Raw genomic sequence first — 57671 nt, forward strand, 5'->3', positions numbered from 1 at the left:
GCGAACTAAATACATATATTTTGTTTAGGTTGTTTATAAAGAAGCGACTAATAAAGTTCGTTTTTTCTTTCAGAGGTTTGGTCAATAATGATTTACACATTACAGGTACGTAAGTAAGGGAAAGGATAAGCGAACCTAACAGTGCATACCCGAGAGTAAAAGCAAGTGGCGAAAACATTTTACCTTCCACTTTCTGGAAAGAGAATATTGGGATCAATGCAACCAAAAGAATTACCTGTGCGAAAAATATATGGGAAGCCACGCTGCCTGCACTCTTTTTTATAATACCGCTTTTCGAAGTCTTGCTAAAACGAATGCCTAATTGCTCGGAGCGTTTTTCCATTGCAACAAACACGGTCTCCACTATTACTAATGTTCCCTCCAGTAATAAGCCGAAATCTAGTGCACCCATTGAGATCAGATTGGCTGGCAATCCCTGAATCCGTAGCATGATAATGGCAAAAAGAAACGATAGCGGAATCACAGTGGCTACAATTAATGTTGTGCGCCAATTGAAAAGGAAAATGAAAACAACTATGGAAACGAGTACTATACCTTCCAAAAGGTTTTTCATCACTGTATGCACTGTGGAATCCACTAATGTTGTACGGTCGAGAAATGGTTCTATTTTGATATCCCCGGGCAGGATTCTGTCGTTAAGTTCGTCTATTTTTACTTTAAGATTGTTGATAACCTCTCCCGGATTTTGTCCTCTCAGCATAATGACGATACCCTGTACTACATCATCTTCGTCATCCAGTCCCACTTGTCCCAATCTGGGTTTGGACGATACACTTACGTTTGCCACTTGTTTCACACGGATGGGGGTACCCCCTTTTACTTCTATCAGGATATTCTCGATATCTTCCACGCTTTCGAGTAGGCCGATACCTCTTACTACATAAGCCTGACTTCCTTTCTGGATAATATCTCCCCCTACATTAATATTACTTTTAGATACGGCATCATATACTTCTAGCGGAGATAAATCATAATTGCTAAGTTCGGCAGGATTTACTTTGATTTCAAACATTTTCTCTTCGCCGCCGAAACTGGCAATGCTGGCAACCCCCGGAACCGAGAGTAATTCGCGTTCGACCACCCATTCGTTTATTGCTGCTACTTCCCTTATAGGCAAATCGCTCTTTAATACATAACGGTATATTTCTCCCGTAGCTCCCGAAGGTGGTTCGATGGAAGATTCTGCTCCCTCAGGCAGTTCCAGCCCTTGCATCCGGTTCGATGAATATTGTTGGGCGAAAAAGTCATCTACACCGTCTTCAAAAATAACCGTAACGACCGATAAGCCGAATAATGAAGTGGAACGTACGTCCGTTTTTCGGGGAATAGTATTCATTTCCTTCATTATAGGCAGCGTTACGAATTTTTCTACCTCTTCGGCGCTTCTTCCCGACCATTGTGTAATGATGCGTACACGTGTATTGGTCACATCAGGATATGCTTCTATCGGAGTATGTATGTAGCAGACAATCCCGGCGATAAATAACAGTACCGTCATGAAAAGTACCAGAATATGATTACGTAAGGAGAATGCTATTATATTTTCTACAAACTTGTGCATAATGTTAGTTCTCTTTTAATCCGGCGTAAATAAGTAATTGATTGCTGATGACTACATCTTCTCCCGATGATAGACCGGAGGCAATATAAGTTGTCTTGTTATTGTGTCCGTGGAGAGTGACCCTTCTCATCTGGAACTTCTCATCCGATTCTTTTACTATGACGAAATACTTATCATCATCAAAGATCAAAGCATCTGATGGAATGGCGATGAATTGGTCGAAAGCTTTGTTTTTCAGTTTTATTACAACCGACATTTCGGGTTTGAGCCTTAAGTCGGTATTGTCCATTACAATGCGAGCTTTCAGAACTCTTTCTTCGGGATCGAATATCTGAGATAATGATGATATCTTACCATGAAAGATTTCTCCGGGATAGGATAAAGTCGTTATGTCTACCTCCATTCCTTCTTTTACAAACTGTAAGTTGCTGGCATATACATTGGCTGTTATCCATACGATAGAAAGATCGGCAACCGTGAACAAGGGTTCTCCGTCAGTAGAAACCGTACTTCCCGAAGAAACGTTTTTACTGACGATAAAGCCTGTCATCGGGGATTTAACCGCAAATTTCCCATTCCCTTTATTTGTGCCATGCACACCTATGTCGGACTGTGTTTTGCTGTATGCAGCCTGCGCCTGTGTAACTTTAGCTTGTGCTTCCAGTAATTCTTTCTCCGAAAGCATATTGTCTTCGTACATGGATTGGGCTGTCTGAAGTTCACGCCGGGCTATTTTCACCTCCGATTCTGCGGATATGGCATCCGACTGAAGGGAGCTAAGATCCGAACTTCTGACATCAAGTAAAGTTTGTCCTTTCTGAACTTTATCTCCCAATGAAAAATAAGCACGGTCGGCAATCCCGTTTACTAGCGATACATAGTTAATAACCTTATCGGGGTCATAATCTACTTTTCCGGTAAGTGTCAGTTCTTCTTTCTGGTTATCCATTCCGGCTTTTATGGTCTTTATATTGTTGAGGAAAGATTGATTTAGTTTATCGGTCTTACCTTCATCCTTATTTGCCTCTCCTTTTTCTGAGCAAGATGCCAGAAGAATAGCACAAATGGCAACTATCGTTTTGATTGTATTTTTCATCTTAATTTATATCTGTTCCTGTAATGTATTGTAATTCTTCGAATTGTATGTCTACCTTCTTTTGGGCATTTAACATCGTCTGCTTATTGGTTCTGTAAGCATCCATAAAATCGATATACTCCAGCATACTTATATTCCTGTTCAACAGATTTTTTGTATATGCTTCGAGCATGCTGTCCAGTTCCGGTAGTAAGCTGTCCTTATTTATTCTTTTGTAAAAATCGTATGCATAAGAATAGTTGTTATAAGCAGCGGCAATCTCGTGGCGAATTGTATTTTGATGTTGTTCTACCAGGTATTGGCTTTGTTCTATATTTAATCGGGCGGCTTTTATATTGCCCTGATTGCGGTTGAAAAACGGGAGATCTATACTAATCCCGACTCCGATGAAATCTTTCCATACACCTCCATACCTGTCGTAAGCGGCACTTATTGTTAAATCGGGTACCCTTAATGATTTTTCGTAATCTAATGATTTTTGATGGAGTTTTGTCTGAAGCCTCATTCCCTTCATGTCTGGTCTTTGTTCCTCTGCTTTTTCTAATAAATCGGAAAGGAGTATCGTTTCGGGTGTTTTGACTGCTTCAAGACTATCTATAATCTGGATATTAACAAGCGGAGGTATATTCAGTAGAATTTTTAATGTTTTTGATTGATCATTTAATTCTGATTGTGTCTCGTTTATTTCGTTCTCTAATTCGAGTAGTGACGATTGTAGCCGTAGTAATTCATTTTTCGCAATATTACCTTGCTGAACCTGTCTTTTGTATGCTTCGACCAATTGCCCTAAAGATTTTTGCTGGTTATTTAATATCCGGAGATAAGATTGGGAGTATTCGATTTCGAAAACAGTTTTTCTCAATTCTGTTTTTAGTCCTCTTAGTACTTCCTCAAATTCTTGTATAGCAATTTCTTTAGAAACTTTTTCCCGTTGTATGAGTTTTCCTCTTTTATTGGCAGTTTGGATCAGTTGTCCTAATTCTACACTGAATTCCGTATTCTTTGCGAACGAAGAGGTTGTCATATCCCTGATTTCATCACGCTGCGATTTTGTGCTCCATAGATTCACATTACTTATAGACAGACTGGGATTATCCCACAGCCTTGCTTGCGAAATTGCAGCATCCGCAATACTAATGTTGTACTTTGTGGCAATCAGGTCAAGATTATTGGCAAGGAATAATGATTCTATCTGTTTTAGATTCAAATCGAGGGTTTGATTTTCTTGAGCATATCCGGAGAGTAAGGTCAAAGAAAACAATACATAAAATAAACACTTCTTCATTAATGCAGTTAATTTTTTGTCACTGCAAATTTATTTTTCAAAGATTAGAAGCTTCTTTAATACGTGTTAGATTGTTGTTAGAACTAGATTAGAATTAGATTAGAAAGGATATGTATTTAGTCTTGATATGGTTTCTCATGTGCTATATTCTGATTACGAATCTATACACACAAAAAAGACGGAATAAGTTTATTATCCCGTCTTTTACTTCTTTTATATTCTTATCTCCTTGTATTTGATCTTGAAGAACTGGAATCCGAATTCGAAGTGGAGCTAGAACTGGAACTAGAGCTGGAATTATTATTGCTGCTATTAGTCGAGTTCGATGTCCGGGTTGTAGTCGTAGTAGTTGTTGTACTGCTATTATTAGTCGTACTGGAGGTTCTGTCCGAACCATATCTGCTATTCGACGTACGTCCTCCCGAATTATTATTAGTGTTGCTATTGTTATTATTATTACTACTCGGGCGACTGTTATTATTGTTGCTGTTATTGTTATCGGTCGGCCTGTTATTATTGCTTGGGCGGCTGTTACTATTGTTATTATTGTTGTTGCTGGGTCTGTTATTGCTGTTATTGCTTGGGCGGCTGTTACTATTGTTATTATTGTTGTTGCTGGGTCTGTTATTGCTGTTATTGCTTGGACGACTATTATTATTGTTATTATTACTTGGACGGTTATTATTGCCCGGACGGTTGTTATTATTGCCCGGACGGTTGTTATTGTTGCTCGGACGATTATTGCTCGGCCTGTTATTGTTTGGTGTGATAATAATAGGGCGTCCGGCAGGTGGTAATATCATCGGAGGAGCAGGTGCAACATACGGCTGGTCGTCGTACAAATACTCATATCCTGTTAGATAATCATTCCAGAATTCAACTGCATATACTTCACCATAATTGTTCCGGTACGAAAGCACTTCCTGAGTTCCATTTTGTGTGAAATTAACAGCCAGTACATTGATCGGTCTTCCGAGATAGTATTCTACCTCCATCTTACTCATACCCGACCTTAGCTGTCCCATATTATCAGAAGACTGATAGGTACCGCAGGCGGTTAGTATGATTGTTATTGTTAATATAAAGATTATTTTTTTCATAATTTTATATGGTTAGTGGCTTTATTTTAATAATTAGAACATGAAAGCATATAAAAGGTTTAATGGACAACTTTTTATTTTATCCATTATTAATAAATATAAGTATGCTTTGGTAATAAAGTGAAATCAAAAGAATGAGTAGTTAGGGTGAAACCGGTTAGTTTATTTCTTTCTGGGAATATTATGATGATGGGTTTCCCTTTTGTTATCAGACAATTTATATTCTACGAGTTTATGATTTTCGAATATAAGTTTGTAGAGACCATTCTGTGGATCAGTATATTCGACGGTTTCAATCAACTGCCGTCCTTCAATTTGGGCATGTAATACCCTGTCGGGTTTTCCAAAAACTTTTTCGACTTCGCTACGCGTCATTCCTAGAGATAACTTGCTGCTATCCAAAGATTTTTTGCTTGCACATGCAGATATAAATATTGTGATAATAGCGATGTATATATATTTACTCATGTTCTTTTCTGCTTCGGTAATTAACTGTAAATATAGAGTTTTTTTGTTAGCGGGCAGATGGTATTGCCGGAAGAAGTGATTATATAAAGTTATTAATGATATAATCGGAAAGGTCTCAGTCTATTTTTTATCTATATAGAAAAAAGAGTTGGTTATGATACAATTATTTGCTGTAATTCTGATAATTAATATAGTTGGTATATTTCTCGGCTGGCTGCTTACCGAGAATGATTGTTGGTCGCTGGCAAAGCTATCCCGCTTATTCGACCGGAAACCATTTAACTGCCGCCCTTGTCTGACCTTTCATTTACTCTGGATAATGTATGGTTGCTTTTCGTTGATCATGCAATCATGGTCATTATGGTTGGTGGGGCTTGTACTGGCATTTATTGTTTTTGGTGGATTATATACAGAAAGCAAGTCGAAAATAGATGAATAAAAATTACTAATAAAAATAAAGAAAGAAAATGGAACAAAAAGAGAAGGTGAAAACCCTTATAGATGATGTGGATTTGACTCACAAGTATAGCATGAGCCGCATTTACGGATTGTATAACGATGTTTTCGGAACGACCGAAACTCCGCAATCGTGTGCCAGCTGCCTTATCCGTAAAGTAAATCAATTGCGGGCATGGTTATCTGAACAAAAGGAAGATAGTGACTGTAAGCAGGTGGTAAAGAAGCGAAGTAAAGCATCAAAAAGCTAAGTCAGGCAAAAAACAAAGCGACGGGAAAAATGATATCCTGTCGCTTTTTATATTATTATTCAGTAATCTGTTTATTCTTCAATGCTGAAGACCAGATATCGGTAAATTTCGATCAAGCGGTCTTTAGTCAGGTCAGCTGCTGTACCCGATGCTATAGGTCCCCATATAGTGCCGCCTCCAGTGTACCGGTCTGATGAGATTAAGCGTATAAGTTGTTTTTCGCTGTCGCGGTATTGTGCCCAGTTATTTTGAGAATCGATGAGGATTGCACGGTCTTCTTCTTTGAGCTTATTCAATAGCATCTGATAGTACTTATTGAGCAATTTGTCGTAACCTTGTTCTGTAAAAACTGAGGCTTTTACCATCCCGGCAGTCGAATAATCTTTATTGAGCATATCTGTAACCTGTTGCTCTATTATCATTGTATCCTGCCGGAACTCAATACTGATAGGATCTTGTAATTCTATATCTTGTGCCGACATATTTACTGTGAGAAAAAAGAAGAGAAGGATATATATTGTTTTACGCATATCTGATATAACTTACATATTTTCAGAGCCGGTATCTTCCGGAAGAGAGCCCGTATAATTAAGTATCTGCCAAAGGTAGGTAAATTATAGCTCGATTTTATCTATTTTTGCTCTGTTTTGTAATTTACGCAAAAAGTATTTGAAATAGTTTTATGAGTAACAATAAAGGATTGAATAAGATATTCTCTTTTTTCGGTAAGAAGAATGAAGAACAAGAAGAATTAGAAGTACAGCCGGTTTATATATCGGAGTTAACCAAAGCTGTACAGGAGGCCATGTGGATGTCGACCGAAGAGGAGCAAAAACAAGCGTTCAGGTTATTAGCGGATAAGTTAGAAGATGACCTATCTGATATAGATAACCTGTCTCAGATTGAGCAGGCTGACTATTTTCAGAACGGAGGCTTTGTATTCGCTATGCTTGGAGATAACGAAAAAGCAATTGAATATTATAGCAGAACCATAGATATAAGCGGAGACAGTGCTTACGCTTATTTAGGACGCGCAAGCGCTTATCGGAATTTAGAAGAATTTCAGAAAGCTGTGATAGACTATAAACGGGCTATCGTGATGGAACCGGACAATGCTGACCTGTATTGTCACTTGGGTGCTACTTACCTGCGTATGGGTGTCTTGGACGAGGCTATTGCAAACTACGATAAAGCTATTGAGATAAATCCTTACAGTGCAGTTAATATTGCAGGAAGGGCGGCTGCCTATCTTGCTAACGGGGAACCGGAGAAAGCATTATCTGACTATGACGAAGCTATAGACTTGGAACCGTTCGATCCGGAATTGTTTTATGGTCGTGCTAATGTACATTTCCTTAATAAAGATTATGCTAAGGTTATAGCAGATTGTGATGAAGCTATAGAAATAAATCCGTCTGAAGGTAAATACTATTATATACGGGCAAATGCTTTACTGGAATCGGGTAATATCGAAGAAGCCATCGATTCGTATACTATTGCTATAGAGCATGAGCCACAAGCTTCGCTGTTCTACTATGGAAGAGGGCAGGCTTATGTTGCAAAAGGAGAGAAGGATAAAGCTTTAGCCGATCTTGAAAAATGTAAAACCTTGGATGAGACTAATCGCCAGCAGGTTGAGGAAATTATAAATAAGATGAATATGAACTAAATACACTGCCGGATTTATAAATCTTGCTTCCTCTTTTCACGGGAGATCAAGGCCTTTCTGGGTTTTAATATTCCTAAGAGGTGCCTGAAAGTTAGCATTGGTGCATAAAATATCATACGGGGCCCTGAAAACTTCATTACTCCCTGTATTCGTGCTCGCATGTCGGGATGGTAGCAGTGAATTGGACAACTCTGGCATAGAGGCTTATTTTCTCCGAAGTGGCATCTGTCAAGCCTTTGATAAGCATATAGACGGAGATTTGAACAGTCCGGACATAACGAATTGTGCGTATGATGTTTTTTCTTACAATATATTTCTATCATCTTACTCACAGTCCTTTTATCTCCTTCATTCATAATTATTGAATATTTTTATAGCCTTTGGCGATTTACTAAAATACAAAAATAAGAAATCTCTTAGACTGGTGAAGAAGGAAAAGAGGCTTTGAATCACTCAAAACCTCTTTGAATTGAATTGCACCATGCTTCTGTAACTAATCATCTTAAACCGAGTATCTTATTAGGTGCAATAGATATTATAGGAAATAATGCTCGGATCTCAAAAATAAGAATATTGAATTTGAGTGAGTTGTTATTTTGTCTCTTTCTCATTAGGAGCCTGTTGTGGAGAACGTTTACCTCCTTTACCTCTGCTTGAGAAATGTTTTTTATCCATTGATTGTTTCTTGCTCGCGTCCAGCATTAACTGCTGTTCGGGTGTCAATACCGATTTTATATCATCGAATTTCGATTTGTTCAAGGCATCTTGTTTTGTTCTATAGTCTTTATTGATGGCCTGTATTTTTTCTTGTTGTTCAGCGCTCAGGTTTAATTTCTGCATCGGATTGCGTTGCTTTTGAGACATTCTTCTTTGATTTCTCTGCTTAGATGCTCTGTCGTTTCTATCGTTCCGTTGCATTCTTTTTTCTTTCAGCTCTTTCATCTTACTTTGCTGTTCGGGAGTAAGCAGAGCCTGTAATTCTGTCTGGCGGTTCTTTGCCAGTTCGCGGCGTTGTTCCGATCTTTTTTCTTTGGTCAGAGAGCTGTCGTTACGTAAAGCTTCTGCTTTTGCTCTGAAATCTTTATTTACAGATTCTACTTTTGCTTTTTGCTCTTCAGTGAGGTTAAGCTCTTTCATCGGCACTCTATTGAAGTCAGGATTCATTCTACCTTTTCTTGGACCTGCAAATGCTCCGAATGATACTGTGGCAAATAATGTTAATGCTATAAATATTTTTTTCATAATTTCTCGTTTTTATTATTCATATATTGTTTATAGTTCTTTAGACTAGGGTGGAAGTTATAGGTTTAATCTTTTTACACTCTTTAATATTTCCGAAGTCTGCTTGTTTTTCGCTGGATCGCTTTTGTTTAGATGTAAATTCATTATAAATCACAGAATAAATTCGTAATTATTTTAACATTATTGGTGCCTAAAAAGTGGAGTTTTTATATTTTGTCTAAAAAAATAGACGAAAATATTTTGTTGTCTAAAAAAATAGACATATGTTTGCTGAGAGAAATAATTACAGTCAAAATATAAGGCAATGCAGTTAACAAAAGCAGAAGAACAGGTGATGCATATCTTGTGGACTTTAGGCGAAGGTACAGTACAAGATATACTAAAAGAGTTTGAAGGAGAAAGCAAACCTGCCCGTACAACTATTGCTACGGTTTTAAATATTCTGGAATCGAAAGAATTTGTGAAACATCATACATCCGGCAGAATCAACATATATTCGCCTGTAGTAACCAAAGAATCTTATTCTAAGGGGCAATTGTTTGGTTTTATAAAGAATTATTTCAACGGGTCATTCTCTGCATTGGCATCGTTTTTTGCAAAGGAGGCAAATCTATCGGTTGAAGAAATGGATGCTTTGCTGGAAGAAGCACGCCAGACATTGACAGACGAAGAAAAGGAAAAACTTAATAAAAAGTGATCTTCTATGAAAGACTTTCTTATACATATAATTTATTCGGGTATATGCCTCAGCCTTTTTTGGATGGTATACCGGTTTTTGTTAAGTAATATAACTTTTTATGCATTCAACCGGCTGTACCTCGTTATAGGTTTGGTCTTATCGTTTGTCCTGCCTTGTTTTGTCATTACTTATGACGTGGTATTAAGCGCTAATATTGTATCACAGCCTGATACAGGATCAGGCTCTCCGGCCGGAAATCCGTTTTCTTATTGGTTGATAGCCGGAATTATTTATATCGCCGGAATTGTGGTATTATTCTTACGAAATCTGAGATCGTATTATTATCTCATTAATTTACTGGGTAAAGGTGAGCGGCTTATGTCCGGTAAATATAAAGTAATAGAAGAAGAGTCTGTAAACTCACCATTTACAGTGTTCAACTGTATTGTGTTGAATACAAGCAGGCTGTCGGGAATAGAGAAAGAGCTTATTCTGAAACACGAAATAGTACATATCGACAAAAAGCATTGGATAGATCTTGTTTGCAGCGAATGCGCATTATTGTTGCAATGGTTCAATCCGGTTGTTTGGTTATATGTATCATCTATAAAAGAGAATCACGAATTTCAGGCGGATAATGCTGTCATAGCACAAGGAGTCTCTCCTGCGTTGTATCGTGCAGTATTGGTTAACCAGAGATTACAGGGCCCGGTGTTTTCTTTTGCCAATTCATTCAGTTTATTAAACAAATCTAATCGTTTAGCTATGATTAAAAAAGAAAAAAGTGCATTATGGAAACGGTCGGCTGTGTTGACTGTACTTCCTTTATTGGGATTATTCTTCTGGGTATCTGCCACACCGCGTTATGTATATGACGCTAATACAGACGAAGTAGTATCTGTTGCTGATTCGACCGAAAAAGTTCCACAGTTTAGAATCTCGCCTGTTGAAGATAAAAACAAATCAGGAAATAAGGATTCGGAAGGGAAAGAGCAATCGGGACAGAATCAGCCATTAGTGATTGTTGATGGAAAGGTGGTTAGTTATAGTGAAATGAATAATATTCTGCCTGATACTATTGATAGAATTGAAGTTCTGAAAGACGAATCGTCGGTCGCAGTCTATGGAGATAGAGGCAAGAATGGAGTAATTATTATCACTCTGAAGAAAAAGTAATTGAAAACATCATTTGTTCAGAAAAGACCGGAAAAATTTCTCCGGTCTTTTTTTATCTATATAGAAAGTATAATTAACAAAATGAATAACTATAAGAAAATGACTATACCGAAAGGAACCCAGTTATGGAAAATAAAAAGTAAGTATGAGGCAAATGTTATTCTTGCTTCACCCCAATTATTAATAGAGGCGGCATACGAATATTTTGCGTGGTGTGATAAACATCCTTTATCGAAACCTGAAGCAGTGAAGTCAGGGCAGGAGTGTGGGCGTATTATTGATGTGCCACTTCGCAGACCTTACTCATTGAAAGGCTTTTGCTTATACATCGGATGTAGCAGTTGTTATCTGAAAGAGTTTAAGAAGAAAGGAGATAGTAATATATTGGAAATAATTGCCCGTATAGAGGATATAATCCATACTCAATTACTGGAGGGGGCTGTTTCCGGGATATTTAATACAAGCATTGTATCCCGGCTATTAGGCGAAATAGAGGATGAAGGATCGCTAACGGATCGCAATAATACAGTTTTCCACATAGAGGTGATAGATCCTCAGGCTAAAGAACAATTATTGCTGCTTAAGGAACGCTTGTCTGCATAAGAGTACTTTTATAATAAGCACTCCATTTATCTTATTTGGTTTATAGTATGCTTTATCATCCCTTTTACCACAATCTTATGAAAAGGGCAGATAGAATAGAAATATATGTGTCCCAACAGATTATGCATCTGTACGGTTGTAATAAGAGAAACGGTTTTTTCCTTACCCGAATTTTTGATGTATGCTGATAAGTAGGCATCCAGATGCTTGTCTGACAGCCGGATAATAGTTTCATTCTCCGACTTTAGTACAACTTTAAACAGATCTGTATCTATGTTGTTTCGGATGCAATCTTCTATTTCCTGAGAATCTGTTTTGTCGCCTTTTAAGCCAACAAGTTTAACTAAGTTGTTGCGGATCTTAAATAATGCACCTATCCATTCGGGACTTTTTGTCCAGAATGCAACTAAAAGGTCATCAGGCGTGATGTCTTTATCCGATTCGAATGTACATTGGAATGAGTCGCTATAATCTGCAGGAAAATAGTTGCGAATCAGTGAATCATCAGGTATAGGTGTTTGTATTATCTTCATCATTACTGATCTTTTATAAATATTAAAGCCCGATCAACCAATAAGTATCGGGCTTTATTTATAAGGTTGAAATATTTTCTTATTTGAATGAGCCAAACATAGATGCTATAATGGCGTCGAATGCTTTTTTCTCTTCTTTTGTATAGGTAAGTTTTGCTGTAACCAATGAATTATTCTTCATCAAAGTTTTCTGGTAAAATATTACTTTATCGTTTTCAACTCCGGCAATAATATAGTTTGTCGGATTAAGTGAGCGCTGAATGACCTGACGACCTTTTGTTTCGGCTGCATCCTGTTCAAAAGCTTCATTGAATGTTAATTCTTTTCCTGTTTTTTTGTCTATCCGTTTGTCTGAATAGATACGCAAACGTGCAGGACCTTTGGCGGGAGCAAATACTTGTTCGCCTGCCGGATCTGTGCTTTCCTGCATTGTTAATAAATCTTTGGGGTATGTTATAGAATATGATAAAGCATCATTTCTGTAACTTCCGGCAGCAACTTTCAGGCTGTCGGCAGCTGTATCCTCAACAGGCTGGGGTGTTTCTTTTTTAGGGCCTCCGCAAGCGGCGAATGAAACCGCTAAAACTAGTATTAACGTACTTCGTAAAAAATTCATGATTGTCAGGTTTAATTTAGATATTGTATTGAATAAAAATCTATCTTTTTGCTAAAGGTAAGAAAAAATATCAAAATCTATCTATACATAAGTATTTACGTTATTAGGCATGTTACATACCGGGTAGTGACATAGCCAACTGCATTAGGTATTTCTCAACATCATTGATACCCACATCTTTTAAGATTACCCGCTTGTTTTCATCCAGTAAGTATATGGTTGGAAATCCCTGAATGTCATACAACCGCTGATTCCATACACTCTGGTCGGGGTCATATCCATTGATCCAGCTATCGGGGATGTGCGATTGGTATTTTTTCCAATCTTCTTCATTCGCCTCCGGTGCATAGGCAAGAACTTTGAGGTCTCCGGAGTCTAACCAATTGTTAATGATTTCCGATTGTTTCAAACGGGCTTCTGCTATTTCACATGCATGACAGCCGGGACTATAAAACATGAGGAGGATAATTTCTGCTTTGATACTGTGGAGTGAGTCCGATTTACTTGAAGTGTCAATAAATCCGATATTAGTGGCTATAGAGTCGACACGGTTTTTCTTTGCCATTGTTAAACTTAGTTCATATCGGTTTTTGTCTGTTTCGGACAGGTTCTTAACAGACAGCAGGTCTTCTAAAACAGCAATAAGATATTCGTCATTACGATACGGAGACCTCGTATTTCCGAGTATATCATTGAAGGCATTGGCCATATGATCATATACTTCTTCGTTCGTCTTTGCTTTTTGCAAAGTTTCTTTTAAGTATATGCTTGCCATTGAGTTGGGGATAGTATTGAGTTGTCCTATATAATTTGTAATTATAGGGAACGTTAATTCCGGATTTTTGAGGTTTTCTGTATTCAGAAAATTAAATTTATCCCAGTAATGCTTTGCCATCCAATCGTTTATTTCCGCTTCTTGAGTCAAATTATCGGGAACCGAAGGGCGTTCGAATTTGGGGTAGGGCAGCCTTATTTGTACCTGTGCTTGAACAGAAGCTGTGCATAATGTGATGAAAATGGCAAATATTGCCATCCGGATTTTTCTGTAATTCATATTATATATTGTCTGACCGTAAACTCTAAATTGTCGGAATAACCGCTTTCTGGAAGGGAACAAATATAAGGGATTCTTTTGTGAAATCTAGATTAAACTTCCTCATTTTCCTCTCTCCAAAAGAAAAACAGGATTATCCGTTGGGGTAATCCTGTTTTCAGAAAGGTCGATCTATAAAGGTAAAATATATTTATTCTTCAAGATTATCATTTTGTCCACTGCTTACTTTCATCAATTTGGTAATGATATCAAGTTGTTTTTGTGCTTTCTCTATCAGCCTTTCATTATTAGGATCAAGAGACATCACTTTCACAAAATCGTCGATACCTTTTTGATATTGTTCAGTTATCTTATACGAAAGACCTCTGTTGAAGTAAGCCTTTGAGTAGTTCGGATTTATTTCAATCGCTTTGCTATAATCCTCTATTGCCGTATTGTGTTTGTTATGGTTATAGAAGATATTAGCTCTGTTGAAATATGTTTCGGCCAGCATCGGGTTTAGGTTTATAGCTTGTGTATAATCCTTTATCGCCAGTTCAAATTCGTGGCGGTTTGTTCTGGCATTACCTCTGTGTAAGAATACCTCTGCATTTTGCGAATCTATATCTATTGCCTTGTCAAATTGGCGGATAGCATCTTCGTAATTTTTCAGGTAAGCATATGCCTGTCCGCATTTGAAATAAGCTTCGGCATTATCAGGCATGTACTGAGGTATCTGCTCGAAGTAGTTTATCGAATCTTCATAATTACCTAATTCAAAACAGGCTGTTGCCATGTTAAGAAGGGCTTGAGGTTCATTATTTGAGTTTTCAGATAGTTTTTGATAATCAGCGAGTGCTTTTTCAAATTGTTTTGTTCTGAAATAGGCTTCTGCTCTGTATTTTAACGCTTCGGTGTTCTCGTTATCCTCTTCTAGTACTTTATCCAGATCAGCTATTGTTTCATTGTATTGGTCTTGCATATAATATGCTACGCCACGTTGAAAATAAGCTTCTGTATTATCCGGATTATTGATAAGTTCATTGCTCAGATAATCGATTGCGACATCGTAATCGCCGATATAGAAGTATGCTGATGCTTTATTGAATAAAGGGGCACTCTCCGGTTGAAGTTCATTTGCTTTATCATAATCGGATATAGCTTCTTCATATAATTCTTTAGCCAGATAGGCGTTTCCTCTTTCTACATATGTATTTGCATTATATGGGTCGAGGCTTATGCTATGGTTAAAGTCGGCAAGTGCCTTGTCTATTTCTTTACGTTGTATAAGTATGCTACCCCGCATATTATATACTTCTGTATTATCGGGGTCAAGTCGCAATACTGTGTTGAAGTTGTCTAAAGCACGGTCGTATTCTTTTTGGTGGAAATATACTAATCCTCGTTGAAGGATTGCCTGTGTATGGTCCGGATCGATGATTAATGTCGCGTTAAAGTCTGTGATAGCTTTATCAGCCTCACCAAGTTTTGCAAATGCCAGTCCACGGTTGAAATGGGCTTCCAGATCATTCGGATTAAAGCGTAATGTATTGTCGAAATCCTCTACTGCTTTACGTAATTCGCCTAGTGCCAGATAAGCTAAACCTCTGTTGAGGTATGCTTTGATATTGTTAGGTTTGATACGTAAAGTTGCTTCATAATTTTCGATAGCCTCATTATATAAGTTCTTGCCACTATAGATCAATCCTCTGCTGAAGTATGCTTTAGCATCATACGGATTCATTTTTAGTACTTTATCATAGTCAACCAAAGCTTTATCAAAGTTTCCTGTGTTGAAGTACGAATTAGCCCGGTTGTAATATGCGTGGCAATATTCGGGATCTAATTCAATCGCTTTGCTATAATCTTCGATAGCACGCTCAAATTGTCCTTTATTGTTATATGCTATACCTCTGCTATAATAAGTTAAAGCATCATTGAGGTTGTAACGGATCGCTTCGTTATAGTTTTCGATTGCCCGTTCGTTGTTGCCTTTATCTGCGTATGCTGCACCCCGGTTGAAATATGCTTCGGCATATGCCGGGTTGATTTTTATAGCTTGTGTATAGTTTTCAATTGCATTATCATTCATGCCTTTGCTGATATATGCTATACCTCTGTTGTAATATGCATCGGCAAACGACGGGTTAAGGGCAATTGCTTTGCCATAGTCTTCGATTGCCTTATCGTATTTTTGACAACTGGTGTATACACTTCCTCTATTATTATATACCTGAGGCTGATTGCCATTGATATTGATCAGTTTGGTATACATGTCAATAGCTTTGGATGTATCGTTGCTTGTATTATATGCCTGTGCCAGATAAAAATATGCCTGATAGAGTAGGGTGCTTTTTGTGTCCGGCTCAACAACGTCATCGCCTTCTATTTTAACAACAAGTTCTTCAAGAGCCGAAATTTTGGCGGTACTGTCCGGTTTGTTAAGTGCATTCTGGATATCGAAGTTGTATGTAGATGTACGTGCATCTTCTTTAATGTCCTCTCCGATCTTTTCTACTTTAGATAGGGTTGTCTCTACTTTGCCTAGGGCATTTTCTATTTCCAGACGCTTATTATCTATTTCCTGGGTTTTGGCATCTATCTCTTGAGACTTGGCATCTATTTCGTCTTTGCGGGCATCTATTTCTTGCTTGTGAGTTTCTATCTCTTTTTTCTTGATATCTATTTCATCATTTTTGACGGCTATCTCAAATAAAGTTTCTTCGACAGCTTTCATCCGGTCTTTTAGTTCGATAAATACAAGGAATAAGAAGATGATGGTTAACAGAACCAATATAGCTGCCCATACGAATAGCAGGTTAATTGTATTATTTGCTGTTTTAACCAGAGTATCGGTATACTCGACCAATTTAGCAGATGCTTGTTTAATGATAAGGTCTTCAGCTCTTTGGGCTTTTTCGTTTTTGGCTGTGTTTATGCTGTCTATGTATTGGCGTCCTACCTGATCGTTAGCAACTACATATTGGCTATTATCATTTAGCAGACCTAATAATTCACGAGTTTCCTTATTGTTCTGCTCTGCCCTTTCAACTATGTTCTTAGTATTCAGGTAACTAATTCCTCCTGCTATTATTGTTATAATAATGAGGATGCAGGTAAACCATCCGAAGCTGATAAACCGAGAATTCTTTTTTGAGTGTTCATTAGCCATAATTATAGCTTTCTAATATTTAATATATTAATATTGGGTGTTTTATTTCAATATAATATAAAGGCTTGGTGCTGTTTTGAGTATTAATAATAGATGTATCATTTGTTATACTCCGTTTTTTGATGTGTTGTTTTTATCAAAAATATTTAGCTTTCGCCTTTTATCCCTGTTAATGAGGACAAAAATAGCAAAAATATTAACAGATGTCGTTTTTTGTTTTAAAAAAGTGAATTGTATCTTGGTATAAACTATATTTGTATAGTCAAGAATAACCTGTCTGATACATATTCTTCTATACTGATATTGTATAGTGGTTTGAACTAATTCTATCTCTGAGAGATAAAAAATATCAAAATATGAGAAAAGAAAAAGTCGTTTTATTCTTATTGTTGATTTTAACGATTCTGGCTACAACTTCCTGTGGAAGCCGTAAAGTACTCTATAACCCTTCGGAAGTCAGGGACTTGTCGAGAAAGTTAAATGTGCCGATCAGTAATGATGACCCTAATATGCCATTGTATGTAGAGTCGTCTTTTTGGTTGGGTACACCTTACCGGTATGGTGGTAATTCGAAGTCGGGTACTGATTGTTCCGGATTTGTAGGACAAGTATTCCAAAAAGTGTATGGTAAAAAATTAGACCGTTCGTCTGATGGTCAGGCAAAAAACAATGTACATAAGGTTGGTAAAGGCAGTTTGAAAACCGGAGATCTTGTGTTTTTCAGAACAGCCCGTAAATCTAAAAAAATAGATCATGTGGGCATTTTCTTAAAAGATGGTTATTTTATTCATGCTTCAACTTCGAAAGGCGTGATTGTCAGTAGTCTCGATGAAGAATATTATAAGCGGACCTGGCAAAAAGGAGGCCGAGTGAAATAGCCGGACAACTCCTCTGACAGATATTATCCGGCTTGTACTTAGTTAATTAATACTCAGAACATCTTAATGTATATTGACGGCGGTTGCGAAAATCGCGTTGACGGCGTATGTCCCGCCGGATTTTAGAAATAGTAGCAGATATGTCTGATACCGTAATGTTTGTTAATTTTGACAGCTCTGAGTAGTTTACCGCAGGTTTTAGTCTGACATACATTTTAAATAATTCAAACTCCTGAACGGGGTATCGTTGGTAAACGTAGTGGAAAATGTCTTGTTCGAGAACCGATTTAAACCGGATTAACTCTTCGTCACTTTCAGTATTATCTATTTCGTCGTGACTGTCGATCGAAATCATTGTACCTTGTGTGTCAATAAATACTTTCTGCATAAAGTTGGTAAAGAATGCTCTGTGAAAATAGGCTTTGTAATCGCTTATCTCAAGGCCTCCGAACCGGATTTTATCGAATATTCGCATAAAGGTGTCATTAAGGATATCTTCGTCATAGGTATCTTTGCGTATCAGTTCTGTTTGTATCCGGCTATACCATACTCCGAACCAAGTGGCAAAATTGTCTGCTTTTGTTTGGTTTTCGGGCGTTGCGATGGAATCCTGATTTATTTTGATGTACTTTTTTCCTTTGTTATTGGCTCCGCTGTTTCCTAATCTCATAATATTTATGTTTTAACTGTTTGTGTATGTCTGATTTGTATTTGATGGATAATACGTGTTAACTTGTCCATTACTTTAAGAATCAAGCATATTGCCCATATTCGATTTGTTCTACCGGAGCTAGGTTTCTTCTGATATTCTGTATCCGCTTTATTATAATATCTGCATCAGGATGATCTGCTCTAATCTGTACAATAGTTGATGCATCGAGCCGGACTGATTTTAGTTTTTTAGGGCGTTTATTGATCCGGTCTATTAATTTTTGTGCTTTGCGGATAGCTCTTTGTTCGTCAAATGTGGTGTAATCTCGTCTTTTTTTCATGTTAAATGTTTTTTTTGATGTAAAGTTTTTTGTTTGTGTAAGAATAGAGAGTCTGTCTTTTAGCTTGCATGCCTGAAATATTCGGCATACCGTTCGAAAAGCTCCTTGTCTTCGTAATAGCGTTCCATTGCTTGTTCTTCATTGTAATCGTATAAGTTGTCAATCGGGGTGCTTTCATTCTCAAAAGCTGCATTCCAGAGAATTTCTTCGGTTGTCATAAGTGTTGTGTTTAGTTCTATTTTGATATTCGATATTTCGTTTGTTATTTTTGTTTTTATATTTATTTTCTTATCTTTGTCATGTTTGATAATACAAATATATTCGAAAAACCGAACATGCGCAAGTGTTTTTTTAATTAAATGTTCGATTTATCGAATATTTAGAAATGTTTCTAAATAAGATGTTATGAAAGGTTCTATAAACGAACGGATTAAGATGATAGTTGATCAAAGTGGTAAGTCTGTAAGGGCTTATGCCGAGTTCGCAGGCATTGCCCAAACTACTCTGAATGACTGTATAAAAGGAGCGACTGAACCGAAATTCGGGTTGATAGATCGAGTGATGAACGCTGAACCGAATATTAATCCCGATTGGCTTTTAACAGGTAAGGGGAGCATACGGCGCCAGCTTGACCCGGAAAGAAAAGATGCTTCACAAATGCTTTTGAATGATGATCAGGAGCCATATTTTGTTAACAGTTCGGGTGTTAAATATTTTGAGATGCCTAACGGGCGCTTTCGTATGCGCGTACCTATGGTGCCTGTAAAAGCTTATGCTAAATACGTAGACGAGTATCGTGATGCTGAGTTTGTTAACGATCTTGAAGAAGTCGAGTTTATAGTCGATAAAATAGGTTTAGGGCGTTATTTCGCATTTGAAATCAAAGGAGATAGTATGGATGATGGTTCTAAGCGAAGCCTGAGTGATAAAGATATTGTTCTCGCCCGCGAATTATCTCCCGATTATTGGAGGGATAAGTTGCATAATGAAGAATTTCCTTTCTGGATTATAGCATTAGATTCTACCATTGTCTGTAAGCAGATTGTGGCACAGAACCTTGAGCGGTGTGAGATAACATGTCATTCGCTGAATGTATCTCCCGAGTATGCCGATTTTACGGTAAGCCTGAATGATGTGCGGCAATTATGCAATATTGTAGCTCGTCAATCAAATCAATTTTAACAATCAGACTCTGTCTTCGATTATCAATTACAAAACTATATGTTAAGAATTTAAGGTACTGCCAGGATCTTTTGTGGAAAGATATTTGTTTAGTCGATAAAATAGTTATATTTGTGATAAAAGCACCCATTTCAGAAAGATAGGGTGCTTTTTACATAGAATAGAACACTAGTTATTCGCATAGAAATCTAAAACAACAAATGATTTCTTTTCTTTGAAAGGTTAATGCTCTAATAAAGTATAATAACTATATTTGTAACGAATATATGAATTTTGGAATTGTGTCTTATTTATCCGTATTTATTATTTTTATTTATTAATAATATTTAGTGAAGCCGATCCTTGTTATGCTTATATTTTGTTAAAATATAAGTGGGAAACGAACTTCATCTAAATTTATATCCTTTAAACTATAGATCGTTTATTATCAATGTTTCGGAAGTAGTATTATTAATATAAATCTAGCTATACTGACTTTCTTTACCCGAAAAGTATTTGTACTTAAATATGAAGACTTTTGTATATAATTTGAATATTGAAAATGAAGAAAAACACAGCAATTCTCGGTATAGACATACAAAATGACTTTACCCGACCAACAGGTCGACTATATGTGCCGGGAGCCGAAAACGATGTATGGCGTATGTATGCCTTTATGGAAGAATGCGGTCAGGCAATTGACTATGTTGCACTGAGCCTCGATTCGCATCAGCCAATACATATTGCCAATCAATGTTATTGGAGCGACCCCGAAGGATATCCTCCTGCACTGTTTACGGTTATCACAGCTCAGGATGTTGAGCAAGGTCAGTGGAGGCCTTTGTTCAATAAAGATATAGCACTAGACTATCTTATTCAGTTAGAGAAAAACAAGCAAGTATGTACGATATGGCCTGCACATTGTATTGCAGGTAGTAGCGGATGGGCATTGAATGAGTCTTTATACAAGGCGCTTCATGCATGGTCGGTGCTTTACAATCGTAAATACGAGCTATTCTTTAAGGGAGGCCATCAGGCAACTGAACATTACAGTATATTTAAGGCTGCGGTGGAATTTCCCGATTGTGAGGAAACAAAGTTTAATACGAAGTTGTTGAATAAATTGAATTCGTTCGATCGGATTCTGGTTATGGGTGAGGCAGCAGACTTTTGTGTCATTAACTCATTGGTAGATATGGTTGAGGCCGAACCTGATATTGCCCCCCGTACAATAGTGCTGGCGGATTGTATGTCGTGGATAGATCCTAACAATATGAAGGTAATGGTGCGTTTCAGTGAAATTGCCGAGCAGGGAGTCCGCTTTATGACTACAACCGAATTTAAGGCAACCGAACTGAAATAAGCGAAGACTTAAGTCTGTCCGGTTCTATGTATATTGCCGCCTGTTATTGATGCTGCAATAGTATATTGTTTTGATTGATATAAAAAAAAGAATCGCTATGAGGCTTACCTACATTTATCATAGCTGCTATACGATAGAGGCGGCTAACTTTACGATGATAATAGATTATTACAAAGATTCTATTAATGAATCGCAGGGAGTGATTCACGATCGTATCTTGCACCGTCCATATCCTTTGTATGTACTGGTGTCGCATGGTCATCATGATCATTTTAATCCGGAGATATTGAAGTGGAAAGAACAGCGCAGCGATATCAGGTATATCTTTTCGGAAGATTTACGCTCTTTACTGGAAGGTGATACAGAGGATATTTACTTCATGTCGAAAGATGATATCTATAACGATGATTTGATTACTGTTCACGCTTACGGATCTACCGATTTGGGGATATCGTTTAAAATCATCCGGGGAACAAATGTATTATTCCATGCCGGAGACCTCAATAACTGGCATTGGAATGAAGAATCAACTGATAAAGAAATAGAAGAAGCCGAAGATTTCTATATGAAGGAGCTGAATCATATCTCGGATTCGACACCACATGTAGGGTTGGCTATGTTTCCTGTTGACCCTCGTTTGGGAAAAGATTATCTGAAAGGAGCCGAACAATTTCTGTCTAAAATAGAAACAAGGTTGATAGCTCCTATGCACTTTGATATGGAATACGAAAAGGCGGCAGCATTAGAAAAAGTTGCAGCAAAGTTTGGAGCAGAGGCTTTTATTCCTCGTAAAAGAGGAGAAATATATACCGGAGAAGTATAAGCCGAGGGTAGGGTGCAAAAATAAATTTAAACTGCTATTTTTGTACGTGCATTCGCGTGGTTACATAACTTAACAAAAATATCAATCATTATGCAAATCAAAGCTAAATTCGATCACTTTAATATAAATGTTACAGATTTAGATCGAAGTATTCAATTCTATGAAAAGGCTTTAGGGTTAAAAGAAGCACGCCGTAAATCAGCGTCTGATGGATCTTTTATTCTTGTGTATTTATCAGATGGGGTGAGCCCGTTTCTTCTGGAACTGACTTGGTTGAAAGACCATTCCCAGGCTTATGAACTGGGGGAAAACGAAAGCCACCTTTGTTTTCGTGTAGCAGGCGATTATGACGAGATCCGTAAATATCACAAAGAGATGAATTGTGTTTGTTTCGAGAACCATTCGATGGGGCTTTATTTTATAAGTGATCCGGATGATTACTGGATCGAAGTATTGCCCGAAATTAAATGATCGGTTCGCTCTGAATACAAAAAAAGAGAAGCTTATTTTAGCTTCTCTTTTTTATTTATGTTCACCGATGTTCTCATTTGTATAAGAACCGTTTGATACTGCGTTTAGGTGTTTTCTCAAATTCTTCGTCACGGATCGTGAATCCTGCTATTTGACAATATTTAGGTAGCCGTTTATTTACTTCGGCTATTTCCAGTTTCATCGTTTCGTCTATTGAACGATTGTTGGGGTGGAGTTTCAATACTTCCTGATCGGGATATATAAGAGCGTGTATTTTTCCATCCCGTTCAACAGCAAGAGATTCTCCTACGAAATGCACATTATTAAGCAGTTGTTCTATTTCTTCCGGGTAGATATTCTGTCCCGAAGGTCCAAGTATCATTGTTTTGCTCCGTCCTTTTATATATATGTATCCGTCTGTATCCTGAGTTACAAGGTCGCCGGTGCGTAGCCATCCGTCGGGACTGAGTACTGCTTCGGTTGCTTCGTCGTTTTTATAGTAGCCAAGCATTGTGTTCATACCTTTTACTATAAGTTCGCCGACCACGTTGACCGGATCATCCGAGTCTACTTTCACTTCCATCCGGTCTACAGTTTTACCGCATGATGCCGTCCGGTATGTTTCCCAGTAATCGTATGCGATAAGAGGCCCGCATTCGGTCATCCCGTATCCGACAGTATATGGAAATTTAATCAATTTCAGAAAATTACCTACTTCTGTATCCAGAGCTGCACCGCCTACTACGATTTCGACTGCCTGTCCTCCGAAGACAGTAAGCAGTTTTTCCCTTACTTTGGCGTATATTTTATCTTTGATAAATGGAATTTTCAGAAGAGTTTTAGTCGGTTGTTTCTGTAACTCCGGCAAAACTTTGGAGGTTATAATTTTTTCGATAATGAGAGGTACAGCTATAATGAGGGTTGGTTTAACCTTTGCAAACGCATTCATTATAATCTGAGGCGACGGAAGGCGTGTCAGAAAGTGTATATGGCATCCTTTGGCGACAGAGAGTAGTATCTCGAAAGCCAGTCCGTACATGTGAGCCATAGGCAGCATTGATACAATACCGTCTCCCTGCTTTACAAATTGGATATTTTCTATTGCGAACTGTGTGTTCGACCACAGGCTGCGGTAAGGAATCATTACTCCTTTGGGCTGGCTCGTAGTCCCTGATGTATAGTTGATGAGGGCAAGTTCTTCGGGTGCCTCGGTATGGAATTTCAGGTCATTGACGGTAAAACCATTAGGGTACTTTTTCTCGAATTCAATATCTATCTCATTCATTACCCTGTTGAGGTCTTCGGTGTATGATTTAGCGATGGAAAAATCATCGATAACGATAATGGTTTCTACTTTGGGTATTTTTAGGGGATCGACTTTCTCCCATACGTGTTCACCGGCAAAGAATACTTTGGCGTCGCAATGGTTTACAATGTTCTGGATACTTTCGCCATCGAAGTCGTGCAGGATAGTGGTGACAACGGTGCCATAAGACATCGCTGCAAAAAAAGTAACAGCCCAATTGGTACAATTACGTCCGCAGAGTGCCACTTTGTCTCCTTTCTCTAATTTGAGAGTATCGAAAATAATGTGCAGCTGAGCAATACGTGCGCCAAAGTCTTTGTATAGCATCGTATTACCATCGTAATCACTGAAAACAGGCCTGTCCCAGTTATTGCGAATACCTTCTTCGATTAGTCCCAAAAAACGGTTTTTTATGTCGTTTTCCATAATTTTATATGTTTTTCTTTTTGCCTAACAGTTTTACTTCTCTCGTATATTCTTAAATAACAGTAGTGTAGAGTAAATAGTTTGTTTATTGCATTGTCAACCTGCCTGATGAGGCTTCTTGTGGGTTGATAATGCTAATAAAATCACTTATACAAATATACTTACAATAATTAGTTTTGCAAACAGATACTTAAGTATGTAATCGATTTGAACCTTTCGTGAATGAAAATTGTATTTGATCGATATTGTTTTGGATATTATATACTTGACTTTGTTTTAAACAAAATCTAAATAATTTTAAGAAAAAATATCTAGAATGACAGGTTGTCTGGTAATTAACTAAATTCAGTATCCTTTTTTTATAGTATCTTTGCTGTTAAAGAATATGGATACTTTAGACTCGATCAATAATCTTACATATGATAAATATGGTATTGTTACAAGCTGCAGATGAAGTTGATTTATCAACTCTAAACACAATTTTACATACACTTCTAACTAAGCTGGCAAGCTTGGGAGAACGTATAATTTTCGCTGTAATTATTTATTTTATAGGGATATGGGTTGTTAAACTACTGAAAAAACTGATAGCACGTATTCTCGAGCGTAAACGGGTGGAAGGAGCTGTTCTTTCATTTGTTAATAATATGGTCGATGCCCTGCTCAAATTGGTGCTCGCACTTATTATAATAGGTATTCTGGGGATTGAAACGACTTCTTTTGCTGCAATACTGGCTGCTGCAGGTTTGGCTGTAGGTATGGCTATGAAAGATAATTTATCTAACTTTGCGGGCGGAGTAATGATTCTTTTGAATAAACCATTCAGACTTAATGACTCAATAAATGCCCAAGGTGTTGAGGGAGTAGTCAAAGAGATAGGGATACTTTATACCGTATTGCTTACCGGAGATAACAGGACTATCTATTTACCGAACGGCCCACTTTCGACCGGGACTATTGTTAATATAACAGCTCAGCCTCAGAGACGGATTGATATTACTTTGAATATTAATTACGGAAACAGTGCCGAAGATTTGAAAGTTATTTTGGATGGCATAATCAAGCGTAACGATAAAATACTGAAAGTACCACAGCCCTTTGTCGGTGTGACACTTATTAATAATGGAAATTTTGATATTACTCTGCGTGTTTGGGTACAAACTTCCGATTATGGGGATGTGAATGTCGGTTTGAATGAAAGTATATATAAAACTTTAACAGAGAACGGAATATATGCGCCGTCTTCGCTATTGGTGCGGATGGCTGAATAATCAATATGAATTAGGGATAAATTAAAGAACGTATTTAAAAATAACATCATGAGAAGAAATGTCATTTTTGTCATAGTATTCGCACTTGTCATTGTCGGGTTAGTACAATTGCATAAATTAAGTTTACAGGAAACCGCAACAATTCCGATAGAAGTAAAGGGAATAGTAGAATTGAAGTATCCTTCAGAATTAGAAGAGCGAACGGATATTCCGTTTGAAAAACTGATTGATCCTGAATATAAGAAATCATTACCGGATACAATTGATTATGAGTCTTTCCGTCCCCATAAAATCTTTTTAGAGAGAGGTTTTGACGCGAATGATTCGGAGCAGTTAAAAGATTTTTCGAACATCGTAATGAATGCGAATGAAATTAATGGATTTGATGCAAATGCATTGTCAGAAGATATGATACGCCAGATTTCGGAAAATGTGAGAACTGCAATTGAGCAGAATACATCAAAAACTACTTACCGGATAGAGAACTGGAAATCGTATCCTGTTACAGAGATCAATGGGGCTAAAGCTTTCAGATACGAATATTCCCAGACAGATACAGTGACCGGAAAAACTACAAAGCTACATATGACATATCTATTTAAGAATAACCGGCAATTTGAAATTCTGCTGACAAGTTCTCCGCAGAATTTTGATCATTGGCTGGCTCTTTATAATCAGATGGTAAATACCGTAGTAATAAAATAACTCGAACACTAATTATTGAATTTATACAGATAAAAAATGATGCAGAATAAAGTAAAATTGCTTTTACTATTGGTATCGCTACTGTTTTCGCAAGTTTGTACCCTGACAGCAGAAGCCAAAGGTAAAGATGATAAACTGTTGATGCAGAGAATTAACGTTTTAAATATGGGGGTACTCGAATATCCATCAGCGATAGAAGAGAGAAGCGATATCCCTTTTAAATTACTGGTTGATGAAGAGTATCAGAAAATGCTGGGGGATACAGTCGATTATGAGAAATTTCGTCCGGCACTTATTTTCTTCGAAAAAGGATTCCAAGCTCCTGTTTCCGGACAGAAGAGAGTTCAATTTCCGTATATTACAGTAACAGTTATGTCTGGAACTTACAGGTTTCCGAAAGAATTGAGTCAAGTTCAAAAAGAGACATTGGAAAATAATATCCGGCAGGATGTTCAGGCTAATCTGGAAGGTACAAGCTTTACAATAAAGAAATGGGAACCGTTTGCGTTTAATCGGATCAATGGCTTGTTTTCTATAGCCTATTCGTATGAACAGGTATTGAATGGGAAAGATGTAACGAATAATATATCTACTTACCTTTACGATTCGGATGTGCAGTTGCAGATTACATTATCGGCTCCTAAAAAAGATTATAAGAAATGGCTTACATATTACAATTCCATGGTGCCGACATTTGCCCGTTCGATAAATATCGCAGATATTGCAACCCTGTATTATCCGACCACAGTAGCCGAACGTAAGGATGTTCCTTTTAAATATCTGGTTGATGATGAATTTAAAAAGATATTGGGCGATTCGATAGATTATGAGAAATTCCGTCCGGGATTATTGTTCCTCGATAGGAATTTCGAGATAACGGATACAACAAAAGTTGACCCCTTTGGAAATATATCGATTAATGTCGTACCCGAATTTTATGATCGGGTATTGGATAAAGATTCGCTAAAAATAGACGTGCTTAAAGAGAGGATAAAGGCGAATGTACAGAGTAATATAGATTCAACAGCATATAAGATAACCCGATGGGGAGATTTTACTGTTGATGAGATAAAAGGGCTTCCGATGCTTCGTTACTCCTACCAACAAAAAATGGAGGGAAAAGAAGCTAATGATATTCGTGCTGCCTATATTTTCGATAAAACTATGCAGGTACAGATGACGGTCTCGGCTCCTGAAGGTGTAGCAGCTAAGTGGAATGATATATATGATACTATACTTGGTTCATACGAACGCCTACAAGCGATACCGGGTAGAGGAACTATTGTTTATCCGGCCGGATTAGAAGAGCGGAGTGATATTCCATTCGTGAAGCTGGTCGATAATGAGTCGAAAAAGAAGTTAGGCGATTCGATAGATTACGAAAAATTCAGGCCTACACGTCTGTTTCTAAAGAAGAGTTTCAATGAAAATGATCCATTGCAATTAGCAGACTTTGGAAGTATAACAATAACAGATCGAAATGGGGATTTTACTCGTTTGAACGATTCCGATTCGGTAAGCTCAGATGTTATAGAGAAAGAGTTCAGGGCGTCGGTAGAACGTAATCTTTTGAGTACTAATTATAAGCTGGTAAACTGGGATTCTTTTGAAATAGAACAGAAAAACGGATGCCGCCATATTTCATATTATTATACTCAGCAAATAGATGGGGCTGAGCCTAAGCATATAGCTACTACTCATATTTTTACGGATAATTCGCAGACGACTATTGTTTTAACATGTTCCGATAGTGAGTATTCGTTCTGGAAGCCTGAGTATGACTCTATGGTTGATTCGTTCCGCTTGATCGGCTGGCGTTAAATAGGTTTTAATTCTAGTGATAACTAAATAATAATAAAGGGTTGACTCGATATAAGTCAACCCTTTGTCATTATCTTTTAATTGAGATAGTTATGTGTTTTTTCAAAAATTCACTTTTAGTATCTTTCGGATCTGAAACTTTGCAATAACAAATAATCTCCGATTGCTTCCTTTAGCGCGGTTGACAGGCTCTTATCTGCATTTATGACATCCAGTTTCAGGACTTTACCTTTTTCTTTGAATGTTGCTGATTGCAGGTTAAACTCTATAGTTGCATTTTCGAATTTTCGAGACTCACCCGAATCGTTGCTATCCATAGATACAAATTCGAGCTTTGATAACATATCATTCGGCTTATCGTAAAATAGCCATAGGTATTCTTGTGCTTTGTCCGCATTGATAAGTCCATTTCGTTTGATTTCTACGATCGCTACTTTTTCGTTTTCGAAATGATATAAAACTTTATAATTAAGCTTTGACATGTTGGATAGTATGAAGTATGTAATGATTCTGTAAAGATATAAGATAATCTGCGGATAATTGTTTTTTAGTTTATCCTTTTCTCCGTAGAAGTGCTACCAGCCAAACAATAATAATAGAAAGTACAACAGAGCAGATTATTGAAGCCGTATATTTGTCTTCCTCAAAAGTATAACTAAGCTGGCCGATTGCCCAGATGCCAAGAACGGCACCGGCTATTCCTGTCGCGATATTGATTAGTATACCGTAGCTTTTACTTTTCATAATTAGTCCTCCAAGTAAACCGGTAACTATGCCTACAACTATAGCTATATATATAAGTGATCCCATTTAGAAAATATAAAAATAATATTTCGTTTTTAGTTTCTCAATCTTCCTATTTGTATAGATAAGTAATCTAAGGCAGGTGTAGTGTAAATCAGCTAATGTTACTGCTATACAAATGAATACACAAGAGACGAACTTTAAATTCATGCCAAATATAGTATAACTTTTTAGGATTGAAAATGCCTGTTTTGTATTTTTATGACTTTGCGTAAGTATACCCAAAGCTCTTTTGTCATTTTAATGTTAAATAACTAATTTTGGGCTGGAATTAATTCTGACCATGAATAATTAGTGAGAATGATTCGTATATTTGATTTCTTATTAGAAACAATACTTCGGAGGCTATGAGTCGGGTAAAGAAAAAAATTTATGCTATAATCAATCCAGTGTCAGGGACTAAATCTAAAAAGGAAGTCCCCGATATGCTTGCTTCTATTGATGCCCATAAATATGATGTACATCTGCTTATAACAGGGTATGAGGGACATGCTACCCAAATTGCACTTGATGCAGTTAAGGAAAACGTAGACTGCGTTATTGCTGTAGGAGGAGATGGCACGGTTAATGAAGTTGCCAAAGTTCTGATAGATACGAATGTAGTACTGGGGATAATTCCCAGTGGATCGGGTAATGGACTGGCCAGAGACCTTAATATACCTCTTAATTTAAAAAAAGCAGTAGAAATTATAAAAGAAGGAGTTGTTTCGCAGATAGATTATGGAGTGGCCAACGGGCATATCTTTTTTTGCACCTGTGGTGTCGGATTTGATGCTCTGGTGAGCGAAAAAGCTTTGAACCAATCGAGTAGGGGGAAGTTGATGTATGCGAAAAGTATGTTGGATGTGTATGTCAATTTCAAGCCCGAACGTTATAAAATAACTACACCGGATGGGAATTTTGATGATAAGTCCTTTTTAGTAACTTGCGCAAATGCTTCCCAGTACGGATACAATGGATTTATTGCACCGGATGCTAATATGCAGGATGGAAAGATGAATATTGCCATTCTCAAGTCTGTGCTTCCTATGAATATACCACAAACGGCTTTACAATTGGTTTCAAAAAACATAGGAAATAATTCTAATCTGGTTGAAATTATAACTTCGGAAGCTTTGATTGAACGCGAATCCGATGGTGTGATGCATTTAGATGGTAATGCGATACAAACAGACAAAAATATCTCAGTGAAAATAGTAAAACAAGGTTTGAAAGTATTGGTTCCCCGTGAGATTGAGAAACCGGCATTCGATGCCCAGTCTTTTTTGACGAATATAACACGGTGGATATAATAATTTTCGCTTTTGTATTATGATTTTTTATATTCAATAAAAGAATAGAGGGAAATCTGATTATAAAATAGACGGAAGCAAAGAATTTAGATTTATGAATATTTCGTTTTGTTTTCGATTTGTTTCGTTTATTTCTTACCTTTGCTAATAAATTAGAATAAGATGTTACCGAATCAACGGAGGGAAAAAATCCTCGAGTTAATAAAAGAAGATGGACACGCTAAGGTACAAGACCTAAGTAGGATATTTAAAGTGACGGAAGTCACTATCCGGCAAGACCTGGAAAAGCTCGAGAGTGAAGGGCTTATCGAAAGGGAGCACGGAGGAGCTATCCTTAGTAATGTTGGAAGTAATGTCAAGAATATAGCATTGCAGAATCAATCCAATATGTCGGCTAAAATGGCTATTGCCCAAAAAGCCCTGACTTACATCGAGGATGGGGATACAATTATTCTTGATTCGGGATCTACAACAACTGAGATAGCTAAGTTGATATCCGGGTTTAAGAACCTGACAGTTATAACCAATGCATTGAATATCGCCCTTATTCTGGGGGCTACTCCCGGAGTTAATCTCATGGTGACAGGAGGAGAGTTTAAGCCACCTACGCTATCTCTTACGGGACAAAAGTCTGCTGATTTCTTTAATAATCTGAATGCGGATAAATTATTTCTGGCAACAGCAGGTATTAGCTTGAAGGCGGGCTTAACTTATCCAAGTATCAGCGATTTATGTGTAAAAAGAGCTATGATTGATTCTTCGGATGAGGTTTTTCTTGTAGCGGATTCTTCTAAGATAGGACTTAATTCGTTTGCAAGTTTGGGTGCTTTATCTCTTATCCACCATTTGATAACCGATTCGGATATTTCAAAAGAAAATGTAAATATGTTGAAAGAGCATGATGTAGACTGCATTATAGCCACTATATAAAGATATATAACGTACTTTCGTTTCTTTTCGAAAGCTCGGCATTTAAATAATGTCGAGCTTTTTTTATTTCGTAATTCGTTGTTTTGTAGATTGTTCGTGAAAATATGCTATAAAACATGAAAAAATAAATCTTCGAATATTTTCGTTTTAATTTTCGTTTTCTTATGTTTGTGTTGTGAAAGTAAAAATAAATCTGGTAGAATCGTAAAAATACATAAGAAATGATTAACGAAAGTTTAAAGTTACGAGCTGAAAAAATAAGGCTCAGACTTATCGAAGTAATTTATAAGGCGAAAGCAGGACATACGGGGGGAGACCTTTCGGCTGTTAATGTATTGACTGCACTGTATTTTCATACATTGGACGTAGATGCAGCTAATCCGAAAATGGAGAATCGGGATCGTTTCATTATGAGTAAAGGGCATTGTGCCGAAGCTTTATATTGTGTGCTGGAATCTGCAGGATTTCTGACTAAAGAAGTTGTAGATACTTATGGAGACAATTATTCTCCGTTAGCAGGTCATCCAACAGTGAAAAATCCGGGAGTCGAAATCAATACAGGAGCTTTAGGACATGGTTTGTCGGCAGGTGTCGGCGTAGCTCTATCGGCAAAGATCGATGGTAAGGATTACAAGACATTTGTATTGATGGGAGACGGTGAGCAGGCCGAAGGTTCTATATACGAGGCTGCAATGGCTGCTAATAAATATAAATTAGATAATCTGGTCGCAATAATAGACCGCAACGGGCTTCAGATCTCAGGTTCTACAGAAGATGTTATGCCTTTGGAGTCGATAAAAGAAAGATGGACAGCCTTTGGTTGGGATGTAATCGAAATGGATGGGGATAATATGGATGTTATTGTAAAAACATTCGATAATATAAACTTCTCTAATAATAAACCTCACTTAATAATATCTCGTACAACTAAAGGAAAAGGTATTTCTTACATGGAGAATGTGCCTAAATGGCATCACGGTATTCCAACTGCAGAGGAATACGAAAAAGCAGTCTCTGAAATAAGTGAGCGTATATGTGCTTTAAGTGAGTGAAGCTTCAATAGTCTGATTTTGAAGGGATATTAGTTCATCTTTTGATTTCAGGTAGCAATTGCAAACGATTGAGGTTTAAAAAAAATTGAAGAAAATATTGACGGAATAAAAAAATACAGATATGTTTACAGCGAATAAAATACCGTGCCGAAAAAGTTTTACAGATACATTATTGGGGTTGGCACGTAAAGATAAAGATATATTAGCCGTTACTTCCGATGCTTCAGGATCTGTAACACTGACAGATTTTGCGAAAGAGTTACCCGGTCAGTTTGTAGAAGTAGGTATTGCCGAACAAAATGCGGTAGGAGTGTCAGCCGGTTTAGCTTCTACCGGAAAGAAAGTTTTTGTCTGCGGTCCGGCTTGTTTTTATGTAGCCAGAAGTCTCGAACAGGTGAAAGTTGACATGGCTTATTCACAGATTCCGGTTAAAATATTGGGTGTTAGTGGAGGTGTCAGCTACGGAGCTTTAGGCTCTACGCATCATAGTTTACATGATATCGCTGCTTTACGCACATTTCCGGGTATGCAGGTGGTTATACCGAGTGATGTGCGACAAACCAAAAAACTTGTAGAGCAATTGGTTGATTACGACCATCCCGTTTATGTACGTGTCGGACGTAATGCGGTGCCGGATGTTTATGAAAACGATGATTTTGAATTTGTAATCGGAAAAGCAAATACTTTAACCGAAGGCAATGATTTAACAATCATAGGAACAGGAGAAACAGTATTCCATTGTTTACAGGCGGCAAAAATGTTAAAAGAAAAAGGTGTCAGTTGCCGAGTAATAGATATGCATACTTTAAAACCTGCTGATACAGAAGCTATTGTTAAAGCAGCAAGAGAAACCGGACGCATTATTTCGGTAGAAGAACATAGCATACATGGCGGATTAGGCGCTATTGTAGCTGAAACTGTATCTCAAAATTGCCCTGTACCTGTTAGAATATTGGGTATTCCGGATGAAAATGCCATACATGCCCAACCGTTAGAAATATTCCGTCATTATGGAATAGACTACAATGGAATCTATAAAACAGCACTTGAGTTTTTGAATACTTAACCATGTAAAAAACATGAAGTATATTATTACCATAGATCAAAGCACATCGGCTACGAAAGCCATATTATTCAATGAAAAATGTCAGTTGATTAATAAAGTTTCGATGCCACATAAACAATACTATCCCAAACCGGGTTGGGTCGAACATGATGCGGAGGAGATATACGATAACTTAATTTTGTCTCTGAAATCTCTATTGCAAAATGTTAAAATAGAGGCAAGTGCATCGCTGTCTCTGGCTATTACCAACCAGCGGGAAACAGTAGTTGTTTGGAATAAGTTAACCGGAAAACCTATTAATCATGCAGTTGTATGGCAATGTCAGAGAGGTGCAGAAATCTGTGCAGAACTTGAAAAACAAGGCTATGCAAAGGTTATAAAGGAAAAGACAGGGTTGATCATTGATCCATATTTCTCAGCCAGTGGTGTAAAATGGTTGCTCGATAATGTTGAAGGAGCCAGAGAAGCTGCCGAAAAAGGCGATCTGCTGATGGGGACTATCGATTGTTGGCTGATCTGGAAATTAACAAAAGGGGAAGTTCATGCAACGGATTATACAAATGCATCGCGAACCATGCTCTTTAATATCAATACTTTGGAATGGGATGAGGAACTATTGGATATATTTACCATTCCGCAAAGTATGATGCCCGACCTGAAAAGTTGTGATGATGTATTCGGAAAAAGTGACTTTGATGGATTACTCTCTCTTCCTATCCCTATTGCCGGAGTTATCGGAGACTCGCACGGTGCCCTTGTCGGGCAGATGTGTTTTGAGAAAGGTATGGCTAAAGCAACTTACGGAACAGGATCTTCCCTTATGGTTAATATTGGCGAAAAACCTATTTCCGCACCCGAAGGGTTAGTTACGTCAGTCGGATTTTCGGCCTGTAATCAGGTGTATTATGTAATTGAGGGTAATATTCATTGTACCGGAGCTACTATAAACTGGATGGTTGAGGAGCTGAAACTGATAGATAATTCGAAAGAATCCGAGTCTTTAGCAAGTAGCATACCTAATAATGGGGGTGTATACCTTGTACCGGCTTTTGCAGGGCTGGGAGCTCCATGGTGGAATCCTCATGCCAAAGCGATTATCGTAGGTATGACATTGGGTACAGGTAAAGTGCATGTTGTCAGGGCCGGATTAGAGGCAATTGCTTATCAGGTGAAAGATTTGGTAGACCTTGTGAAAAATAAGGCACATATCGAATTGAAAGAAGTAAGAGCTGATGGCGGACCAACAAAGAATTCCTTCCTGATGCAATACCAGGCTGATATGCTGGATACAAAGATAAACCGGTCGGATATTGAAGAGGCATCAGCTATTGGAGCGGCTATAATGAACGGATTGTCACAAAATCTATGGGAGAATCTGGAAGAAGTTGCCAAACTAAGAGAAAAAGATAATTATTTCTACCCCGATATAACTGTTAACGAAAGAGAATCATTACATAAAGGCTGGCTGGAAGCCGTAAATATGATAAAATAAACAACACAAGTATTCTAAAACTCTGCCAGCTAAATCATTGAATAAACATATAGTAACCAATATAAAAATTTAATATCATGTTAAAGTATTTTGGAGCCGATGCCAATTTTTCATTGGAAGGGCAAGTTGCAATAGTTACAGGAGGTGCAAACGGAATAGGAAAAGCTACTACAACCCTGTTTTTACAAAAAGGTGTAAAGGTTGTGATCGGAGATTATAAATCCGATGTATATGATGTAGCCAAAGAATTCGGTGAGAATTGTTTAGGTGTACAGATTGATGTAACGAAAGATTCGGATAGAAAGAATTTGGTTAAACAGACGTTGGACAAATTCGGGAAGATCGATATTTTGGTGAACTGTGCAGGAATGGTTGCCTTGGATTCGGCTGTGGATGTAAAGGATGAAGATTGGGATGCTTTACTGGCTGTAAATGTAATGGGTACTTTCAAGATGAATCAGGAAGTAGGCCGGTATATGATTGAAAATAAAATAAATGGTTCTATTGTGAATATTGCATCACAGGCCGGAACTATCGCACTTGATAAACATGTGGCTTATAGTGTAACTAAAGCCGGTGTTATATCCATGACAAAGATACTTGCATTCGAGTGGGGTAAATTCGGTATCAGAGTAAACTCGGTTTCGCCTACAGTGGTGCTTACCGAAATGGGTCACAAGGCTTGGGATGGTCCGGCTGGCGATGCATTCAAAAAAGAAATACCATCCGGGCGTTTTGCCGAAACCGATGAGATAGCAGGCCCGATAGCTTTCTTATGTTCGGGGGCTGCCGGTATGATTACCGGACACGACTTACTGGTAGATGGCGGTTATACTATTAAATAACAACCTCGATAATATCCCGCAGTATATACCTTAAAATCTAAATAATTACACGTACTCTTTGATGGTAAAATAAAGATATACTGCGGGTTAATTAATCTATACTGGTTTTTTCTTCAGATAACTTATACAAAGTCAGGATAAGTGAGATACTGTCTCACAAGGGATTATGCACCTTTAAACTGAAGGTTTGGGGGGACTTTTAACAACATTTTTCGATATAATCCTGCTTACTGATCGAGTAATTAATATAAATAGGTCTAAGACCTGAAAAGAAAAATTTATATGGGAAATAATATGCTAGAGTCTAATCCTTCAGAGGGAAAAACTATACTCGGCCTTAATGTTGAATTGATCTGGGGGCTGGTCGGAGTGCTGCTCTTTATCGTAGGGGACGGCCTTGAACAGGCTTGGATATCACCCTTTCTGATAGAAAAAGGAATGGTGATCGAAGAAACAGCCACTTTGATATCCATTTACGGTATTGCCGTAGCTATCGGTGCCTGGTTTTCGGGAGTATTAGCTGAGGCATGGGGACCCCGGAAAACGATGTTGGCAGGAGCTATACTTTGGATCATAGGTCATCTTCTGTTCCTATTGGTAGCCTTGCCTCAAATGAGTTTTGCTATCATGCTGCCTACTTATTGTATCAGAGGGTTTGGATATCCATTGTTCTGTTATTCGTATTTAGTTTGGATCACTTATAAGAATTCGCCTAAGACTTTGGCTACCGCAGTCGGTTGGTTCTTTGTAGCATTTACAGGAGGTCTTTATGTAGTATCTAATCTGTTCGCATCTTATATGATGCCTATAATCGGAAGCGTAGGATTATTGTGGAGTGCATTGGTTTGGGTATTAGCAGGAGTCCTTATTATTTGCTTTGCCGTGAAAGGAAGCATTCATGGAAACATAGGTGCTAAGGAGCAATTCAAAATACTATTGAGCGGGATAACTATTATCAAGAAGAATCCCCGGGTAGGAGTAGGGGGCTTGGTTCGCCTTATTAACGGAACATCTCAGTTCGCGATGCCTGTCTTTTATCCTTTGTTCCTTGCTCAATATGGTATCAGTACCGAAGAGTGGCTGCAGATATGGGCACTTGTATTCTTTGTCAACATATTCTTCAATATTATCTGGGGAGTTGTAGGTGATAAAATCGGATGGGGAAATGCTGTACAGATATTCGGAGGACTGGGCTGTGGATCTATATTACTGCTGATGGCATTTGCACCGCCTTTCTTCGAAGGGAATTTTGTGGCGATGTTGGTAGTTGGGGCTTTATATGGTGCGCTCATTGCGGGATTTGCTCCGCTCACGGCACTTGTCCCGTCACTCGAACCTACCTACAAAGGAGCAACTATAACGATGATAAATCTGGGAGCCGGTTTGGCAAGTTTCGTAGGGCCGCTTATCGTGGCAGTAGGTATTGCAAAACTTAAGGCTCAGGGAATACTTATCTGCTTAGCTGTAATGTACTATTTCAGTATTCTGTTGATGAACTATGTGAAGAAACCCGAAACAGAAAGACGCAAGGCAATGAAGGAAGCCGCACTGAGAGGTGAAGCACAACCCGAAGCCGCTGAATAAATTAAAAATATAACCATAGATAAAACTATAAGACCATGGAAAATTTGACAAGAACAAGCACAGAGTTTAAAGGCAAAACAGTAGTGATAACCGGAGCCGATAGGGGTATCGGAGAGGGTATTGCCGAAAGATTTGCCAAGGATGGAGCCAATGTGGTATTGGCATCGATAGATAAAAATGTTTTTGGAACAGCACAAAAGATTGCACAAAAGTACAATGTTAAGACATTGCCTGTATTGGTCGATGTGACGAAAGAGGAAGATGTGCAACGTTTGTACAAGGAAGCAGTAGACGAATTTAAGACAGTTGATATTTCAGTGCAAAATGCGGGTATTATAACTATCGAGCATTTCGATAAAATGACCCGTGCCGAATTTGATAAAGTTTTGGCTGTAAATACGACAGGTGTGTGGTTATGTTGCCGCGAAGCAGCTAAGATAATGATCAAGCAAGGGACCGGTGGACGCCTGATCAATTCTTCATCGGGACAGGGGCGCAAAGGTTTTATCTATACTCCGCACTATGCGGCCAGTAAGATGGGCGTAATTGGTATCACTCAAAGTTTGGCTTTGGAGTTTGCTCCTCATAACATCACGGTAAATGCATTCTGCCCGGGTATTATAGTTACCGATATGTGGGATTATAATGACCGTGTATGGGGCGAAATATTGAGCAACGACAAAAAGAAATATGCCAAAGGTGAATTGATGGCCGAATGGGTCGAAGGTATTCCTATGGGCAGAGCCGGACAACCGGAAGACGTGTCGGGGCTTATAGCTTTCCTTGCCTCTAAGGATGCAGCCTATATCACAGGGCAAACAGTTAATATTGATGGTGGTATGTTTTTTTCATAATAATGGTTTCATAAGGTCTATTTGCCGGAGTACTGTTCCGGCAAGTAAACCTTGAAAAACAGAAAAACGACACTCATACAATACTATTTTTTTTGAAAGATTAAACATGTATGCAGAATCTGATACTGTGTATGCTTGTCGGGTAGTTACCCGGAATAATTATACCTAAATAAATTGTAAGTCGGGTTTTAAAACCTAAACCTTATTAATACTAATTTTTAAAATTAAGATCATGAAAACATTGAAATTAACAATCGGGAAATTTCTAGCAGCGCTCTGTATCTTCCAGTTTTGTACGGGAGGAGTACAAGCACAAACGAAAAAAGGCGTAGACCGTCCGAAATTGGTGGTTGGTATTGTGGTAGACCAGATGCGTTGGGACTATCTGTATAAATTTAGTGACAGATATACCGACAATGGCTTTAAAAGACTTGTAGGCGAAGGGTTCTCTTTCGAGAATTGTATGATCGATTATCTGCCTTCATTTACCGCGATAGGTCACAGTACGGTTTATACAGGATCGGTTCCGTCTATACATGGTATAGCAGGTAATACCTTTATCGATCAGAGAACAGGGCTTATGAGATACTGCTCGGAAGACCCGAATGTGAAAAGTGTAGGATCTAATTCGCCTGAAGATAAAGCTGGTAAAATGTCTCCTTTTAATTTGAAGGCTACAACCGTAACGGACGAATTGAAATTAGCAACTAATTTCCAGTCGAAAGTAGTTGGTGTTGCAATGAAAGACCGTGGCAGTATCCTGCCGGCAGGACACGTTGCCGATGCGGCTTACTGGTTCGACGGTAAATCGGGTAACTGGATCACAAGTACATGGTATACCAAAGATCTCCCTCAATGGGTAAAAGATTACAATGCTAAAAAAATGCCGGATAAATATCTGAAGCAAGACTGGAATACATTGTTCCCCATCGATACTTATACTTTGAGTGTAAATGATAACAATAACTATGAAGCAGGATTCAAAGGGTTGGATAAGCCTTTATTCCCGATTAAAACTTCGGAATTGATCGAAAAGAATGGTTATGAGTTGATCGGCGCTACACCTTACGGTAATACTATCTCTCTTGAGATGGCGAAATTAGCTATTGAAAATGAAAAAATGGGACAAGGACAGTTTACAGACTTCTTAGCTCTAAGTTTATCGTCACCGGACAAAATCGGTCATAATTTCTCAATTAACTCTATTAAAGTTGAAGATTGTTATTTACGTCTTGACCGCGAAATTGCCGATTTCTTATCATATCTGGATAAAACAGTTGGTAAAGGCGAATACCTTGTATTCCTTACTGCTGACCATGGTGGTGGGCATAATGGTAAATTCCTTCAGGATCATAACTTACCGGGTGGATTCTTTATTTTCTGGGAAGAAGATAAAAAGATGAATGCGCACCTTCAGACTATCTTCGGATACAACGATCTTGTATTAGGCTTAGGTAACTATCAGGTAAACTTTAACTATAAGAGAATTAAAGAAACCGGAGTTGATATGGAGAAACTGAAAGCAGAGTCTATTAAGTATCTGAACGGTATCGAAGGTATGAATTATGTAGTTGATATGAACAAAATTTCGGAAGCTACTATACCTGCCAGAATAAAAGAGATGATCGTTAAAGGATATAATAGGAACCTTTCAGGCGAAATTCAGTTTATCCTCAATCCGGGAGTATATGATTTCGATTATCCCGATCCTCGCTTAGGAGGCACACACGGAACATGGAGCCCATTTGATACTCATATACCTTTCGTACTTATGGGATGGGGCATCCAGCATGGAAGTTCAAATAAAGAAGTCTACATGACAGATATAGCTCCTACAGTGGCAGCATTACTTCACATACAGATGCCAAGTGGTTGTATAGGAAAACCTGCTCTGAATACTAAATAAAAAGTGTTCGCTGCCTGATATATGCTTAAAAAATCCTAAGCGGAATAATAGGTTTGGTTTATCGATTTCTGAATATGTTGGGATGTATATGTCAGGCGGTGCCTTTGATTATTAAGGGATATTTATTAATAAAATCTGATCATGAGTATAAGTAAAAAATTAACCTTGTTAGTGGCTGTAGCTTTATGTTCGACAGTGGTTTCTGCACAAATTGAGGTGAAAGCAGGAGACGAAACTATAAAGATAACCCCATCAGGACGTGTTTATATGGACGGTGCATTCTATTTGGATGATGAAACGAAAATGGGAAATGGAACAAATATTCCGGATGTGAGGATTGGATTAAAAGCTGTATACCAGAAATGGGACTTCAAACTCGATATGGGGTATGCCAACAGCAAGGTGAGCCCAAAGGATATTCATATCCGTTACAACATCGATAAAACTTCTTTTATAAAAGCCGGATATTATGGAGAGCTTTTCGGATACGAAGCTTGGGAGAGTACGGCTTATGTTAAATTCAACGGAAAGAGTCCCAGTACCGGAGCATTCGAATCGGGACGCCGGATAGGAGTCGTTTACGAACGATGGGGAAAACAATACTGGATGGCTGCCGGAGTTTATGGCGACGGCGATGCAGTGAATAACACTAAGGAAGGCAACGACGGATATGCTGCAACAGGCCGTTTCTTGTATACACCTTTCAAAGAGCCGGGAAAAATCTTCCATATCGGAGCATCCGGTACTTTCCGCAAGGCAGATGCTAACGGATATGATGAAGATGGTAAAGAAAGTGCCAGAACTATTTCGTATGTGGCTTCTCTGGGAAGTACCAGTATAGAAAAAGGGAAACCGGTAAATGCGACTATCTCGGATGCCGATTATCAGGCTAAGTATAATGTCGAACTTTTGGGTAGTTACGGTCCTGTATTCTTAGTAGCAGAGTATTATCATACTAATGTGGAACGTAAAAATTCTATGCCCGCCTTCAAAGGATCGGGTGCATATGCTCAGGTTGGCTTTTTGGCGATAGGCGATAATTACAGTTATAATGATATTGACGCCAGATTGAAAACGCCAAAACCAAAATCACTGGAGTTAGTAGCCCGTTATGATTATTTGGATTTAAACGATGGCCATGCGCAAATATATGGTGGTACAATGAGTACGTGGGCATTTGCAGTTAACTATTATATAAACAAGCATGTAATTGCAAAAGTAAACTATTCTCATATGTCTATGGGCAAGAAAAACCCATTTGCAGCAGGCGAGGATGTAAGTGCAATTCAGGGCAGGTTTATGATTGTTTTTTAACTGGTATTTAAATATAAGTAAAAGCAAGTATTCGACGATATATTTTTAAAGTGTAACTGCTTATTCTTATTTTACTTACAAAAGCAATAAAAAAGGTCTGAGACCTTAATTCAATGATGATTATAAGCCGGCAATGGACAATCAGAAAAAAAGTTGCCGGCTTATAAATTGAAAAAGAATACAATTGGCTGAAAAAGATGTTATTGTAATCATTCCTAAAAATAGAAAGTTATGACTCCTTTATTTACTCAACGAGAAAAACCTATAGGTTTAGCCTGCGATCATGCCGGATTTGAACTCAAACAGTATATCAAAGATATGTTTGATGAACAGGGGCTTAAATACATCGACTTTGGAACACATTCGGGCGAAAGTGTTGACTATCCCGATTTCGGACATCGGCTGGGAAATGCCATAGATAAGGGTATTTGCGATATGGGTATTGCCGTATGCAGTACCGGTAATGGTTTTAATATGACTTTAAACAGGCATAAAGGAGTAAGGGCAGCCTTGTGTTGGAATTCGAGAATAGCTTATTATGCGCGAACGCACAATGCAGCCAATGTGTTGACTATTCCGGGAAGTTTTGTATCGGAAGCGGAGGTTTGTGATATGATTCTGACATTTTTCAACTGTAAGTTCGAAGGAGGGCGGCACGCTCGTAGAGTAGAAAAGATAGTACTATAATATAAAATTCAGGTAGAGGACAGAGATTACTCTGCATAGTTTGAGGTCTTAGTTTTTATTTAGACAGCGCTGATTTTGTAATGAAGTCAGCGCTCTTTTGTTGCTATGTTCAAAGGGTTTCAAACTATTCTCTTGCCTAGTATTTTTAATCCTCTTTCTGTTGTGTCTAATAGTGCAACATTAGGTAGGAGCGCCCATGTTTCGAACCCGAAACTATTAAAAAGCTTGAGGCTGGGTTCGTTATGTTCGAAGATAAATCCTAAAAGAGTTTTAATGCCGAATCGGGGAGCAGTATTTATGCAATACCCGAGAATCTGTTTGCCCAATCCTTTATTTCTGTATCTTGTATCAATATATATGCTGATCTCTACTGTTGCGTTATATGCCGGACGCCCGTAAAAAGACTGGAAGCTGGCCCAGCCAATTATTTCAGAATTTCTGTTTTCGATAACCCATAAAGGGCGTCTTTCCGGGGAGTGGTCGTTAAACCACTGTACTTTGCTTTCTACTGATACCGGTTCAGTGTCTGCTGTAACCATCCTGCCGGAGATTGTCGAATTATATATTTCAACTATTTGTGGCAGATCGTTTAAGATTGCATCTCTGTATATAAGTTCTTCCATTGCGTTGGCAGATGCTACGATTTGTATTTTATTTTAGATGCAAAGGTATCTATAATATTGTCTCTTAATTATAAATCCCTGTTGTTTTTATCTATTATATAAATAGAGATCTTTGGTGTATTGAAACTAATAATGAAAAACGAAAAAAGAAGAATAAAAAAAATATTCAAAAAAGGTGTCACTTTTGTCACCTTTGTCACTTTTTCAAGGCTAATCGATTGGTATAAAGTGAAATGGGGAGGTGACAAAGGTAACACTCATGTGACACTCGAATGTCACCTTTGTTTAGTTGCCGTCACCTTTCTATAAAGATTACAACAATAGCAGCAGAAGAAGGAATCTTTTTCGACTACTGATTCGGATTATTGGTAAAAGTTACTGGTTGTATCTCTGTAAGGTGTTATTATATACAGGTAAAATAATACGTAGAAAAAACATATCTGATACTATTTTGAATTTATATCGTATCTCTACCTGTTTGAAAAGACGGATTAAGCACAATTTTTATCCTTGAATTATTGCTGTCAATCGGTGTTTATGAAGTATAATTCTCAGCTTTGAAGAAAAGTATTAGCATGTGATAAAATAGTATTTGTTTTTATTTGCCGATACGGATAATTTTGTAATATAACACAAGATCATTAATTAGAGGGTGATTTTGTCGAAGGATAAAGATACTGAAAACGAGCGAATGATCAACAAGAAATAGAATACGATAAAAACTGTTTGAATGATAGATTCGGGGCTATACAAAGGAGTTGACTTTTTATAAATTTTCTTTTAATTATGAGATTACGATTGATACCATACCATTACCTTCTACTAATACTCTTTTGTATTAGCCCTACTTTTTGTCTATCACAACAATCTGTGTTTGTCGGCCGGCATAGGGCATTGTCTGTAAAGGGAACAGCCTTGACCGATTCGCACGGCGATACCGTTGTATTAAAAGGTGTCAGTTTAGGGTGGCACAATTGGTGGCCACGTTTTTATAATGAAAAAACAATTGATTGGTTAGTAGATGATTTTCAGGTAAATGTGGTTAGAGCCGCAGTTGGTGTTGGGGTAAAAGGAGGTTATCACGATGATCCGGAACAGGCTTTCCGGTGTCTTTACAATGTTGTTGATGCTGCGATCAAAAATGATGTTTACGTAATAGTAGATTGGCATAGTCATGGCATTTATACTGACGATGCTAAAGAGTTCTTTACGAAGGTAGCGACCCGTTATCATGGATATTCTAATATCATATATGAAATCTTTAATGAACCTGTAGATCAGCCTTGGACTGAAATTAAAGCGTATTCGGAAGAAGTTATCAGTGCTATTCGCAGTATTGATAAGAATAACCTGATATTAGTCGGAACTCCCCATTGGGATCAGGATGTGGATATTGCGGCAGACGATCCTATTATTGGCTACGACAATATAATGTACACTCTGCATTTTTATGCAGCTACTCATAAACAGGAACTACGGAAAAAAGCTGACTATGCTCTGTCTAAAGGTTTACCTCTATTTGTGTCGGAATGTGCAGGGATGGAAGCTTCCGGTGATGGAAAGGTAGATATCAGGGAATGGCAACGTTGGCAGGATTGGATGTCAGCCCGGAAAATAAGCTGGGCTGTATGGTCAATCGCTGATAAGAATGAGAGTTGCTCAATGATAGTATCTCCTGCATCACCTGCATCTGACTGGCTTGAGTCTGATTTGAAGGAATGGGGACGGATAACGAGAACTACACTACGTAATAAATAGAAATATATCAATAAGAGAAACTAATATGAACGAACTATTTAACAGACGCTTGGCGGCAGTTACTGCTGAATATGAGGATTTGGTAAAACGTAAGAATGAGCCTGTATTGCCCGGAAACGGAATATTTGAGAGATATAAATATCCGGTACTTACAGCAGCGCATGCACCCGTATTTTGGAGATATGATATGTCTCCCGAAACTAATCCGTATTTTATGGAGAGGTTTGGTATCAACGGAACATTTAATGCAGGAGCTATTAAATGGCAGGGAAAATACCTGATGGTTGTACGTGTAGAAGGAAACGACCGTAAATCATTTTTTGCGATAGCCGAAAGTCCCAATGGCATAGATAATTTCAAATTCTGGGACTATCCGATAACTATTCCCGAAACAGAAAATCCTGACGTCAATGTGTATGATATGCGCCTTACGGCTCATGAAGATGGTTGGGTGTATGGTGTTTTCTGTTCGGAACGAAAAGATCCTGATGCACCGGCAGGAGATCTTTCTTCGGCAACCGCAGCGGCAGGTATTGTGCGCAGTAAGGATTTGAAGAGTTGGGAAAGATTGCCCGATTTGATTTCAAAGAGCCAACAACGCAATGTAGTTCTTCATCCCGAATTTGTAAATGGTAAGTATGCTCTTTATACCCGCCCTCAAGACGGCTTTATCGATGCCGGTAGCGGTGGTGGTATTGGTTGGGCATTAGTAGATGATATTACCAAGGCCGAAGTAAAAGAAGAAAGTATAATTAACTCACGCTATTACCATACAATAAAGGAACTGAAAAACGGTGAAGGGCCTCACCCGATTAAGACTTCTAAAGGGTGGTTGCATTTGGCGCATGGTGTACGTGGCTGTGCTGCCGGTCTGAGATATGTACTGTATCTGTATGTTACAGATCTGGAAAATCCCGGAAAGCTTATAGCTGAGCCTGCCGGACATGCACTCGCTCCGATAGGCGATGAAAGGGTAGGTGACGTTTCGAATGTATTATTTACCAATGGATGGATTGCCGACGAAGATGGTACTGTATACATTTACTATGCTTCATGCGATACTCGTATGCATGTAGCAGTATCTTCGGTAGACCGTCTTTTAGATTATTGTTTCAATACAGCGCCGGACGGATACCGTTCAGCAACCTCTGTTCAGACATTGAACGCTTTGATAACAAAGAATCTTGAGATAATGAAGTAAAAGCTTCATTTATCGGAATGAATATATGATATAACAGGTTTTAAGCCTTGGTAATCAGAGTAAGTTAGGTGAGTTCCGGCTTTCGGAATACGACAGCCGGAACTATTTTAAAACAGTACTATGGATAATTATCAGGATTTAAATTAGGTAAAGAGATATGGTTTCGGAAATATGGCTCGTCTGTATTCCGAAGCCTTATGTTCGTTTTATACATAAACCTGAATCAAACAAAAGTTGAAGAATATAAATAAAAAATATAATGGCGACATCAAAAAATATAAAAGCTGAGGCTCTGTCTATTCTTGCAAATATGACTTTGGCTGAAAAAGTAGGGCAGATGGCTCAGATATCCATAGATATGGTTTGTAAAGGAGTGGATACGCCTCCGACGAGTACCATAGAACTGGATATGGACAAGCTTCGCGATGCGATTGTAAAATATCATGTAGGTTCGATCTTAAACTCACCGAATACTCGAGCCCGTTCTACGGGTTGGTGGAATAATGCGGTTGAGGCTATGCAAAAGGTAGCAATGGAGGAGACGCGTGTGAAAATTCCTATTATATACGGGCTTGACCAAATACATGGAGCGACTTATACTGCTGGAGCAACCATGTTCCCTCAGGAGATTGCTCTGGCTGCATCTTTCAATCCTTCGCATGCCCGTAAGATGGGTGAAATTACGGCTTATGAGACCCGTGCAAGTAATGTTCCGTGGAATTTTTCGCCTGTACTTGATTTGGGTAGCGATCCACGTTTTCCGCGTCAGTATGAGGGATTTGGAGAAGACCCCTATGTAGGATCTGTTTTCGGTAGCGAGTTGATTAAAGGGTACGAGGGCGATGATAATGATATTGCTAACCCCAATAAGTTAGCTGCATGTATGAAACATTTCTTAGGCTATTCGGTTCCATATAGTGGCAAAGACCGTACTCCGGCATTTATCCCGATGACGACATTGCTCGAATACCATGTCCCTGCATTTCAGGCAGCTGTAGATGCCGGTGTGCATACCGTAATGATAAATTCGGGTATTATTAATAACGAGCCTGTACATGCCAGCTATGATTTGCTGACTAAACTTTTACGAGAGGAAATGGGTTTCGAAGGCATGATAGTGACCGATTGGGAAGACATCAATAAACTATATAATCGCGACCGTCTGGCTATCAATATTAAGGAAGCCATTAAATTAGGAATCAATGCAGGTATCGACATGTCGATGATTCCTTTCGACTATGTGGAGTTCTGTACATTATTGGTCGAATTGGTGAATGAAGGACAGGTATCGATGGATCGTATCGATGATGCGGTAACATGTATTCTTGTTGTGAAGTTGAAACTGGATCTTTTTAATACACCTAATACTTATGCAAAAGATTATCCTCAATTCGGCTCGAAAGAATTCAGACAGGCATCGTATGATGCAGCTGCGGATGCTATCACTTTATTGAAAAATGAAGATAATATTCTACCACTCAAGAAAAATGCTAAGATTTTGTTGGCAGGGCCAAACGTTGTAAGTAAACGTGCTTTGAACGGGGGATGGACATTCTCGTGGCAAGGAGAAAAGATAGAAGAGTTTGCATCGGAATATCATAATATACTGACAGCTATGCAGGCTAAGTTCGGGAAAGAAAATATCGTATATGTTCCCGGAGTAAGCTACTCAGATGCGACAGAGTATGCAACCGAACATCCGGATTGTTTCGATGAGGCTGTTGCTGCGGCTAAAGATGTCGACTATGTAGTTCTTTGCTTGGGCGAAAATTCGTATTGCGAAAAACCCGGTGATTTGGACGACTTGTATCTGAATGATTTACAAACCGATTTGGCAAAAGAAATACTGAAAACAGGCAAAAAAGTTATCCTTGTATTGAGTGAAGGCCGTCCGCGTGTAATATCTAAGATATCACCTAAAATGGATGCTATTGTGCAGACTTATTTGCCAGGACTGTTTGGTGCGGATGCTTTGGCAGATATCTTGGCAGGGGAAGTTAATCCATCGGGAAAATTACCTTATACGTATCCCGAATATCCTAACTCTTTGGTTCCGTATTATCATAAACGTGCCGATGAGCAGGAAAATACCGATAGTGCCTATAACTACAAAGGCGATTATAACTATGAATACCCATTCGGTTATGGATTGAGTTATACTAATTTTGAATATTCTAACGCTAAAATAAATGCAACCGAACAGACATTAAAATCTGATGCAGAGATTATTTTGACAGTTGATGTGACAAATAAAGGTAATGTTGAAGGAAAAGAAATCGTTCAGTTATATTCATCGGATTTGTACGCATCTTTGATTCCGGACGTGAAACGCCTAAGACGTTTTGAGAAAATAAACCTGAAAGCAGGAGAGACCAAAACAGTAGAATTCCGGTTGACTCAAAATGACTTGTCGTTCATCAATATGGATAATAAACGGATTGTAGAGCCGGGAGATTTTGAATTCCAGATCGGAGCTTCGTCTGCGGATATAAAATCAACAATTTTGTTTACTATAAAATAAGGTTCCGTACCTTTTTACAATTATTTAAGTAACAATAAGTATTTAATGACATATTTTCGGAGTATAACCGATTATTGTTGTTTTACTTACCAAACCAATAAAAAAGGTCTGAGACCTTGATAGAGAAATGAAGAAATATATTTTTTTACTTTCATTAGCAGGCATCGGGTTGATGTCTTGTAAATCAGGAGGAAAACAAGAAACAGCGTATCAAAAGATGCCTATCGATTCGAGTGCTACAGTCGAAACAGTTCAATTGTACAATACCCTTTTTGCTAATATGGAAAAAGGAACTATGGTAGGGCATCAGGATGCTCTGGCTTATGGACATGATTGGTATAAGGAAGAAGGCCGATCTGATGTAAAAGATGTAACAGGAGACTATCCGGCTTTGATCGGTTGGGAGTTGGGACATGTCGAAATAGGAGCAGACTTCAATCTCGACTCGGTTTACTTCTCTGATATGAAACGATATATCAAAGAAACATATAAACGCGGAGGCATTACTACGGCCAGTTGGCATGGAGATAATATTGTAACAGGAAACACATCATGGGATTGTGCTCAGGATTCGGTAGTGCGTACTATCCTTCCTAATGGTTCGAACCATGACAAATATTTGACTTGGTTGGATAGGGTTGCCGATTTCTTTCTGGATTTAAAGGATGATGAGGGAAAAGCTATCCCGGTAGTTTTCCGTATGTATCACGAGCATACCGGGAGCTGGTTCTGGTGGGGGGCAAAACAATGTACACCCGAAGAATACAAAGATTTGTGGAGAATGACAGTCGATTATTTGAAAGATAAGAAGAACGTACATAACTTATTATACTCTTATTCTCCTTCCGAAACAGATAACGAAGCACATTTTCTGGAACGTTATCCGGGAGATAACTATGTTGATATTATAGGTTACGATTGCTATGTGCCCGGTAAAGATTCTACAGCTTTGACAACCTACAAAGAAGCTATGGACAGAAACCTGAATATTGTAACATCGTATGCTGCAAAATCGGGAAAATTACCGACAATAGGAGAGACCGGTATGGAAAGTATTACCGACCCTACTTATTTTACTGAAGCAGTATATCCTGCTTTGCAAAAATATAAGGTAGCTTGGGTGCTTTTCTGGCGGAATGCATGGGAGGCTGATAAGAGAGAACACTTCTATGTGCCATTTGCCGGACATCCTTCTGCCGAAGATTTCAAGACGTTTGTAGCGAATGACAGCATCTTAATGAATAAAGATATTGTAAATCTGAAACCAACACAGAAATAAAGAATTTATATTTAGCCTTAAGTTCACAGAACTATTTATTGTCTATCCAAGTATAGCTATTACTATTAGTTATAACTTTTAAACATGTCATTAAATACTATCTTTTACTTATTTTGACTAAAAGCCAATGAAAAACAGAAAATTACTAGTAACTTTCATATGTATCGGTATACATATGGGCTTAAATGCCCAGGTAATTCATGTAGATGATGCAGGTAAAGAAAAATCGGGAGTAAAAGTAGCCGGACAATCGTTTCATAATGCTGATATCAAGCTAAAAGCGATTCCTGTAAATCAGGTACGGCTTCGGAATAGTTTATTCAAAGAGCGTTACGATCTGAACAGGAAATACCTCATAAGTCTCGATAGTGATAAGCTGTTGCAGAATTTCTATTTTGAGGCTGCTATCTCGAAAGGAGATCATCCGATGGTAACATCCGAAAAAAACTACGATGATTTCTATTGGGGTTGGGATACTCCGTCTAATCAGTTACGAGGTCATTTTCTGGGGCATTGGCTCTCTGCGGCGGCTTATGCTTATGCGGCAACTAATGATTTGGAACTAAAGACGAAAGCTGATTTGATCGTTAATGAATTGGCACTCTGTCAGGAAAATAACGGAGGAGAATGGGCTGCATCTATACCCGAGAAATATTTTGATCTGATGGCTAAAGGTAAGAATATCTGGTCGCCACAATATACTGTACATAAGACCATGATGGGATTATATGATATGTATACTATAGGTGGCAATGAGCAGGCCTTGGTTGTACTTGACAAGTTTAGCGACTGGTTTTATCGGTGGACAGGAAAACTGATAGACGAGGGTAATGCCGGTGCTATATACAGGGGTGAAGCTAGCGGTATGTTTGAGTTGTGGGGCGATCTTTATGGTTTGACTAAAAACTCGAAATATCTCGATTTGATGGAGCGTTACGGTAGTCCGGGGCTGTTTCAGATGTTGCAGGATGGTAAAGATGCATTATCCAATGATCATGCTAATGCCAGTATTCCGTGGTCACACGGAGCGGCAAAAGCCTATGAAGTGACCGGAAATAATTATTGGAAAGATATTACTCTTGCTTTTTGGCGAAATGCGGTTCTAGAGCGCGAGTCATTTTGTACAGGAGGACAGAATGCTGGTGAATTCTGGATCGCTCCCGGGCAGCTGAAGAATTTTTTATGTGGAACCAATCAGGAGCATTGTACTGTATATAATATGATCAGGACAGCCGATTACCTTTTCCGCTGGACAGGGAAACCCGAATATGCCGACTACATCGAACGTAATATTTATAATGGAATTCTGGCTCAACAGCATCCGCATACCGGAATGATTGCCTATTTTCTTCCGATGGCAGCCGGACAGACCAAAGGAGGAGAAAGAGGATGGGGAACCCCTACAATGGATTTCTGGTGTTGTCATGGTTCTCTCGTACAGGCACAAACACGGTATCAGGCATACATATACTTCGAAAATCCGGATGGTATAGTCGTAAGCCAGTATATTCCGTCCGATCTCAATTGGAAAAAAGATGATATATCGGTGAAATTGTCTCAGGATTTTAAGACGAACCAATTCAGTAAAGAATATGCAGCGAACCGCTGGAATATCGAATTTAAAGTAGAGGCAGATGCTCCTGTTCAGTTTGCACTCCAGTTGCGTTTACCCTGGTGGTTGAAAGAAAAAGCAATAATAAAAGTAAATGGTATACAAGAACCCGTAAATATTACCAACGGAATGTTTAGTATCAACCGTACATGGCATAAGGATGAGATTAGTGTGGAGTTTCCGACACGTATATACACAGAAGCATTACCTGATACTAAAAATGTAGTGGCTTATATGGAAGGGCCTATTGTTTTAGCCGGAATAGCTGACTCTGATGTAACGTTAAAAGGAGATATCGCTAAACCCGAAAGTATTCTTTCGCCCGAATACGAGCAGGAATATAAGCTGGTTCGTTGGAAGCAAAGCCATTACCGGACAATAAATCAGGCTAAGAATATAAAGTTTATGCCTCTATATGAAGTGGCTGATGAGCATTATACAATCTATTTTCCTGTAGAAAAGTAATTGTTCTAAGTAAAGTCAAAAAAAATAAGCTTCCCGTATTATGAAGGAAGCTTATTGATCGAAACCTAAATGAAGTGAATGGTTTGAACATGTAAATAGAATTAAATAAACATAGATTTAACCATCTGCGTTTATTTTTAGGGATTACTTTTCAAACATAGGATTTCTTTTTCGAAAAGAATATAATGGAAATGTAATCTTTTTCTAAATTATCATTACCATATTGCTTTGATAAATAGATAAAAAAGACTCCCTGTTTTTGGAGATAACCAAAAGCCGGGAGTCTTTTTTTATTGTAAATCACTTATTTCAGAGTGAATTTTACTTTAGATTTGATATCCGTTGCAGATGCTCCGATTACTGCATCGAAATCTCCGTTTTCGGCTACCCAATCGTGTTTATCGGCATCGAAGAAACTTAATGCTGATTTGTCGATAGTGAATGTAACCTCTTTTTCTTCACCTGGTTTAAGGTTTACTTTTTCGAAACCTTTCAACTCTTTAAGAGGGCGGGGGAGTGACGATTGCAAATCGCTGATATATAGTTGAACGATTTCGGCTCCTTCTCTATTTCCTGTATTTTTTACTTTAACAGAGAAAGATATTTTGTCATTTAACCCTAATTCTTTTTTGTTAGCAGTTACTTTTCCATACTCAAAGGTAGTATAGCTGAGACCGTGTCCGAAACTGAATAGTGGCTTGATGTTTTCCTTATCAGTCCAGCGATAGCCTACAAATATGCTTTCTTTGTAAGTGGCTTCCTTGTCTACACCCGGATAAGCATGTAGCTTATGGGCACCGTTATCATCCAGTTTCACAGGAAAAGTAAATGGAAGTTTACCCGATGGGTTTGCATCTCCTACAAGTATTGAAGCCAAGGCTGTTCCGGATTCAGTTCCGTTATACCATGTCTGGATGATAGAAGGTACTTCTTTGACCCATGGCATAGCTATTGCGTTTCCTGAAATATTTATAACTACCAGATTCTTGTTTGCTTTCGCCAATTCGGTAATTACTTTATCCTGAGCGTATGGTAAACCCAATGATTCGCGGTCTACACCTTCGCAATCCTGACCTTCGCTTTTGTTTAAACCTCCGATAAATAGAACAATATCGGCTTCTTTGGCTAATTTAACAGCTTCAGCGATCAGTTCGGCTTCCGAACGGGCATCATGAAGGTCTCTCTTCAATTTTACACCGTTGTACTCACTTGTCGGGTCACCTACATAGCCACGGGCATAGATAATTTCCGCTTGCTTAGCCATACGGTTCATTATCCCGTCCAACGGAGCTATTTCATATTTAGCTTTTAGAGAAGAACTACCCCCTCCAACTGTCATCGGCTTTATTGCATTTTCGCCTACTACAAGTATTTTCTTGGTCTTATTCAGATCGATAGGAAGTGTATTGTTGTCATTTTTCAAGAGAACGATTCCTTCTTCTGCTATTTTACGTCCGGCAGCGGCATGTTCGGCTGTACCGAATGATCCCCATGGACGTTTTGTGTTCATTGTTGTGCGGAAAGCAAGACGAAGTATATTGCGTACTTTTTTGTTTACTTCTTCTTCTTTTACTTCACCCGATTGAAGAAGCTTTAAGAATGGTTTTGCCAGATAATAGTTATCATAAGCATTACTTGCTCCTTCGCTAAGACCGTTTGTCCATGAACCAAACTCCATATCCAGACCGTTGTAAATAGACTGCATGGTATTGTTTACACCACCCCAGTCTGATACTACTACTCCGTCAAATTTCCATTCTCCACGAAGAATATCATTCAATAAATATTGGTTGTGGCAAGCCCATTCGCCTTTGTAGCGGTTATAGGCTCCCATGATAGCCCAGGCATTACCTTCCTGAACGGCTGCTTTGAATGCCGGAAGATATATCTCGTATAGTGCGCGGTCATCTACGTTTACATTTACCGTGTGGCGGTCTACCTCCTGATTATTCAATGCGAAATGTTTTACACAAGCGGCTACTCCGTTTGCCTGTACACCTTGTATGTAAGGAACTACCATTTTGGAGGCAAGGAAAGGGTCTTCGCCCATATATTCGAAGTTACGACCGTTCAGAGGAGTACGGTAAATATTTACACCGGGACCCAATAGTATATTTTTGTTACGGTAACGGGCTTCTTCTCCGATAACCTTTCCGTATAGTGCCGACATGTCTTTATTCCATGTGGCAGCTAATGCTGTAAGTGCAGGAAAAGCGATACATGAGTCGTTAGTCCAACCGGCCTGTTCCCATTCGTCCCATAGAACTTCGGGGCGGATACCGTGAGGACCATCGGTAGCCCAGTTTTCGGGTATACCCAAGCGGGGAACACCTGCAGAGCTAAATTTAGATTGTGCATGACACATTGCCACTTTCTCTTCCAGAGTCATTCTCGACAAAGCGTCTTCTACCCGTTCTTCTATCGGTTTACTTTCATCCAGATATACAGGCAAGGCATTTTGCCCGACTGCATTCATCGTGAAGGAACCAATAAAAAGAAAGCAGAGCAGCATTTTTACTTGATTCAACATAATTATAGGGGATTAAATAATTATATAAGGCATCAATGCCTCTTTTATAGTTAAAGTAAGAGTAAATAAGGTATTGCTCGAATATTTACTCTTACCGGTTAGTTATAGTTTAAGAACAAAAATAATACAAATTCTACTTTCTTAGCCTATCTTATTTCCAAATACATGAAATAACAGAGCTTGCAGGTACATTATAATTGAAAGCTTTATCGCCTAATTCTACCGTTATCGCCTGATTCTCTTTGGTATCGTTCAACAAAACAATAGAATAAGTTTTATCCGGATTTTCGAAAGTGCTGTAGTGTATTCCTTTTACGGTTTCGCCTTCCGATTTGATTCGGTAGCTGCCTGGTTTGATAACTTTAGATAGATGAGCCATGGTATAATAGTGGCTGTTCTTATCCATTGTTTTGTAATCATTAGAATCTATGGTAATGCATCCCAGACAGATGTTACAACCTCCGGGACGGTCGGGGCCGTGTTTATCATCCAGCATATAATTCCACATGATAATGGCTTTGTTGAAGTTATTGATAGTACCTATGCAAACTTCGCGCATGTTCCACATCAGGTCTTTACCGAATGAATATCCGTCACCCCAAAGTCCGATAGACATTTCGGTGAAGTATAGGTTTTTATCAGGACGGGTATTGTGGATGGTTTGTAACTCTTCTTTTTCGCCTCCGTAAGCATGGTATGCTGCTCCATCGATATATTTGGCTGCATTTTCGTCTTCGTATATTTTCAAAGGATATTGACCCTGATCGTGATTTTCTGCTTTGTCATTATCATAGTTGTAGTTGTGATCGTATACTATGATCTTTGTTTTGATACCTGCTTTTTCGAATTGTGGACCTAGCGCATCCCTCACGAAATCGCGTTGCTCCTGCCAAGTCATATACAATGACATAGAGTTACCTCTATTTAAAGGTTCGTTTTGAACTGTTACGGCATCTATTTTGAATCCTTCTTGTTCCATTGCCTGAATGTATTTTACAAAATAGGTGGCGTAATCCTGATAATATTTAGGATTAAGTTGCCCGCTGGTCCAGGAGTCGAAAGGTTTCAGGTCTTTCAGGTTATTTACTTTCATCCATTTGGGACAAGACCATGGAGATGCCATTATCTTAACATCGGGATTAATTGCTTTGATCTCCTTTAGAATAGGAAACAGGTCGCGTTTATCGTCTTCGTGTATAGCGAAATTTTCCAATCCGGGTTTATCGCAATAGGTGTATTCATCCAAAGAGAAGTCGGAGGCTCCAAGTGAGATACGAATGTAGCTGTAGCCATATCCTTCTTTAGTACCGAATGTTTCTTTCAATAAGGCAGTTCTGTCTTCAGGTGCCATCTTGAGCAGGTTATAGCAACTTGAGCCTGTTATAGCTGCACCAAAGCCTTCCATCTCCTGATACTTTTCTTCAGGATGAAGTGTTATTATATTAGTTGCAGCTTCTATGCCTGATCTTGCAACTAACAGAACTGAGTCTTTTTGCATGGTTATTGTCTTATCTGCTGTTGTTGTATATATTTCTACATACGATTTTTCGGTACAGGCAAATAAGATCGAACAGCACATGGCTGCCATAATAATTTTTTTCATGAGAGTTTTTTTATCTAAGGTCTCAGACCTTTTATTGTTTACTAAATAGCGTTGCTATCGTTTTGTGGACCAAAGGTGTTCTATGTAAACGCCTACTGCTGTTTTATTTAAGAAGAGGGGGTTTTTGGCAGACTCCCTCCCCTTGAATATCTGTATTATTTCAATATAAATGATGCTATAGCAGCTGTAGGAATGTTATAAATAACTCGTTTTCCGGTTTCCTGATCTTTAATTGTCAAGTTAAGGCTGTTACCCGATTCGTTAACGATTATAACACCTTTGCTTCCGTCAGGATTCAGGAACGCTGTAGCAGTTGCTCCTTCAGGGAATGTTCCGGTATAAGATGTGCCGATCATTTTGGCTCCGGTACGGGCAACCTTGCTGAAATGGCTTAATATATAATATTCGAGTTCTTTCTTCACATCGTTATCATCTATAGTGACAATTCCACGGCAATCTTCACAGAAGACTCCTCCGGGAGTAACTGGACCATGTTGTGAATTCAAAGCGATATTGAACATCATAAAATTGCTCGATCCGTTTTGAATACAGGGAACAAGAAAATCTGAGACATAATAAAACATAGTTTCCATTTCGGTACCTGTATTCCAGCCACCTCCCGACAGTTCGGTTTCGTAAATACTCTTAGTCGGGAATGCTGCCTTTACAGCATTGATAGCCGATGGTGTACCTGCATATCCGTGAAATGCTGTACCATCTATATACGGATTAGCCACAGCGTCATTCAGTACATTGATAGCATATTGGTATATGTCGAAATTATGATCGAGGATAAGTATTTTAGAGGTAATACCTGCTGCTTTAAATTTCGGCCCGATGTATTTACCTATAATTTCGGCTTGCTCCTGCCATGTCATTTTCATCGAGGGGTGTACTCCCGATTCGAAATCAGCTTCGTTTTGAAGGGTAATTGCATCGATCGTAATTCCTTCTCCTTTCATTGCCTGAATGAATTTTACGAAGTAAGTGGCATAGTCATCATATACTTCAGGTCCTTTCAAAGTCCCGTTGTTTAGTTTACCCGAGCTTTTCATCCAAGCGGGGGGAGACCAAGGGCTGGCCATTAATTTGATATTGGGATTGATTGCCAGTATTTCTTTCAATACAGGTAGAAGATCGCGTTTATCTATTGCAGGTATAGCGAAATTTTCAATTCCTTCTTTGTCGCAATAGGTATATAAGTCCATAGAGAAATCGGATGCACCTATTGCAATACGGATACTTTCGAGTCCGGCTCCCGTTTTCGGATCAAAAAGATCTTTCAGTACTTGTGTTCTTGCTTCTGCCGTCATTTGCATTAGCAAGTATGCGGACGAACCTGTCAGAGTACCACCGAAACCATCAATAGTCTGGTATTTTACTGACGGATCGATACGTACCGTAACGTCGGTATAGTCGTTAGAATAATCGATAGCCAGTTCTTTGTCTAAATACACTTTAGATTGTGTAGTGAGCCACATTCTAACAGCATTATTCTCTGTCGGATTTTGCTGCTGATCTTCTTCCCCGAATCCTGAGTCGGTATTGTAATCGATACAGGACACGGCTAGAAGAAGTGAAAATATAGGAATTAAATATTTTTTCATAAGGTATTTTTTCTTTGGTATCTCTCTGTTTTCTGTATCAAAGACAGAGAGATTGATTTTGTATGAGTTAACTCTTAAGGCAATGTTACGCTTTCGGCAGTAACTACTTTGGTTGCCAAATTAATAGTTATACGGTAGTTGCCAGATGCTGCACCTTCGGCTGCATACCAGTTTCCATCATTTTTACCCAGATCAACATCTCTGGCAATAATAGAAGGCATTGTGAAATCCGAAGATTTCTTTTCATTGGCCCAGTCTCTGTTATCGAATGGTTTGAAGTTAGCTTTCGTTGCATCGAAGTATACTACCGCCTGATATACATCGGCTGATACTTTGCGGAAAACAATAGCCTGCAGCGGAGCATTGAAGTCCCATGAAGTATGTGCTTCCGGTTTAACTTTCGATGGATAACCCAGTCCTTCACCCGCTGCCAGTAGAACATTAGGATATGCTCTGTCGGACGGGTCT

General features: G+C 38.4%; 53 protein-coding genes (2 of these 53 cut by a window edge). 30 read left to right on the top strand and 23 right to left on the bottom strand.

Features of this window, described 5'->3' with window-relative positions:
* From BUC12_RS13885 to BUC12_RS13905, 5 genes are all read right to left on the bottom strand, one after another.
* Positions 1-1582, bottom strand: partial view of an efflux RND transporter permease subunit gene (locus tag BUC12_RS13885; RefSeq protein ID WP_062179069.1) — the 5' portion only. 1514 nt of this gene lie to the left of the window's left edge; 1582 of the gene's 3096 nt are visible here — the first part of the coding sequence; it begins with the start codon at positions 1580-1582; its stop codon lies beyond the left edge, outside the window.
* 4 nt (positions 1583-1586) lie between these two features.
* Positions 1587-2678: an efflux RND transporter periplasmic adaptor subunit gene (locus BUC12_RS13890; RefSeq protein WP_062179066.1), complete on the bottom strand. Its 1092-nt coding sequence runs from the start codon at positions 2676-2678 to the stop codon at positions 1587-1589.
* Between the two features lies 1 nt (position 2679).
* A complete protein-coding gene (locus BUC12_RS13895) occupies positions 2680-3963 on the bottom strand; it encodes a TolC family protein (protein WP_062179063.1) in 1284 nt (427 codons plus the stop codon).
* Positions 3964-4184: 221 nt separating this feature from the next.
* Complete coding sequence (locus BUC12_RS20090) at positions 4185-5063, bottom strand: lipoprotein (protein WP_062179059.1); 879 nt, start codon at positions 5061-5063, stop codon at positions 4185-4187.
* A gap of 162 nt (positions 5064-5225) precedes the next feature.
* The gene (locus BUC12_RS13905; protein WP_062179056.1) at positions 5226-5531 is read right to left on the bottom strand and encodes a hypothetical protein; all 306 of its coding nucleotides are present in this window, start codon (positions 5529-5531) and stop codon (positions 5226-5228) included.
* A gap of 154 nt (positions 5532-5685) precedes the next feature.
* Here BUC12_RS13905 and BUC12_RS13910 point away from each other — a divergent pair, with 154 nt between their 5' ends.
* Together BUC12_RS13910 and BUC12_RS13915 are read left to right on the top strand one after the other, a co-directional pair.
* Complete coding sequence (locus tag BUC12_RS13910) at positions 5686-5970, top strand: hypothetical protein (protein ID WP_062179053.1); 285 nt, start codon at positions 5686-5688, stop codon at positions 5968-5970.
* A 28-nt stretch (positions 5971-5998) separates the two neighbouring features.
* Positions 5999-6238 (top strand): hypothetical protein, encoded by a 240-nt coding sequence (locus tag BUC12_RS13915; protein WP_062179050.1) that lies wholly within the window; start codon positions 5999-6001, stop codon positions 6236-6238.
* Between the two features lie 71 nt (positions 6239-6309).
* Here BUC12_RS13915 and BUC12_RS13920 read toward each other — a convergent pair whose 3' ends face one another.
* The gene (locus BUC12_RS13920; RefSeq protein WP_062179047.1) at positions 6310-6768 is read right to left on the bottom strand and encodes a lysozyme inhibitor LprI family protein; all 459 of its coding nucleotides are present in this window, start codon (positions 6766-6768) and stop codon (positions 6310-6312) included.
* Positions 6769-6920: 152 nt separating this feature from the next.
* Between BUC12_RS13920 and BUC12_RS13925 the strand changes: the two genes are divergently transcribed.
* Positions 6921-7907, top strand: a complete 987-nt coding sequence (locus tag BUC12_RS13925; RefSeq protein WP_062179044.1) for a tetratricopeptide repeat protein — start codon at positions 6921-6923, stop codon at positions 7905-7907.
* Between the two features lie 14 nt (positions 7908-7921).
* Here the strand turns inward: BUC12_RS13925 and BUC12_RS13930 are convergent, their stop codons facing one another.
* Together BUC12_RS13930 and BUC12_RS13935 are read right to left on the bottom strand one after the other, a co-directional pair.
* Entirely contained in the window at positions 7922-8263 is a 342-nt protein-coding gene (locus tag BUC12_RS13930; RefSeq protein ID WP_073357319.1) for a nitrous oxide-stimulated promoter family protein, read from the bottom strand.
* A gap of 235 nt (positions 8264-8498) precedes the next feature.
* Positions 8499-9149: a hypothetical protein gene (locus tag BUC12_RS13935; protein WP_062179039.1), complete on the bottom strand. Its 651-nt coding sequence runs from the start codon at positions 9147-9149 to the stop codon at positions 8499-8501.
* A gap of 304 nt (positions 9150-9453) precedes the next feature.
* On the opposite strand from BUC12_RS13935, the gene BUC12_RS13940 reads away from it, so the two are divergent.
* The 3 genes from BUC12_RS13940 to BUC12_RS13950 all read left to right on the top strand — a co-directional run bounded on the left by BUC12_RS13940 (position 9454) and on the right by BUC12_RS13950 (position 11607).
* Complete coding sequence (locus BUC12_RS13940; protein ID WP_062179035.1) at positions 9454-9846, top strand: BlaI/MecI/CopY family transcriptional regulator; 393 nt, start codon at positions 9454-9456, stop codon at positions 9844-9846.
* Positions 9847-9852: 6 nt separating this feature from the next.
* Positions 9853-11004 carry a M56 family metallopeptidase gene (locus BUC12_RS13945; RefSeq protein ID WP_062179032.1) on the top strand — a complete coding sequence of 384 codons (1152 nt, stop codon included), beginning with the start codon at positions 9853-9855 and terminating at the stop codon, positions 11002-11004.
* Between the two features lie 81 nt (positions 11005-11085).
* Positions 11086-11607, top strand: a complete 522-nt coding sequence (locus BUC12_RS13950; RefSeq protein WP_139262064.1) for a terminase small subunit — start codon at positions 11086-11088, stop codon at positions 11605-11607.
* Between the two features lie 26 nt (positions 11608-11633).
* On the opposite strand, the gene BUC12_RS13955 is transcribed toward BUC12_RS13950, so the two are convergent.
* From BUC12_RS13955 to BUC12_RS13970, 4 genes are all read right to left on the bottom strand, one after another.
* Entirely contained in the window at positions 11634-12143 is a 510-nt protein-coding gene (locus BUC12_RS13955; RefSeq protein WP_082141896.1) for a DUF2867 domain-containing protein, read from the bottom strand.
* 76 nt (positions 12144-12219) lie between these two features.
* A complete protein-coding gene (locus BUC12_RS13960; protein WP_062179021.1) occupies positions 12220-12756 on the bottom strand; it encodes a hypothetical protein in 537 nt (178 codons plus the stop codon).
* A gap of 112 nt (positions 12757-12868) precedes the next feature.
* Complete coding sequence (locus tag BUC12_RS13965) at positions 12869-13810, bottom strand: DUF5106 domain-containing protein (RefSeq protein WP_062179018.1); 942 nt, start codon at positions 13808-13810, stop codon at positions 12869-12871.
* 190 nt (positions 13811-14000) lie between these two features.
* Positions 14001-16961: a tetratricopeptide repeat protein gene (locus tag BUC12_RS13970; protein WP_062179015.1), complete on the bottom strand. Its 2961-nt coding sequence runs from the start codon at positions 16959-16961 to the stop codon at positions 14001-14003.
* Between the two features lie 356 nt (positions 16962-17317).
* On the opposite strand from BUC12_RS13970, the gene BUC12_RS13975 reads away from it, so the two are divergent.
* Positions 17318-17839: a C40 family peptidase gene (locus BUC12_RS13975; protein ID WP_062179012.1), complete on the top strand. Its 522-nt coding sequence runs from the start codon at positions 17318-17320 to the stop codon at positions 17837-17839.
* 46 nt (positions 17840-17885) lie between these two features.
* Here the strand turns inward: BUC12_RS13975 and BUC12_RS13980 are convergent, their stop codons facing one another.
* From BUC12_RS13980 to BUC12_RS20095, 3 genes are all read right to left on the bottom strand, one after another.
* A complete protein-coding gene (locus BUC12_RS13980) occupies positions 17886-18509 on the bottom strand; it encodes a hypothetical protein (RefSeq protein WP_062179009.1) in 624 nt (207 codons plus the stop codon).
* An 82-nt stretch (positions 18510-18591) separates the two neighbouring features.
* Positions 18592-18831 carry a hypothetical protein gene (locus BUC12_RS13985; protein WP_062179006.1) on the bottom strand — a complete coding sequence of 80 codons (240 nt, stop codon included), beginning with the start codon at positions 18829-18831 and terminating at the stop codon, positions 18592-18594.
* Between the two features lie 59 nt (positions 18832-18890).
* Positions 18891-19049: a hypothetical protein gene (locus BUC12_RS20095; RefSeq protein WP_157257515.1), complete on the bottom strand. Its 159-nt coding sequence runs from the start codon at positions 19047-19049 to the stop codon at positions 18891-18893.
* Between the two features lie 187 nt (positions 19050-19236).
* Here BUC12_RS20095 and BUC12_RS13990 point away from each other — a divergent pair, with 187 nt between their 5' ends.
* The 4 genes from BUC12_RS13990 to BUC12_RS14005 all read left to right on the top strand — a co-directional run bounded on the left by BUC12_RS13990 (position 19237) and on the right by BUC12_RS14005 (position 22649).
* Positions 19237-20013: an XRE family transcriptional regulator gene (locus tag BUC12_RS13990; RefSeq protein WP_062179004.1), complete on the top strand. Its 777-nt coding sequence runs from the start codon at positions 19237-19239 to the stop codon at positions 20011-20013.
* Between the two features lie 541 nt (positions 20014-20554).
* Positions 20555-21355: a cysteine hydrolase family protein gene (locus tag BUC12_RS13995; RefSeq protein ID WP_062179001.1), complete on the top strand. Its 801-nt coding sequence runs from the start codon at positions 20555-20557 to the stop codon at positions 21353-21355.
* Positions 21356-21452: 97 nt separating this feature from the next.
* Positions 21453-22178, top strand: a complete 726-nt coding sequence (locus tag BUC12_RS14000; protein WP_062178996.1) for an MBL fold metallo-hydrolase — start codon at positions 21453-21455, stop codon at positions 22176-22178.
* A 90-nt stretch (positions 22179-22268) separates the two neighbouring features.
* Complete coding sequence (locus BUC12_RS14005; RefSeq protein ID WP_062178993.1) at positions 22269-22649, top strand: VOC family protein; 381 nt, start codon at positions 22269-22271, stop codon at positions 22647-22649.
* A gap of 73 nt (positions 22650-22722) precedes the next feature.
* On the opposite strand, the gene BUC12_RS14010 is transcribed toward BUC12_RS14005, so the two are convergent.
* Entirely contained in the window at positions 22723-24381 is a 1659-nt protein-coding gene (locus tag BUC12_RS14010; protein ID WP_062178990.1) for an AMP-binding protein, read from the bottom strand.
* Between the two features lie 428 nt (positions 24382-24809).
* On the opposite strand from BUC12_RS14010, the gene BUC12_RS14015 reads away from it, so the two are divergent.
* Genes BUC12_RS14015 through BUC12_RS14025 form a run of 3 tightly spaced genes read left to right on the top strand, consistent with a single transcriptional unit; the run spans position 24810 to position 28178 of the window.
* Positions 24810-25652: a mechanosensitive ion channel family protein gene (locus BUC12_RS14015; protein ID WP_070808575.1), complete on the top strand. Its 843-nt coding sequence runs from the start codon at positions 24810-24812 to the stop codon at positions 25650-25652.
* Between the two features lie 48 nt (positions 25653-25700).
* Positions 25701-26357 (top strand): hypothetical protein, encoded by a 657-nt coding sequence (locus BUC12_RS14020; RefSeq protein WP_062178985.1) that lies wholly within the window; start codon positions 25701-25703, stop codon positions 26355-26357.
* 36 nt (positions 26358-26393) lie between these two features.
* Complete coding sequence (locus BUC12_RS14025) at positions 26394-28178, top strand: hypothetical protein (RefSeq protein ID WP_139262066.1); 1785 nt, start codon at positions 26394-26396, stop codon at positions 28176-28178.
* A gap of 116 nt (positions 28179-28294) precedes the next feature.
* On the opposite strand, the gene BUC12_RS14030 is transcribed toward BUC12_RS14025, so the two are convergent.
* Together BUC12_RS14030 and BUC12_RS14035 are read right to left on the bottom strand one after the other, a co-directional pair.
* Positions 28295-28660, bottom strand: coding sequence for a hypothetical protein (locus BUC12_RS14030; protein ID WP_062178978.1), 366 nt, complete (start codon positions 28658-28660; stop codon positions 28295-28297).
* 70 nt (positions 28661-28730) lie between these two features.
* Complete coding sequence (locus tag BUC12_RS14035) at positions 28731-28988, bottom strand: GlsB/YeaQ/YmgE family stress response membrane protein (RefSeq protein WP_062178975.1); 258 nt, start codon at positions 28986-28988, stop codon at positions 28731-28733.
* A gap of 341 nt (positions 28989-29329) precedes the next feature.
* Here BUC12_RS14035 and BUC12_RS14040 point away from each other — a divergent pair, with 341 nt between their 5' ends.
* The 11 genes from BUC12_RS14040 to BUC12_RS14090 all read left to right on the top strand — a co-directional run bounded on the left by BUC12_RS14040 (position 29330) and on the right by BUC12_RS14090 (position 42004).
* Positions 29330-30274, top strand: coding sequence for a diacylglycerol/lipid kinase family protein (locus BUC12_RS14040; RefSeq protein WP_062178971.1), 945 nt, complete (start codon positions 29330-29332; stop codon positions 30272-30274).
* 162 nt (positions 30275-30436) lie between these two features.
* Complete coding sequence (locus tag BUC12_RS14045; protein ID WP_062178969.1) at positions 30437-31204, top strand: DeoR/GlpR family DNA-binding transcription regulator; 768 nt, start codon at positions 30437-30439, stop codon at positions 31202-31204.
* Positions 31205-31425: 221 nt separating this feature from the next.
* On the top strand, positions 31426-32256 hold the full coding sequence (locus BUC12_RS14050) for a transketolase (protein WP_062178966.1): 831 nt from the start codon (positions 31426-31428) through the stop codon (positions 32254-32256).
* A gap of 121 nt (positions 32257-32377) precedes the next feature.
* On the top strand, positions 32378-33322 hold the full coding sequence (locus BUC12_RS14055; protein WP_062178964.1) for a transketolase family protein: 945 nt from the start codon (positions 32378-32380) through the stop codon (positions 33320-33322).
* A 13-nt stretch (positions 33323-33335) separates the two neighbouring features.
* Positions 33336-34814: a glycerol kinase GlpK gene (gene glpK, locus BUC12_RS14060; RefSeq protein ID WP_062178961.1), complete on the top strand. Its 1479-nt coding sequence runs from the start codon at positions 33336-33338 to the stop codon at positions 34812-34814.
* Between the two features lie 77 nt (positions 34815-34891).
* Positions 34892-35659 (top strand): GolD/DthD family dehydrogenase, encoded by a 768-nt coding sequence (locus tag BUC12_RS14065; RefSeq protein WP_062178957.1) that lies wholly within the window; start codon positions 34892-34894, stop codon positions 35657-35659.
* A 282-nt stretch (positions 35660-35941) separates the two neighbouring features.
* Positions 35942-37243, top strand: a complete 1302-nt coding sequence (locus BUC12_RS14070) for an MFS transporter (RefSeq protein ID WP_062178954.1) — start codon at positions 35942-35944, stop codon at positions 37241-37243.
* Between the two features lie 35 nt (positions 37244-37278).
* On the top strand, positions 37279-38097 hold the full coding sequence (locus BUC12_RS14075; RefSeq protein WP_062178951.1) for an SDR family oxidoreductase: 819 nt from the start codon (positions 37279-37281) through the stop codon (positions 38095-38097).
* A gap of 232 nt (positions 38098-38329) precedes the next feature.
* Positions 38330-40003 (top strand): alkaline phosphatase PafA, encoded by a 1674-nt coding sequence (gene pafA, locus BUC12_RS14080; RefSeq protein ID WP_062178948.1) that lies wholly within the window; start codon positions 38330-38332, stop codon positions 40001-40003.
* 141 nt (positions 40004-40144) lie between these two features.
* Positions 40145-41317 carry an OprO/OprP family phosphate-selective porin gene (locus BUC12_RS14085; RefSeq protein WP_062178946.1) on the top strand — a complete coding sequence of 391 codons (1173 nt, stop codon included), beginning with the start codon at positions 40145-40147 and terminating at the stop codon, positions 41315-41317.
* Positions 41318-41548: 231 nt separating this feature from the next.
* Positions 41549-42004: an RpiB/LacA/LacB family sugar-phosphate isomerase gene (locus BUC12_RS14090; RefSeq protein ID WP_062178944.1), complete on the top strand. Its 456-nt coding sequence runs from the start codon at positions 41549-41551 to the stop codon at positions 42002-42004.
* Between the two features lie 119 nt (positions 42005-42123).
* Here the strand turns inward: BUC12_RS14090 and BUC12_RS14095 are convergent, their stop codons facing one another.
* A complete protein-coding gene (locus tag BUC12_RS14095) occupies positions 42124-42627 on the bottom strand; it encodes a GNAT family N-acetyltransferase (RefSeq protein WP_062178943.1) in 504 nt (167 codons plus the stop codon).
* Between the two features lie 786 nt (positions 42628-43413).
* Here BUC12_RS14095 and BUC12_RS14100 point away from each other — a divergent pair.
* The 5 genes from BUC12_RS14100 to BUC12_RS14120 all read left to right on the top strand — a co-directional run bounded on the left by BUC12_RS14100 (position 43414) and on the right by BUC12_RS14120 (position 51463).
* On the top strand, positions 43414-44385 hold the full coding sequence (locus tag BUC12_RS14100) for a glycoside hydrolase family 5 protein (RefSeq protein WP_082141895.1): 972 nt from the start codon (positions 43414-43416) through the stop codon (positions 44383-44385).
* 25 nt (positions 44386-44410) lie between these two features.
* A complete protein-coding gene (locus tag BUC12_RS14105) occupies positions 44411-45586 on the top strand; it encodes a glycoside hydrolase family 130 protein (RefSeq protein ID WP_062178939.1) in 1176 nt (391 codons plus the stop codon).
* A gap of 259 nt (positions 45587-45845) precedes the next feature.
* The gene (locus BUC12_RS14110; protein WP_062178936.1) at positions 45846-48107 is read left to right on the top strand and encodes a glycoside hydrolase family 3 N-terminal domain-containing protein; all 2262 of its coding nucleotides are present in this window, start codon (positions 45846-45848) and stop codon (positions 48105-48107) included.
* 127 nt (positions 48108-48234) lie between these two features.
* Positions 48235-49386, top strand: coding sequence for a glycosyl hydrolase (locus BUC12_RS14115; RefSeq protein ID WP_062178932.1), 1152 nt, complete (start codon positions 48235-48237; stop codon positions 49384-49386).
* A gap of 127 nt (positions 49387-49513) precedes the next feature.
* Positions 49514-51463 carry a beta-L-arabinofuranosidase domain-containing protein gene (locus BUC12_RS14120; protein WP_201780488.1) on the top strand — a complete coding sequence of 650 codons (1950 nt, stop codon included), beginning with the start codon at positions 49514-49516 and terminating at the stop codon, positions 51461-51463.
* Between the two features lie 304 nt (positions 51464-51767).
* Here the strand turns inward: BUC12_RS14120 and BUC12_RS14125 are convergent, their stop codons facing one another.
* The 4 genes from BUC12_RS14125 to BUC12_RS14140 all read right to left on the bottom strand — a co-directional run.
* On the bottom strand, positions 51768-53939 hold the full coding sequence (locus BUC12_RS14125) for a glycoside hydrolase family 3 C-terminal domain-containing protein (RefSeq protein ID WP_236689381.1): 2172 nt from the start codon (positions 53937-53939) through the stop codon (positions 51768-51770).
* A 205-nt stretch (positions 53940-54144) separates the two neighbouring features.
* Positions 54145-55596, bottom strand: a complete 1452-nt coding sequence (locus BUC12_RS14130) for a glycoside hydrolase family 30 protein (protein WP_062178927.1) — start codon at positions 55594-55596, stop codon at positions 54145-54147.
* A gap of 155 nt (positions 55597-55751) precedes the next feature.
* Positions 55752-57203, bottom strand: a complete 1452-nt coding sequence (locus tag BUC12_RS14135; RefSeq protein WP_062178924.1) for a glycoside hydrolase family 30 protein — start codon at positions 57201-57203, stop codon at positions 55752-55754.
* A 74-nt stretch (positions 57204-57277) separates the two neighbouring features.
* Positions 57278-57671 carry the final stretch of a DUF5016 domain-containing protein gene (locus BUC12_RS14140; protein ID WP_062178922.1) on the bottom strand. 977 nt of this gene lie beyond the right edge of the window, so only the last 394 of its 1371 coding nucleotides appear in the window; its start codon lies beyond the right edge, outside the window; it ends in the stop codon at positions 57278-57280.

The sequence above is a fragment of the Indolivaga macrotermitis genome, from assembly GCF_900128985.1.
Lineage (GTDB): Bacteria > Bacteroidota > Bacteroidia > Bacteroidales > Dysgonomonadaceae > Dysgonomonas_A > Dysgonomonas_A macrotermitis.

Coding starts and splice junctions, on each gene's coding strand:
- BUC12_RS13925 (WP_062179044.1), top strand. CDS start 6,921: ATGAGTAACAATAAAGGATTGAATAAGATATTCTCTTTTTTCGGTAAG.
- BUC12_RS13945 (WP_062179032.1), top strand. CDS start 9,853: ATGAAAGACTTTCTTATACATATAATTTATTCGGGTATATGCCTCAGC.
- BUC12_RS14010 (WP_062178990.1), bottom strand. CDS start 24,381: ATGGAAAACGACATAAAAAACCGTTTTTTGGGACTAATCGAAGAAGGT.
- BUC12_RS13985 (WP_062179006.1), bottom strand. CDS start 18,831: ATGAAAAAAAGACGAGATTACACCACATTTGACGAACAAAGAGCTATC.
- BUC12_RS13975 (WP_062179012.1), top strand. CDS start 17,318: ATGAGAAAAGAAAAAGTCGTTTTATTCTTATTGTTGATTTTAACGATT.
- BUC12_RS13890 (WP_062179066.1), bottom strand. CDS start 2,678: ATGAAAAATACAATCAAAACGATAGTTGCCATTTGTGCTATTCTTCTG.
- BUC12_RS13910 (WP_062179053.1), top strand. CDS start 5,686: ATGATACAATTATTTGCTGTAATTCTGATAATTAATATAGTTGGTATA.
- BUC12_RS13955 (WP_082141896.1), bottom strand. CDS start 12,143: ATGATGAAGATAATACAAACACCTATACCTGATGATTCACTGATTCGC.
- BUC12_RS13920 (WP_062179047.1), bottom strand. CDS start 6,768: ATGCGTAAAACAATATATATCCTTCTCTTCTTTTTTCTCACAGTAAAT.
- BUC12_RS14095 (WP_062178943.1), bottom strand. CDS start 42,627: ATGGAAGAACTTATATACAGAGATGCAATCTTAAACGATCTGCCACAA.
- BUC12_RS14020 (WP_062178985.1), top strand. CDS start 25,701: ATGAGAAGAAATGTCATTTTTGTCATAGTATTCGCACTTGTCATTGTC.
- BUC12_RS14105 (WP_062178939.1), top strand. CDS start 44,411: ATGAACGAACTATTTAACAGACGCTTGGCGGCAGTTACTGCTGAATAT.
- BUC12_RS14130 (WP_062178927.1), bottom strand. CDS start 55,596: ATGAAAAAAATTATTATGGCAGCCATGTGCTGTTCGATCTTATTTGCC.
- glpK (WP_062178961.1), top strand. CDS start 33,336: ATGAAGTATATTATTACCATAGATCAAAGCACATCGGCTACGAAAGCC.
- BUC12_RS13935 (WP_062179039.1), bottom strand. CDS start 9,149: ATGAAAAAAATATTTATAGCATTAACATTATTTGCCACAGTATCATTC.
- BUC12_RS13950 (WP_139262064.1), top strand. CDS start 11,086: ATGAATAACTATAAGAAAATGACTATACCGAAAGGAACCCAGTTATGG.
- BUC12_RS14070 (WP_062178954.1), top strand. CDS start 35,942: ATGGGAAATAATATGCTAGAGTCTAATCCTTCAGAGGGAAAAACTATA.
- BUC12_RS13965 (WP_062179018.1), bottom strand. CDS start 13,810: ATGAATTACAGAAAAATCCGGATGGCAATATTTGCCATTTTCATCACA.
- BUC12_RS14025 (WP_139262066.1), top strand. CDS start 26,394: ATGATGCAGAATAAAGTAAAATTGCTTTTACTATTGGTATCGCTACTG.
- BUC12_RS14100 (WP_082141895.1), top strand. CDS start 43,414: ATGAGATTACGATTGATACCATACCATTACCTTCTACTAATACTCTTT.
- BUC12_RS14125 (WP_236689381.1), bottom strand. CDS start 53,939: ATGAATGCAGTCGGGCAAAATGCCTTGCCTGTATATCTGGATGAAAGT.
- BUC12_RS14000 (WP_062178996.1), top strand. CDS start 21,453: ATGAGGCTTACCTACATTTATCATAGCTGCTATACGATAGAGGCGGCT.
- BUC12_RS14110 (WP_062178936.1), top strand. CDS start 45,846: ATGGCGACATCAAAAAATATAAAAGCTGAGGCTCTGTCTATTCTTGCA.
- BUC12_RS14005 (WP_062178993.1), top strand. CDS start 22,269: ATGCAAATCAAAGCTAAATTCGATCACTTTAATATAAATGTTACAGAT.
- BUC12_RS13930 (WP_073357319.1), bottom strand. CDS start 8,263: ATGAATGAAGGAGATAAAAGGACTGTGAGTAAGATGATAGAAATATAT.
- BUC12_RS14040 (WP_062178971.1), top strand. CDS start 29,330: ATGAGTCGGGTAAAGAAAAAAATTTATGCTATAATCAATCCAGTGTCA.
- BUC12_RS14085 (WP_062178946.1), top strand. CDS start 40,145: ATGAGTATAAGTAAAAAATTAACCTTGTTAGTGGCTGTAGCTTTATGT.
- BUC12_RS14075 (WP_062178951.1), top strand. CDS start 37,279: ATGGAAAATTTGACAAGAACAAGCACAGAGTTTAAAGGCAAAACAGTA.
- BUC12_RS13980 (WP_062179009.1), bottom strand. CDS start 18,509: ATGAGATTAGGAAACAGCGGAGCCAATAACAAAGGAAAAAAGTACATC.
- BUC12_RS13995 (WP_062179001.1), top strand. CDS start 20,555: ATGAAGAAAAACACAGCAATTCTCGGTATAGACATACAAAATGACTTT.
- BUC12_RS14090 (WP_062178944.1), top strand. CDS start 41,549: ATGACTCCTTTATTTACTCAACGAGAAAAACCTATAGGTTTAGCCTGC.
- BUC12_RS14120 (WP_201780488.1), top strand. CDS start 49,514: ATGAAAAACAGAAAATTACTAGTAACTTTCATATGTATCGGTATACAT.
- pafA (WP_062178948.1), top strand. CDS start 38,330: ATGAAAACATTGAAATTAACAATCGGGAAATTTCTAGCAGCGCTCTGT.
- BUC12_RS14045 (WP_062178969.1), top strand. CDS start 30,437: ATGTTACCGAATCAACGGAGGGAAAAAATCCTCGAGTTAATAAAAGAA.
- BUC12_RS13970 (WP_062179015.1), bottom strand. CDS start 16,961: ATGGCTAATGAACACTCAAAAAAGAATTCTCGGTTTATCAGCTTCGGA.
- BUC12_RS13895 (WP_062179063.1), bottom strand. CDS start 3,963: ATGAAGAAGTGTTTATTTTATGTATTGTTTTCTTTGACCTTACTCTCC.
- BUC12_RS14135 (WP_062178924.1), bottom strand. CDS start 57,203: ATGAAAAAATATTTAATTCCTATATTTTCACTTCTTCTAGCCGTGTCC.
- BUC12_RS14015 (WP_070808575.1), top strand. CDS start 24,810: ATGGTATTGTTACAAGCTGCAGATGAAGTTGATTTATCAACTCTAAAC.
- BUC12_RS14030 (WP_062178978.1), bottom strand. CDS start 28,660: ATGTCAAAGCTTAATTATAAAGTTTTATATCATTTCGAAAACGAAAAA.
- BUC12_RS13960 (WP_062179021.1), bottom strand. CDS start 12,756: ATGAATTTTTTACGAAGTACGTTAATACTAGTTTTAGCGGTTTCATTC.
- BUC12_RS14065 (WP_062178957.1), top strand. CDS start 34,892: ATGTTAAAGTATTTTGGAGCCGATGCCAATTTTTCATTGGAAGGGCAA.
- BUC12_RS14050 (WP_062178966.1), top strand. CDS start 31,426: ATGATTAACGAAAGTTTAAAGTTACGAGCTGAAAAAATAAGGCTCAGA.
- BUC12_RS13990 (WP_062179004.1), top strand. CDS start 19,237: ATGAAAGGTTCTATAAACGAACGGATTAAGATGATAGTTGATCAAAGT.
- BUC12_RS20095 (WP_157257515.1), bottom strand. CDS start 19,049: ATGACAACCGAAGAAATTCTCTGGAATGCAGCTTTTGAGAATGAAAGC.
- BUC12_RS13905 (WP_062179056.1), bottom strand. CDS start 5,531: ATGAGTAAATATATATACATCGCTATTATCACAATATTTATATCTGCA.
- BUC12_RS14115 (WP_062178932.1), top strand. CDS start 48,235: ATGAAGAAATATATTTTTTTACTTTCATTAGCAGGCATCGGGTTGATG.
- BUC12_RS14035 (WP_062178975.1), bottom strand. CDS start 28,988: ATGGGATCACTTATATATATAGCTATAGTTGTAGGCATAGTTACCGGT.
- BUC12_RS14055 (WP_062178964.1), top strand. CDS start 32,378: ATGTTTACAGCGAATAAAATACCGTGCCGAAAAAGTTTTACAGATACA.
- BUC12_RS20090 (WP_062179059.1), bottom strand. CDS start 5,063: ATGAAAAAAATAATCTTTATATTAACAATAACAATCATACTAACCGCC.
- BUC12_RS13915 (WP_062179050.1), top strand. CDS start 5,999: ATGGAACAAAAAGAGAAGGTGAAAACCCTTATAGATGATGTGGATTTG.
- BUC12_RS13940 (WP_062179035.1), top strand. CDS start 9,454: ATGCAGTTAACAAAAGCAGAAGAACAGGTGATGCATATCTTGTGGACT.